The organism is Leucobacter chromiisoli, assembly GCF_016522505.1.
Lineage (GTDB): Bacteria > Actinomycetota > Actinomycetes > Actinomycetales > Microbacteriaceae > Leucobacter > Leucobacter chromiisoli.
The window spans coordinates 1-56,359 of record NZ_JAEHOH010000022.1; the positions used below are offsets into that span (position 1 = coordinate 1).

At 68.2% G+C, this 56,359-nt stretch carries 61 protein-coding genes and 3 tRNA genes (1 of these 64 cut by a window edge); 22 read left to right on the forward strand and 42 right to left on the reverse strand.

Features of this window, described 5'->3' with window-relative positions:
• Positions 1-414: 414 nt before the first annotated feature.
• From JD276_RS13990 to JD276_RS14035, 10 genes are read right to left on the reverse strand one after another with little or no spacing between them, the layout of a single operon-like run.
• Positions 415-762: a putative phage holin gene (locus JD276_RS13990; RefSeq protein WP_200116286.1), complete on the reverse strand. Its 348-nt coding sequence runs from the start codon at positions 760-762 to the stop codon at positions 415-417.
• Positions 762-947 (reverse strand): DUF7620 family protein, encoded by a 186-nt coding sequence (locus JD276_RS13995; protein WP_200116287.1) that lies wholly within the window; start codon positions 945-947, stop codon positions 762-764. The genes JD276_RS13990 and JD276_RS13995 overlap by 1 nt, the downstream gene beginning before the upstream one ends.
• A 10-nt stretch (positions 948-957) precedes the next feature.
• A complete protein-coding gene (locus JD276_RS14000; protein WP_200116288.1) occupies positions 958-1,263 on the reverse strand; it encodes a hypothetical protein in 306 nt (101 codons plus the stop codon).
• Positions 1,264-1,297: 34 nt separating this feature from the next.
• On the reverse strand, positions 1,298-1,549 hold the full coding sequence (locus tag JD276_RS14005) for a hypothetical protein (RefSeq protein WP_200116289.1): 252 nt from the start codon (positions 1,547-1,549) through the stop codon (positions 1,298-1,300).
• Between the two features lie 12 nt (positions 1,550-1,561).
• On the reverse strand, positions 1,562-2,314 hold the full coding sequence (locus JD276_RS14010) for a peptidoglycan recognition protein family protein (protein ID WP_200116290.1): 753 nt from the start codon (positions 2,312-2,314) through the stop codon (positions 1,562-1,564).
• 28 nt (positions 2,315-2,342) lie between these two features.
• Positions 2,343-2,705 carry a hypothetical protein gene (locus JD276_RS14015; RefSeq protein WP_200116291.1) on the reverse strand — a complete coding sequence of 121 codons (363 nt, stop codon included), beginning with the start codon at positions 2,703-2,705 and terminating at the stop codon, positions 2,343-2,345.
• An 8-nt stretch (positions 2,706-2,713) separates the two neighbouring features.
• Positions 2,714-3,247, reverse strand: coding sequence for a hypothetical protein (locus JD276_RS14020; protein WP_200116292.1), 534 nt, complete (start codon positions 3,245-3,247; stop codon positions 2,714-2,716).
• Positions 3,244-4,290, reverse strand: coding sequence for a hypothetical protein (locus JD276_RS14025; RefSeq protein ID WP_200116293.1), 1,047 nt, complete (start codon positions 4,288-4,290; stop codon positions 3,244-3,246). Before JD276_RS14025 ends, JD276_RS14020 begins: the two co-directional genes overlap by 4 nt.
• 15 nt (positions 4,291-4,305) lie before the next feature.
• Positions 4,306-7,515, reverse strand: coding sequence for a fibronectin type III domain-containing protein (locus JD276_RS14030; RefSeq protein WP_200116294.1), 3,210 nt, complete (start codon positions 7,513-7,515; stop codon positions 4,306-4,308).
• A gap of 2 nt (positions 7,516-7,517) precedes the next feature.
• Positions 7,518-10,673, reverse strand: coding sequence for a peptidoglycan DD-metalloendopeptidase family protein (locus JD276_RS14035; RefSeq protein WP_200116295.1), 3,156 nt, complete (start codon positions 10,671-10,673; stop codon positions 7,518-7,520).
• 90 nt (positions 10,674-10,763) lie between these two features.
• On the opposite strand from JD276_RS14035, the gene JD276_RS14040 reads away from it, so the two are divergent.
• Positions 10,764-11,345 carry a hypothetical protein gene (locus JD276_RS14040; protein WP_200116296.1) on the forward strand — a complete coding sequence of 194 codons (582 nt, stop codon included), beginning with the start codon at positions 10,764-10,766 and terminating at the stop codon, positions 11,343-11,345.
• Positions 11,346-11,574: 229 nt separating this feature from the next.
• Here the strand turns inward: JD276_RS14040 and JD276_RS14045 are convergent, their stop codons facing one another.
• The 22 genes from JD276_RS14045 to JD276_RS14150 all read right to left on the reverse strand — a co-directional run bounded on the left by JD276_RS14045 (position 11,575) and on the right by JD276_RS14150 (position 26,051).
• Entirely contained in the window at positions 11,575-11,925 is a 351-nt protein-coding gene (locus JD276_RS14045; protein WP_200116297.1) for a hypothetical protein, read from the reverse strand.
• Positions 11,925-12,278: a hypothetical protein gene (locus JD276_RS14050; RefSeq protein ID WP_200116298.1), complete on the reverse strand. Its 354-nt coding sequence runs from the start codon at positions 12,276-12,278 to the stop codon at positions 11,925-11,927. Before JD276_RS14050 ends, JD276_RS14045 begins: the two co-directional genes overlap by 1 nt.
• 86 nt (positions 12,279-12,364) lie before the next feature.
• Positions 12,365-12,910 (reverse strand): phage tail tube protein, encoded by a 546-nt coding sequence (locus JD276_RS14055; RefSeq protein WP_200116299.1) that lies wholly within the window; start codon positions 12,908-12,910, stop codon positions 12,365-12,367.
• Entirely contained in the window at positions 12,903-13,079 is a 177-nt protein-coding gene (locus JD276_RS14060) for a hypothetical protein (protein WP_200116300.1), read from the reverse strand. Before JD276_RS14060 ends, JD276_RS14055 begins: the two co-directional genes overlap by 8 nt.
• A 30-nt stretch (positions 13,080-13,109) precedes the next feature.
• Positions 13,110-13,493: a hypothetical protein gene (locus JD276_RS14065; RefSeq protein ID WP_200116301.1), complete on the reverse strand. Its 384-nt coding sequence runs from the start codon at positions 13,491-13,493 to the stop codon at positions 13,110-13,112.
• Positions 13,494-13,814: 321 nt separating this feature from the next.
• A complete protein-coding gene (locus JD276_RS14070) occupies positions 13,815-14,195 on the reverse strand; it encodes a hypothetical protein (protein ID WP_200116302.1) in 381 nt (126 codons plus the stop codon).
• Positions 14,196-14,399: 204 nt separating this feature from the next.
• The gene (locus JD276_RS14075) at positions 14,400-15,308 is read right to left on the reverse strand and encodes a phage major capsid protein (RefSeq protein ID WP_200116303.1); all 909 of its coding nucleotides are present in this window, start codon (positions 15,306-15,308) and stop codon (positions 14,400-14,402) included.
• Positions 15,309-15,333: 25 nt separating this feature from the next.
• Positions 15,334-15,795, reverse strand: coding sequence for a capsid assembly scaffolding protein Gp46 family protein (locus tag JD276_RS14080; protein ID WP_200116304.1), 462 nt, complete (start codon positions 15,793-15,795; stop codon positions 15,334-15,336).
• A gap of 99 nt (positions 15,796-15,894) precedes the next feature.
• Complete coding sequence (locus JD276_RS14085; RefSeq protein ID WP_200116305.1) at positions 15,895-16,587, reverse strand: VG15 protein; 693 nt, start codon at positions 16,585-16,587, stop codon at positions 15,895-15,897.
• Entirely contained in the window at positions 16,517-17,965 is a 1,449-nt protein-coding gene (locus JD276_RS14090) for a phage portal protein (RefSeq protein WP_200116306.1), read from the reverse strand. The genes JD276_RS14085 and JD276_RS14090 overlap by 71 nt, the downstream gene beginning before the upstream one ends.
• A complete protein-coding gene (locus tag JD276_RS14095) occupies positions 17,962-19,422 on the reverse strand; it encodes a terminase large subunit domain-containing protein (RefSeq protein WP_200116307.1) in 1,461 nt (486 codons plus the stop codon). Before JD276_RS14095 ends, JD276_RS14090 begins: the two co-directional genes overlap by 4 nt.
• A complete protein-coding gene (locus JD276_RS14100) occupies positions 19,382-19,657 on the reverse strand; it encodes a hypothetical protein (RefSeq protein ID WP_200116308.1) in 276 nt (91 codons plus the stop codon). The genes JD276_RS14095 and JD276_RS14100 overlap by 41 nt, the downstream gene beginning before the upstream one ends.
• A 165-nt stretch (positions 19,658-19,822) precedes the next feature.
• Complete coding sequence (locus JD276_RS16410) at positions 19,823-20,209, reverse strand: HNH endonuclease (protein WP_372432872.1); 387 nt, start codon at positions 20,207-20,209, stop codon at positions 19,823-19,825.
• 369 nt (positions 20,210-20,578) lie between these two features.
• Positions 20,579-20,824, reverse strand: a complete 246-nt coding sequence (locus JD276_RS14110; protein WP_200116310.1) for a hypothetical protein — start codon at positions 20,822-20,824, stop codon at positions 20,579-20,581.
• Positions 20,825-21,055: 231 nt separating this feature from the next.
• Positions 21,056-21,304, reverse strand: a complete 249-nt coding sequence (locus JD276_RS14115) for a hypothetical protein (RefSeq protein WP_200116311.1) — start codon at positions 21,302-21,304, stop codon at positions 21,056-21,058.
• A 325-nt stretch (positions 21,305-21,629) separates the two neighbouring features.
• On the reverse strand, positions 21,630-22,124 hold the full coding sequence (locus JD276_RS14120; protein ID WP_200116312.1) for a hypothetical protein: 495 nt from the start codon (positions 22,122-22,124) through the stop codon (positions 21,630-21,632).
• 560 nt (positions 22,125-22,684) lie between these two features.
• Positions 22,685-22,757 (reverse strand) — tRNA-Thr (locus JD276_RS14125).
• Between the two features lie 233 nt (positions 22,758-22,990).
• On the reverse strand, positions 22,991-23,593 hold the full coding sequence (locus JD276_RS14130) for a DUF7340 domain-containing protein (protein WP_200116313.1): 603 nt from the start codon (positions 23,591-23,593) through the stop codon (positions 22,991-22,993).
• Between the two features lie 17 nt (positions 23,594-23,610).
• Positions 23,611-23,766, reverse strand: a complete 156-nt coding sequence (locus JD276_RS14135) for a hypothetical protein (protein WP_200116314.1) — start codon at positions 23,764-23,766, stop codon at positions 23,611-23,613.
• Positions 23,767-23,927: 161 nt separating this feature from the next.
• Positions 23,928-24,001: transfer RNA gene (locus JD276_RS14140), tRNA-Arg, on the reverse strand.
• A 15-nt stretch (positions 24,002-24,016) separates the two neighbouring features.
• Positions 24,017-24,874: a tyrosine-type recombinase/integrase gene (locus JD276_RS14145; protein ID WP_200116315.1), complete on the reverse strand. Its 858-nt coding sequence runs from the start codon at positions 24,872-24,874 to the stop codon at positions 24,017-24,019.
• A 235-nt stretch (positions 24,875-25,109) separates the two neighbouring features.
• Positions 25,110-26,051: an NAD-dependent epimerase/dehydratase family protein gene (locus tag JD276_RS14150; protein ID WP_200116316.1), complete on the reverse strand. Its 942-nt coding sequence runs from the start codon at positions 26,049-26,051 to the stop codon at positions 25,110-25,112.
• A gap of 116 nt (positions 26,052-26,167) precedes the next feature.
• Here JD276_RS14150 and JD276_RS14155 point away from each other — a divergent pair, with 116 nt between their 5' ends.
• Positions 26,168-26,764: a TetR/AcrR family transcriptional regulator gene (locus JD276_RS14155; protein WP_200116317.1), complete on the forward strand. Its 597-nt coding sequence runs from the start codon at positions 26,168-26,170 to the stop codon at positions 26,762-26,764.
• Between the two features lie 32 nt (positions 26,765-26,796).
• On the opposite strand, the gene JD276_RS14160 is transcribed toward JD276_RS14155, so the two are convergent.
• The 5 genes from JD276_RS14160 to pepN all read right to left on the reverse strand — a co-directional run bounded on the left by JD276_RS14160 (position 26,797) and on the right by pepN (position 32,351).
• The gene (locus JD276_RS14160; protein ID WP_200116318.1) at positions 26,797-27,510 is read right to left on the reverse strand and encodes a DUF1345 domain-containing protein; all 714 of its coding nucleotides are present in this window, start codon (positions 27,508-27,510) and stop codon (positions 26,797-26,799) included.
• A gap of 23 nt (positions 27,511-27,533) precedes the next feature.
• On the reverse strand, positions 27,534-28,271 hold the full coding sequence (locus JD276_RS14165) for a PIG-L deacetylase family protein (RefSeq protein WP_200116319.1): 738 nt from the start codon (positions 28,269-28,271) through the stop codon (positions 27,534-27,536).
• 73 nt (positions 28,272-28,344) lie between these two features.
• On the reverse strand, positions 28,345-28,749 hold the full coding sequence (locus JD276_RS14170; RefSeq protein WP_200116357.1) for a globin: 405 nt from the start codon (positions 28,747-28,749) through the stop codon (positions 28,345-28,347).
• 47 nt (positions 28,750-28,796) lie between these two features.
• On the reverse strand, positions 28,797-29,750 hold the full coding sequence (locus JD276_RS16025; RefSeq protein ID WP_200116320.1) for a mechanosensitive ion channel family protein: 954 nt from the start codon (positions 29,748-29,750) through the stop codon (positions 28,797-28,799).
• 3 nt (positions 29,751-29,753) lie between these two features.
• Entirely contained in the window at positions 29,754-32,351 is a 2,598-nt protein-coding gene (gene pepN, locus JD276_RS14180; RefSeq protein ID WP_200116321.1) for an aminopeptidase N, read from the reverse strand.
• Between the two features lie 137 nt (positions 32,352-32,488).
• Between pepN and JD276_RS14185 the strand changes: the two genes are divergently transcribed.
• The 11 genes from JD276_RS14185 to JD276_RS14235 all read left to right on the forward strand — a co-directional run bounded on the left by JD276_RS14185 (position 32,489) and on the right by JD276_RS14235 (position 43,654).
• Positions 32,489-33,457, forward strand: a complete 969-nt coding sequence (locus tag JD276_RS14185; RefSeq protein WP_200116322.1) for an aldo/keto reductase — start codon at positions 32,489-32,491, stop codon at positions 33,455-33,457.
• Positions 33,458-33,466: 9 nt separating this feature from the next.
• On the forward strand, positions 33,467-34,096 hold the full coding sequence (locus JD276_RS14190) for a mycothiol-dependent nitroreductase Rv2466c family protein (protein ID WP_200116323.1): 630 nt from the start codon (positions 33,467-33,469) through the stop codon (positions 34,094-34,096).
• A 51-nt stretch (positions 34,097-34,147) separates the two neighbouring features.
• Positions 34,148-34,639, forward strand: a complete 492-nt coding sequence (locus JD276_RS14195) for a ribose-5-phosphate isomerase (protein ID WP_200116324.1) — start codon at positions 34,148-34,150, stop codon at positions 34,637-34,639.
• 126 nt (positions 34,640-34,765) lie between these two features.
• Positions 34,766-35,773 carry an Fpg/Nei family DNA glycosylase gene (locus JD276_RS14200; RefSeq protein WP_200116325.1) on the forward strand — a complete coding sequence of 336 codons (1,008 nt, stop codon included), beginning with the start codon at positions 34,766-34,768 and terminating at the stop codon, positions 35,771-35,773.
• 236 nt (positions 35,774-36,009) lie between these two features.
• Positions 36,010-36,357: a 50S ribosomal protein L19 gene (gene rplS, locus JD276_RS14205; RefSeq protein WP_200116326.1), complete on the forward strand. Its 348-nt coding sequence runs from the start codon at positions 36,010-36,012 to the stop codon at positions 36,355-36,357.
• A 214-nt stretch (positions 36,358-36,571) separates the two neighbouring features.
• Positions 36,572-37,291, forward strand: coding sequence for a signal peptidase I (gene lepB / locus JD276_RS14210; protein ID WP_200116327.1), 720 nt, complete (start codon positions 36,572-36,574; stop codon positions 37,289-37,291).
• Complete coding sequence (gene rnhB / locus JD276_RS14215; RefSeq protein WP_200116328.1) at positions 37,288-37,968, forward strand: ribonuclease HII; 681 nt, start codon at positions 37,288-37,290, stop codon at positions 37,966-37,968. Before lepB ends, rnhB begins: the two co-directional genes overlap by 4 nt.
• Positions 37,969-38,133: 165 nt before the next feature.
• The gene (gene murI, locus JD276_RS14220; protein WP_307866588.1) at positions 38,134-39,000 is read left to right on the forward strand and encodes a glutamate racemase; all 867 of its coding nucleotides are present in this window, start codon (positions 38,134-38,136) and stop codon (positions 38,998-39,000) included.
• 74 nt (positions 39,001-39,074) lie between these two features.
• Positions 39,075-39,827 (forward strand): ribonuclease PH, encoded by a 753-nt coding sequence (gene rph, locus JD276_RS14225; protein WP_200116329.1) that lies wholly within the window; start codon positions 39,075-39,077, stop codon positions 39,825-39,827.
• Positions 39,824-40,423 carry an RdgB/HAM1 family non-canonical purine NTP pyrophosphatase gene (rdgB, locus tag JD276_RS14230; RefSeq protein WP_200116330.1) on the forward strand — a complete coding sequence of 200 codons (600 nt, stop codon included), beginning with the start codon at positions 39,824-39,826 and terminating at the stop codon, positions 40,421-40,423. The genes rph and rdgB overlap by 4 nt, the downstream gene beginning before the upstream one ends.
• Positions 40,424-40,522: 99 nt before the next feature.
• Positions 40,523-43,654, forward strand: coding sequence for an aminotransferase (locus JD276_RS14235; protein WP_307866589.1), 3,132 nt, complete (start codon positions 40,523-40,525; stop codon positions 43,652-43,654).
• Between the two features lie 3 nt (positions 43,655-43,657).
• Here JD276_RS14235 and JD276_RS14240 read toward each other — a convergent pair whose 3' ends face one another.
• From JD276_RS14240 to JD276_RS14250, 3 genes are all read right to left on the reverse strand, one after another.
• Positions 43,658-44,311 carry a LysE family translocator gene (locus tag JD276_RS14240; protein ID WP_200116332.1) on the reverse strand — a complete coding sequence of 218 codons (654 nt, stop codon included), beginning with the start codon at positions 44,309-44,311 and terminating at the stop codon, positions 43,658-43,660.
• Positions 44,312-44,501: 190 nt separating this feature from the next.
• Positions 44,502-45,041 (reverse strand): GNAT family N-acetyltransferase, encoded by a 540-nt coding sequence (locus JD276_RS14245; protein WP_200116333.1) that lies wholly within the window; start codon positions 45,039-45,041, stop codon positions 44,502-44,504.
• A gap of 65 nt (positions 45,042-45,106) precedes the next feature.
• Positions 45,107-45,538, reverse strand: a complete 432-nt coding sequence (locus JD276_RS14250; protein WP_200116334.1) for an Hsp20/alpha crystallin family protein — start codon at positions 45,536-45,538, stop codon at positions 45,107-45,109.
• A 174-nt stretch (positions 45,539-45,712) separates the two neighbouring features.
• On the opposite strand from JD276_RS14250, the gene JD276_RS14255 reads away from it, so the two are divergent.
• The 3 genes from JD276_RS14255 (at position 45,713) to JD276_RS14265 (ending at position 46,445) form a co-directional block, all read left to right on the forward strand.
• Complete coding sequence (locus JD276_RS14255; RefSeq protein WP_307866590.1) at positions 45,713-46,057, forward strand: MerR family transcriptional regulator; 345 nt, start codon at positions 45,713-45,715, stop codon at positions 46,055-46,057.
• Positions 46,054-46,287 carry an Rv3202a family protein gene (locus JD276_RS14260; RefSeq protein WP_200116335.1) on the forward strand — a complete coding sequence of 78 codons (234 nt, stop codon included), beginning with the start codon at positions 46,054-46,056 and terminating at the stop codon, positions 46,285-46,287. The genes JD276_RS14255 and JD276_RS14260 overlap by 4 nt, the downstream gene beginning before the upstream one ends.
• A gap of 76 nt (positions 46,288-46,363) precedes the next feature.
• Positions 46,364-46,445: transfer RNA gene (locus tag JD276_RS14265), tRNA-Leu, on the forward strand.
• Positions 46,446-46,502: 57 nt separating this feature from the next.
• On the opposite strand, the gene JD276_RS14270 is transcribed toward JD276_RS14265, so the two are convergent.
• On the reverse strand, positions 46,503-47,822 hold the full coding sequence (locus JD276_RS14270) for an SLC13 family permease (RefSeq protein ID WP_200116336.1): 1,320 nt from the start codon (positions 47,820-47,822) through the stop codon (positions 46,503-46,505).
• Positions 47,823-48,032: 210 nt separating this feature from the next.
• Here JD276_RS14270 and JD276_RS14275 point away from each other — a divergent pair, with 210 nt between their 5' ends.
• From JD276_RS14275 to JD276_RS14295, 5 genes are all read left to right on the forward strand, one after another.
• Positions 48,033-48,947 (forward strand): NADP-dependent oxidoreductase, encoded by a 915-nt coding sequence (locus tag JD276_RS14275; RefSeq protein ID WP_200116337.1) that lies wholly within the window; start codon positions 48,033-48,035, stop codon positions 48,945-48,947.
• Positions 48,948-48,976: 29 nt separating this feature from the next.
• A complete protein-coding gene (locus tag JD276_RS14280; RefSeq protein WP_200116338.1) occupies positions 48,977-50,518 on the forward strand; it encodes a xylulokinase in 1,542 nt (513 codons plus the stop codon).
• Positions 50,519-50,605: 87 nt separating this feature from the next.
• Positions 50,606-51,325, forward strand: a complete 720-nt coding sequence (gene mtnC, locus JD276_RS14285; protein WP_200116339.1) for an acireductone synthase — start codon at positions 50,606-50,608, stop codon at positions 51,323-51,325.
• On the forward strand, positions 51,322-53,082 hold the full coding sequence (locus tag JD276_RS14290) for a glycerol-3-phosphate dehydrogenase/oxidase (protein WP_200116340.1): 1,761 nt from the start codon (positions 51,322-51,324) through the stop codon (positions 53,080-53,082). Before mtnC ends, JD276_RS14290 begins: the two co-directional genes overlap by 4 nt.
• 139 nt (positions 53,083-53,221) lie before the next feature.
• Positions 53,222-53,548, forward strand: coding sequence for a putative quinol monooxygenase (locus JD276_RS14295; protein ID WP_200116341.1), 327 nt, complete (start codon positions 53,222-53,224; stop codon positions 53,546-53,548).
• Between the two features lie 98 nt (positions 53,549-53,646).
• On the opposite strand, the gene JD276_RS14300 is transcribed toward JD276_RS14295, so the two are convergent.
• A complete protein-coding gene (locus tag JD276_RS14300) occupies positions 53,647-54,405 on the reverse strand; it encodes an MBL fold metallo-hydrolase (RefSeq protein WP_200116342.1) in 759 nt (252 codons plus the stop codon).
• A gap of 263 nt (positions 54,406-54,668) precedes the next feature.
• Here JD276_RS14300 and JD276_RS14305 point away from each other — a divergent pair, with 263 nt between their 5' ends.
• Positions 54,669-56,359, forward strand: partial view of an HNH endonuclease signature motif containing protein gene (locus JD276_RS14305; RefSeq protein WP_200116343.1) — the 5' portion only. Its footprint extends 121 nt past the window's final position; 1,691 of the gene's 1,812 nt are visible here — the first part of the coding sequence; its start codon is at positions 54,669-54,671; the stop codon falls past the right edge of the window.

Genomic DNA, 56,359 nt, shown 5'->3' on the forward strand with positions numbered 1-56,359 from the left:
AGGCGGCGCGACGTCAGGCGCTCGTGGAGTACCAGCATTCGAAGGTGCGCGACCGGTACGACGCCGACCTAATGATGGCCGGATTCTCGGACGGCTTCACTGAGTGTGCGTCACGACTCCCCAGCGAGGAAGAACTAGCAGAAGGTTTCGCCGCTCGCCTCTGGGATCGCGACACGAGGGCGATGCCGAGCCGTGGGACAAGCTGCGCCGTCGGCGGATGGTGGGGCTGCGTGTGCGGGATCGCCCTCGTGCCGCGATGGCGGGATCCGGTACGGCCGTAGACACGCAGAAAGCGCCCCCTCACCCGGCCCGAAGGCTGGATGAGGGGGCGCGATGTCATTGAGGTTTACTCTGCGGCATACCGGGGTACGTAGTGAGGGCGGGCGTCAGCGCAGACGGGAATATAGTCGGGAACTACTTCGGCATGCGGGATGCGCTCGGGGGTCGCGGCTTCCGCGGAGTCACTTCGAACGGGCGGCCCCAGGACCGCCACAACGTAGCGACAAGACGCCACACGGTGGCCGCGATGAACACGTACACGACGATGCGCACCCACTCCCGCCCCATGTAGTCGGGGTTGAGGCGTGCGAGGACCGACTGCGACGCCCACGCGATCAGCGCGAGCACGAAGTACAGGAGCGACCTACCGGCGGACGTGGACCGCCAGTTGAAGAACGCCACATAGGAGGCCGCGAACACGGCCGCCCCGGCCAGGGCGGTGAGCATGATGATATCCCCGATGAGGAACAAGGCGTCTGTCATCAGCGTGCTCCTCTCGGCCGGAACGTCACGGACAGATCGCGTCCGAAATGGTTCTGTTCGCGACGGCGCACAAGCTTCCGCATGATGGAGTCCACCTCGCCCGCCTGCAAGTTCAGTTCGTACATCTCGTTCTGAGCTTCCTGCCGGATCACCTGCGCTTCACCCGTGTCGTCCGGCACCTCCACGGGGCGACGCTTACGGCCCCACACGATGATCCTCCGTGTCTTCAATGCTCGGTGCGACGTCCGCGAAGAACTTCGCCCCCGTGCGGCCGGCTTCCAGCAGCATCGTGTTCTGGCGACGAATCTCCGCGTTCACGGTGCGCTGGTCCAGTGCGGTCTCCTTCCACTCGTCCCCACGCTTCACGGCCTGCGCGAGCTCCCGCTCGTGCGAGGACCGTGGGATGAGCCGCCCGGAGCCGAGAAGCCAGTACAAAGTGACGACGGCTCCGAGCAGCGCACCGATCGGGGTGAGAGACCAGATTCCCGGAAGTGCCTCCATTATGACCCCTCTCTCGTGCGGTCAGGGCACGGGGTCACTCGGCGGCGTACCGGCCGCGAGCCGAGGGCACGTTCGGTGCGGTGACCGCGAGTCCGAAGATGCCCGCGAGGAAGCCGTACAGCGCGAACCCGGGGTTAGTCCACGCGGACCAGTCGACCTCGGGAATCGAGCCGTCGAGAACGACCGCGCTCGAGAGGACAACGCCGGCGACGCCGAGAGCGACGTTCGCAACGCGGCGCACGGTGGGGTTCTGGACCACGACATTCGGGGTGAGACTCTCAGTCATCAGGGTGCTCCCTTACTTCTCGAGCTTGTCGAGCCGCGCGAGGATCTCGTCCTGGCGGTCGAGCATGACCTTCATCGAGGGGAGGAGACCGCCCGGTGTGCCGGCGCTGGTCTTGCTGGTCTTGAAGCTGACGTCGTAGAGGATCTTGAGCATCCCGAGGATTCCTCGGATCGTGCCGCGCGACGTCTCGGAGGTGGTGAAGGTGGCGTCGTAGACGGCCTTGAGCTGCTTGGCCTGTTCGGGGGTCATGTCATCCTCCTGGGTGTTGGTAGTTGGGCTTCCGGCGAGGATGTGGTTTCCTCGCTGGACGATGTAGTCGAGACGCGCCCACAGGTAGGGGCCCGGGCATGCGGTCGCGTAGAACTCCCGGTGACCGCGCACGCGGCTGCGATCGAGTGATCCCCATCCGTAGCGGCGGCAGAGGTCCGCAGCGAGCTGCGCGAGCCGCTCGAGCGCGGCGTCAGACACCGGCCAGTCGCCGCCGTTGCCACTGTTCTGCGTCTCGACCGTGACGGCGGGAGCGTCAGCGTCCCACGACCCCGACGTCCACGGCCGGTACTCCTCGGGAACCTGACCGACGAGAGAGCCGTCCGAATAGAGGATGTAGTTCGCGCTGACCGCCTCGGACGGGTTCACGAGGCGAGCGTCTCCGCCGCTCGTGCCAGCCCAGTGGTGCACGATCAGGTATCGGACGGCTGTGCCCTGCCTCGGGCTGTACTTGCCGTGGTTTGCGACAGCGCGAGAGGCGAGTGCTGAGAAGCCCATTGGGTCTCCTTTCATGCGAAAGGCCCCGCTACTCGGCGGGGCTCGGATCGGGTTCGGGATCCGGTAGGGGATCCTCGGGCGGAGTTCCGGAGGGTGGCTCCTCGGGCTCGGAGGCGGGTTCCTCTGGCTCTGGTTCGGGCGTTGGCTCGGGGTTCTCCCGGGCGAGCAGGGTGAGGACCGCGGTGTGGATCATCTCGTCGGTGATCGCCGAGCTCGCGCCGCCCGCGTCGGTGACGGTGCAGCACCAGCCCGGCTGGACCGCGAATTGCCAGACGTGGTCCTGCACCCACTCGGCGGGACGTGCGACGTCTTCGCCGGCGGCGCACGCCGTGATCCGGGCGATGAGCTCGCGGTCCTCCGCAAGCCGCGCCTGCACGATATACGAGGTCATGGTGACTCCTAATCCGTGGTCGGGATGATGCGCCACAACAGGCGAACGCTCTGCGCGCTGTTGCTGCCCGGCTGCGTGAATCGCAACCTCACGGTCGTGCTGGTGAGGCCCGGTGTCGTAGAAGACATCGATATGGCACCGTAGCCGCTTCCCGTTTCGAGGGCGTCGACCATGAGGACATGCCCGGGCGGGGCTACCGCGGGCACGGTGGTCGTGATCGTGCTCGCGTAGACCCCGGTCGTCCCGACCTGCCCGAGCGTCCCGGTCGGGACGGTGAGCGTCCCCGACCGAGGCGGAGGCGCGCCGCGTGCTCTACCCAGGATCGTGACGCGCCGGTTCTGCACCGCGACCCATACCCGATCCCCGGTGCGGAGACCCGCAACAAGCGTTGAAGGGGTGCCGACGATGGGTTCCGTGTCAGCGTCGAGGCGGATCGTGAGGGGATCCGCGGAGAGCACGACCGCCCACCGAAGATCCGGCTTGCCTGCGATCTTCGTCGCGAGCGAGGCGATCATGCCCTTGAGTTCGGTCCAGTCGATCACTGTGCCTCCCTCCACTCCGCCTGGCACAGACTGTCGTAGCTGAGCTGGAAGCTCATGCGCTGCACCGTGGCGCGCGTGGAATGCCCGCGCGGCTGGAACGTCACGACGTCGTTCGGGTCGAGCGGCATGACTGAGTGCGACACGGAGAGCTTCGCGACCGGCGACATGCGATCAAGGAGTCGGCGCTGCGCGAGGAGATCCGCCGCCACCTGGTCGGCGACTTCGGCCCCTTCCTCGGTCTCGGTGATCCACCGTCCCCGAGCCTGAAACGAGTACGGGGAATCCGGGTTCTCGTTCGTCGCGACGCCGACGATCGCGGGTTCTTCGTCGGAGCCTTCACCAATGACGATGAATCGGTTCGGGACGGCGGCGTGGTCCTGTTCTCTGGACCAGTCGGGGGAGTGGATCGACACCGCCCCCGCCTGGAAGGTGTAGGCGGGTTCCCGGTCGGCGGGTGGGACGTAGGGTTCGACGCGGTGCTGGCCGGAGCCGTCGCACCACAGCGACCAGTACCCGGCCGACTCGAGCAGCTCGTTGATGATCGTGAGTTTCGGGGTGCCGGCCTCCCACACCATCGGTGACCGGAGTACCGCCTCTGACTCCGTGGCGGCGATTCGGGTCTCCCCGGTCGACTGGATCAGGGCGACCACGGTCGGAATGATCGGGGTCCCGGCCGGAAGGGAGTATGTAGCTTCGGTGGTGTCCTCATCCACTACCGCGAGCGGAGACAACAGTTTCGCGTCGAAACTCCGAACCCCGGATCGGGTGCGGGTGGTCGGGGAGGTGAAGAGCATCGTCGCCACCGGCCACGCCTCAATCCCTGGGATGCCGGGGTCGTAGGTGAGACGAACCCGGTGACTCATCCAGTCAATGTCCTGCCCTCGGTCGAGGATCGTGAGCGACCCAGAAGCTCCGAGACGGGACAGGGCGACCAGCTCGATACTGCCGCCGGTCACCCCATCAATCTCCCCCAGGGGGGCGTAGTCGCGGTCGAGGAGATCGACCCGCCAGGAGGGGCGGCGCGGTCCTGTGAGATCAGCCATACGCCACCCCCTCTGTTAGTGGTCGGTTTCCTGCAGGGACAGGGACCACGCCCACACCCCATCCGCTTCGCGTGCGATCTGCACCGGCGACAGAGACCCGTAAATGCGGACCCCGGTCGGATCCCGGTACAGGTGCACCGGCCACGGATCCTGATCCACGATGATGAGCTGGTCACGGGTCGCGACCAGTTCGTCATCGTCTAGCAGGGTGCCCGACGCCTGCACGGTGCGGGACAGGTGTTCGCTGGCGTAGGCGACCGGAAGCGGCCTGCCTTCGAACTGATGCGTCGTCCGATCCCTACCGGCCGAGATGGAAACGCCGGGATCGTACGGGAGGCGGGCCACTTCGGAGAATGACCCCCCGCCTGAGATCCAGATCGCCCACGACTCCGCGAGGACCTGCTGCACCACCGATTCCGACGCACCGATGTCGGTGTACGCCGTCACCCGGTACTGCGTGACCCCATGAGACAGGCACTCCCAGTCCTGCACCGCGCTCTCCGGCGCAAGACCCTCAGCGACGAGCTCCCACACCTCACCGTCGACCGATCGCTCGATACTCAGATGATTGGTCGCGGGCACCATGGTCGCCGTCGATGTCGAGGCGTCCGGCTCGCCGTCCCATGCGGTCTGCATGACCGACCCTGCTACGTCGACACGCCCTGAAGACCCCGAAAACGCGGGCCCGTCGTAGACGCCAGCGAACAGGCCGAGATCCGTCCACCAGGTATCGGTGGATCCGAGAATCGCACCGTCTCCGTATATCTGCACGATGTACTCGCTCGAGAGGGCGGAGTAACGAAGACGGCGCTCGGTCGGGACACCCGCCGGCGCATTCTCCGTGATCTGAGCCGGATTGGCTGCCCTCAAGGCGCGACGGATAGGGGCCGTAGACGGCCCCGCTGAATCGGAGACCACAGTTCCTATCCATGTACCACCGCCCCGGACAGACGGCGATACGGTGAACGCTGCATAACACGTCTCGGCCGAGGCGCCGCCCGTCGGGATAAGCCTCACCGCGGGCTTCTCGCCCCGACGGGAAACTCCAGCGACGCACCGGGTGCCCACCAATCCGCGCACGCGCTCGATCTCCAGCACCGCTTCGGATGCATTCACAGGTCCGAGCCATCGAACGCGGTAGTCCTCCGGCTGAACAAGGTCCGCGGGTTTCGCGCTTCCGGTGAACGCAGCCCCACCCACAGGAGACCGCTCCACGATCAGCTCGTCATCCAGCAAGGTAAAGGCGTCCCCGATCACTCCGCTGACGACCATGACCGACACTCGAAGAGATGCCGTGTTCGCGGGCATCGTCACGCCCTGCACCGACAGGGTGCCGGTAGCACCCGGAGCGAGGGTCACAGGGGCCCCCTGAGTCACACCGATACCGGAACCGCCACTGTTCCTGGGGTCCATGTCAGCACGGATCGTGATCGTCCTGCTGGAGTCGTTGCGCACTCCAAGCTGGGCCGACCACACCTGCCCCGTACTAGCTGGCGTTCTCTGGGTGGCGACCGAGTAGTAGGACCCGGCCACGGCGACGCTGAGTCGCCGCCCGTCCGGCAACGGGGTCTGCCCCGGAGCGGGGGAGGACGGGAACTCCCATCCAGCGAAGCTCGCCGAAACGATCGGCGTGGGGATGAAGTTCCGCCGCAACTCGGCCCACGTGCCATCGCCAACAAAACGAGGGTTCGTGAAGTGCTGCGTCACGTCTGCCCGGTCGGGGCCACGACCATCATCGACAGCAATCGAGGCAGCACCCAGCGATTCATCCCAGCCCGCGATCACGGACGGTACCGCGGGCGGGATGAACGCCACCTCGACGGCCTGTTCGGCCCAGTCGGACCAGACGTCGCCAGTCGCTGCGCGAGCCCGCACCGTGTAGACGGCCTCATCGGCGAGGCGGGTGCGCAGCGTCACCGACGTAGCGGCCCCCGATCCGGAGCGGGTTTCGAGGATCGCGCCGGTGTCGTCGAGGAGCTCGACACGCCACGCCGACTGCGGGCGGCCCTGCTCCTGATACCAGGACCACTCCACCGGCAGTTCGGGACGATCCCACGACCCTTCCGGGGAAGTGACCGCGACGCCCGGGCGAGTGATGACCTCGACCGTTGCGACCGCGGACCACGGCGACCAATCCGGGTGCAAGCCCTTCGTGCGGACCCGCCACTCGTATGAGTCGACCGGGAACGGCACGCCGCTGCCGGTCTCATAGACCGTCTCCCAAGACGTGGTACCGACACGGCGACGCTGCAGCTCGTACGCCGTCTGCTGCGCCCCGTCGACAGGGTTGTGCACCCAGGACAGGGCGACCGGCGACGCCGACGCGGCACCGTTCGGGGCCAGCCCAGACGGAGCATTCGGGGGCGCGATGAACTGAACCGTGTTCGACGGCTCCGACCATGCCCCCGTGAGGGAACCGATCTTCGACCTCACCCGGTACGTGTGCGGCACCGTCGTCGAGGGCCCCACATGCGTCCACGGCAACTGCACGCTGGTGGCGACGATCGTGTCGCCGTCCATCACATCGTAGGAACCGAACCCGATATACGGTGCCCCCGCGACGGCGGACACGACAATGTCGGTCCCCTCACGAGACGCGGTCACGTTCGTGGGAGGAGCCGGTGTCGTATAGATCGGGCCGACGAGATTCGAATACCCCGACGTGCCGCCCGCGTTCACACCAGCGACCCGATAGAAGTACCGCGCGTTCGGCTTCGTCGTGGTGTCCGTGAAAGTCCACGCGTTCCCAGTCGGGCGCCCGACAACCGAGAACTTCCCGTCGCCGACGCCCCGGTACACGATGACCGACGTGTACGTCGAGTTACGCGTCCAGTTCAGCGTGTGCGACGTGTCCGAGTTCCGGGTGACCGTGAGACCAGACGGGGCGGACGGCCGCGGCGTTGATCCGGAGGAGATCGTCACCTGCCGGGACACCACTGCCGTGCCACCCCAGAACGGGATCGGCAGCGACGCGGAGAACACGCGGGTGCCGGTGAAGGTGATGTTCGTCGCGTACAGCAGCGTCGTCGTGACCGCGAGCCCCGTGTTGACGCTCACGCCAGACGACCCCGACCAGCCACCACTACGGGAAAGCGTCGAGGACCAGCCATGCGACGTGTTCGGGGCGTTCTGCCCATGCACGGTGACCGTCGCCGTGGTCCCAGAGATCGCGACATCGATCCCGATACGGTAGTTACCCGAGTACGGTCCCCACTGAATCGCCATCTTTACCCTCTCACTCCGAGATCACGACGCAACCCCGTCGCATCCATCGGCTCCAACGCGTCCTCGATACGGCCGTCGATCGTGCCGATCAGCACGTCGTCCTTGTCATAGAGATGAGCGACCAACGGGCCCGAACGGGCACCCTGATCCGCATCGCGGCGAATGTCATCCCACTGCGAGCCAGTTAGGATCGGTTCCGGTCGCCTCGTACGGTTCTCCACGAGGGACAGCCCAGTCGGCAGCCAGCCGCCAGAGTCGTACAGCGTCGCCGTACCAACTCCGTCGTCGAGGCCGACCTTCGACATTGCCCACTGCACCGCTGATTCCACGCCCTGCTTCAGCAGGCCGCCGGCTGCGTCCACCCACATGTCGGATCCTGGGAAGGATTCCTTGAACTTGTTCATCGCCCAGCCGACCAGGCCACCGATTTCGTCGTCCAGAGCGCCCTTCGGGGACGTGTGCCCCGTCATGTACGGGGCAGGGTTGATGTAGTGCGGCCAGCCGCCCGGCATGATCATGTAGTGCAGGTGCGGCCCCGTCGAATTGCCCGTGGAGCCGACCTTGCCGATCTGAGTGCCCTGAGACACCTGCTGACCGACACGAGCGAGCACGCGAGACATGTGCGCGTACCACGTCACGATCCCGCCCGGATGCAGCATGTTCACCTGGTTGCCACCACCACCGGTATGCCACCCAGCATGAGTGACCGTACCGTCCGCGGCAGCCATGATCGGCGTCCCAGTCGGGGCCGCCAGGTCAATACCGTTGTGGCCCGAATGGAACGGCTGCGAAACGCTGTAGCTCCCCTTCGGAAGCGGCGTCACCCAACCGCCCTTCTTATAGCCGGGCACCGTGCCGTACCGGTTCATGTGATCCAACAAGCCCGGATGCCGAGACTCAATCGAGCGACGCGACGCCGCCCGAATCACATGCTCGTCACCATGCACCACACCAGCCACCGCAGTAGCAGGCAGTGCACCGGTGTAGCCGCCGTCAGAGAAGCCCTTCGGAAGGCTCACCTTCGAAAGGTTCACACCAGGGATCTTGTTGATCGTGTCAATCAGACCGTTGATCACGGTGTTCACAACGAACTTCACCGGCTTCTTCGCGAGATCCTGGATACCCTTCCACGCAGTACCGATCGCATCCCGAGCAGCCTCAAACGCCTTCTTCGGATCCGACTTCACAACCCGCACCATCGTGTCGATGACGGACTTCACCTTGTCCCACACAGTGCGAATCACGCCGGCAACGGCATCCCACGCCGGCTTGATGTACTGCTCGTACATCAACCTCGTCGCAAGACCCAGCAGGTTCCACCTCTCCCGGATCCAATCGACCACCGGTGAGATAATCGTCGTCCACACCCACCGCAGAGCATTCCCGATGGCATCGAACGCGGGCTTGATGTACTGCTCCCACATGAGCCTGGTCGCAATGCTCAGCAGCGTCCACTTCTGCCGGATCCAGTCCACGACCGGAGAAATGATCGAGTTCCATACCCAACGCAGGATCACGCCAATCGCATCGAACACCGGCTTCACATACTGCTCGTACATCAAGCGAGTCGCGATCCCGAGGATCTGCCACTTCTCACTGATCCAGTCCACGACGGGGGACACAATCGAGTTCCATACCCACGACACGATCGCGGCGAGGGCTTCGAAGATCGGCTTCAGGATGAAGTCCCAAACACCCTGCAGGATGCCCGCCATGATCGCGAACCCGACCTGCGCGGCCTGGAACATTGGCGTAAGAATATTCTGGAATACCCACGTCACGACGGACACAATATTGTCGAAAATAGGCTTGAGAATTGAGTTCCAAACGAAACTAAATACTTGACCAATCGCCTCGAATACCGGTTTGAGGACGTTCTCCCAGACAGACTGGAAGAAGGCCGAGATGTTCGCCCACGCTTCACCGAGGAATCGGGTGAACTCCGCCCATACCTTCTTGCCAGTCTCGGTCTGCGTGAAGAAGTAGACGAGCCCTGCCACGAGCGCAAGCACGGCTGTCACGATGATGCCAATCGGGTTGGCCCGAAGTGCTGCGTTGAACACCTTGGTGGCAATCGCCCCGGCCTTGCTCGCCCCTTCGTACGTGTACGTCGCGCCAGCCATCCCGTAGGTGTATGCGACGTAGGCGGCTTGGACGGCTTTGAATGCTGCGGTCGTGCCTTTCCAAATTCCGGTGGCAACCTGGGCAGTCTTCACGGCCGCAACGACCGTGCCCACGCCTACTGCTACCGGAACGAGCCAGTCCTTATTCGCGTTCACCCAGGAGAAGAGCCCTGAGAAGAAATCTCGAACCGATTGAATAGCGGCGGGGAGACGGTTGCCAAGCCAGTCGACCAATGGCTCGACGTGCGTTGTCGCCTCATCGAGCCACGACGTCACGTTCTGAAACAACGGGCCGATCAGCGGGAAGATGTCCTCGAGGATCTTCGCGCCGAGACGCCCCAGCGCGGCCATCATGTTGTCGAACGCGCCAGTAGTAGTGCCGCCCATCTCAGCAGCAGCAGTACCAGCGGCGGCCTCAGCAGCAGCAGCGAACGTCTCGAAGTCAACCTTGCCCTCAGACGCAAGCTTGAACACCTCGCCAGCAGTGACACCCATCTGCTCGCCAAGAGCCTTATAGATCGGGATACCCTTGTCGGCCAGCTGACTGATCACGTCATTCTGGACGCCGTTCGCCTGCGTTGCCGCTTTAGCGAAAATGGAACCCATCTCACCAAAACCAGTGCCAGCGAGCGCAGCATTGTTCGCGACAGTCTTGAGTACCTTCTCAAGCTTCTCGCCCGGCGCAATGTTCGCCGCCATCAGTTGCGACGCAGTAGTAGCGGCATCGCCCAGCCCAAACGCGGTGCCCTTCACCGAGGCGAGCGCGTTATCCATCGCGCCCGCAACCTCTTTAGAGGTGAACCCGATGCCGCGCATCTTCGCCTCAGCGGTCTCGATCGCCTTCAGGCGGCCGAAACCCTTGACGAGTGCCGTGCCAAGCACCGACGCAACACCAACCGCGCCAACCTTCAGGGACTTCTTCATCCCGTCCGCAAGCTTCGACCCGAGCCGTGAACCAGTGCCTGACGCATCCACGCCGCCAAGCTGCTTCTGAATGTCCTTCGCGATCCCCGGAGCCTTAACCGTGATTGCCACGTAAGCGTTTGCGATCTCAGCACCAGTAGCAGCCATAACGCCCCCAAAAACACGAAAACGCCCACGCAACGGCGGGCTACAATCACGGGCATGAGCCTGTGGTCAAGAATGAAACGGATAGGAAAGCGCCGGTACGTCACCGTGAACTTCCGCGACCTCAAATGGGTCAAGAAGCCAAATCACGGCGGCTACGGCTACACATACTCGTGGGATCTCCCCGATCAACCAGCTCCGGGAATGTGGGTCGAAGTAGAGGGCAACGACCGCATTGCGACAGCAGTCATCGATGAGGTGGACGTTAAGCCCCAACCAGGCGCGACGATCAAGCCTGTTCTTCGCGTCATCACCCAGCACGAACTAGATGAAGCGCGCGAGGCTGCGACTAATCGCGAAAAGCTGGTAGAAGCAGGGCTTCCCATCTGGCTTGACATGATGCGCGCAAAAGCAGGGCTCCCGGTAGACCGGGAGCTACCGCCCAAACCGCCCACAGGATGGCCTGACATCCCACCCCGAAAAGGTTCCGTGATCGGTCAGCCCGCATATGACCGAGGCAAAGTTTGGATGCGCGCCCATCATCGCGCAGTCGAGTTGAACCGCATGGAAGATGCAGTAATTTTCGAGCAAATCGCGCAGGAATGGTACGCGCGAGGCCGCAAGCGCAAAAAGAGTTAACTAACCACCGAGCGCGCGGAGGAGGGCGAGTCGGTCAGCATCAGACACCCGCTCGCCCTTCTTCGGTTCCACGAATGCTCGCGCAGTCCAGCGGTGCGGGTCGGGATGCACCTGGAACTTAGACCCAGCACGCGCAGACACCCGGCCAGCTTCCTCATTCACCTTCCGCTGCACTTCAGGTGAACGCATCAACTTATTCAAACCGGCAAGCTTCAACTTGACACGCACATCACTTGCCACGATGCCTCCGATACTTTTCCGCCATTCGCTCAGCGTGCTTAGCCTTCGAGACTTGCTCTCGCACGCCCTCGGGCGGCTTCGGCGGTTTCGGCTTCTTCTTCGAGTTCACGGCAATCAGCACGTACTCGATGCGCCTCAACGCCTCATCCTCGGCAGTGACCGCGCCCCAACCACCAAGCCACTCTGAGATCGCCCCGCCGCGCGGCATATGCGTCACCATGTGGGCGACCTCGAGCACATCTTCCACGCCCGCATACATGTCGCTCAGGCGCACCCCGAAGAATCGCCGCAGATCCGCAGCGACCCTATCGGGGCACTCCCGCAGCCACATGGCGAGCATCAGGAGTTTTTTGCGCCAGCCTTCTCCGCGATCAGCTCCAGGAGCTTGCCCGCATCCTCAGCGTCAGCATCCGGCACATCAACGAGGAATCGGTCGAATGACTGATCTCCGACCAGGTAGCGCAGCGCAGTCGTGAACTGGTTGCGCTCCAACGCATCCAGCACGCGAAGCGACGACATGCCGCCCGCCTTCACCTCGAACTCGACGCCCTTGTACTCGACCTTCACCAGGTCGCTCTTGCCAGGCTTGTGGTCCGCCGGCTTCACCGGGGAACGGTCCCGAGTAGACTGCGCACGCAACGCCGCAAGCTCAGCCTCAAGCTCCTCACGCGACGGCTCAACAATTTCAGTCATGGGTGACTCCATTTCTTCAAAGATCAGGTGTGACTCTGGGGAGATAAGGGTGGGGCGCGGAGTCACCACGCGCCCCACCCGGCCAGTTACTCGCCGAGGTACGCCGGCGCGTTGGTGAGAATGTACGAATCGCCCACGATCTCGGCAGTGAACTCGTACATCGTCATGTCGGAGTTGGTGTGCGAGAGAGTGCCACGCTCCGTGATCTGGATGAGCTCGCAGCACAGCAGCTTCGTCACACTCCCATCAACGAACTTGAACACTGCTGCACGCTCGACCGTCCCAATACCTTCAGGAAGGTCGACCTTCGCGACACCAGTCGTCACCGTCGGCGCACCATGATCGAAGTACAGCTCCGTAACGCCCGGAGTCTCCTCAAGCGCCTGGAAGGTGATCGTCTTCTCAGTGGACGTGATCTTCACGCGCAGAGTAGCGCCACCCTGCCACGCCTTGAACTTCTCCGAGTCAGTCGACACCTCGAACGAGATACCGTCCTCCGACAGCCACCCGATCGACTCAAACGGGGACGTAGGATCCACCAGAGTAGTCGGCAGCGTCGACCCCTTCGGTGCCAGGAACACCTCGGACTCGAGATCGCCATATACGCGAACATTGTCCCGATTCTTAGCCATTCTTGGCCTCCTTCACCGGCGCAGCAGAACCCTTCTCAGTGCCCTGCTCGCGCACCTTCCCAAGGCCCAGGAGATCCCGAGCTTCAGCGGGCGACACGTCAACGACATCGCCACCCTTGTACGTCTTTCCGTCCCGTTCGAGACGGTTAGCGACCACAACCTTCGTCACGACCGCACCTCCTTAAAATGAGAAAGCCCCCTAGTCGGGGGCTGTAGAACCTCGTAGTTTGAACTGGACCGTGAACTGATACCGCGGATCACCCGTGTCAGGATCAGGCGCACGCGACGGCCCCCCGATCTCGATGTGGCGGTAGACAGGCAACTCGCCCAGCCGCATGACGGACATCACACGGCGACGAACGAGCTTCACCAGGTCATACGCCGCGACCCAGCCAGGAGCGGACACAATGAACGTCACCATCGGGCTATCCGACACTTCATCGGAGGTGCCGCCGACGCGCGCCACAAGCACATGCTCGGGTGGCTTGTTCTGCGGCACCATCGTGGACGCCGGCACACGAACCACAGACTTGATGTACTGGACTAGGGCCGACTCAACGTCGATGAACTCGTACGCCTCCATCAGCCCTCCCACCGTTGCAGCGAGATCCGATACCCCGGCGTGAACCGGAACGGGCCATGATTGAAGTCCTCCGGGTACCCGACAACCTCAAACCTCGTCCCGTCGACCGTCACCCGGTCCCGCGGCCCCGCAAACCCGGTCCGGCAATACACATCCAGATCCCGGCGCACACCCGACATCTCCGGGCGGATCTCTGCATCAGGGGACGGCGGACCCCAGCCATACACGCGAACCTCAACTGGATCAGCCCAACCCGAAGTCACATTGCCCTGCGAATCCTCTTGGCCATCCATGCGTGCCTCATGGAGCACCGTGAACGGTTCAGGGAACCTCATCACGCCCCCTCAGAAGATCGATCGAGAACGCCCGCTGCCGGCCAATCCCCAACCAGCGGCGGTGCTTCTTCGTCAGAAACAAGTCCGTAGGGTCAGCACGGAACGACGCCTGCTGCGAGAACGGGCCCGCCGACAAGTTCAGGGAGGCAAGCCCGTCACTTTCGGCGGGTGCCCTCATCGCCGTCTTCACCATCTCGCAAGCGATCAGCTTCAACAGCTCCGAATCGACGCCCGCAATGTCACGCGCCTCAGCCCGCATCACCGCCGACGCCGCCGCCAGCAGCACGCCAGCATGCTCATCCGAACCGACCGGCATATCCGGCCACAGCTCACGCAGATCGTCAGCAGTCGCATACACGTCAGCCATAGGCACCCCCTTCGCGGGATGAGAGGCCAGGATCACTCCCAGCCCCTCACAGTCACGACTTCTTCGGACGACCCGGTTTGCGCTTCACCGGATCGGGCTTCGGTCCCGGCTTACCCGGAACGGACCAGCCCTTACCGGTGAGACGGTCGGCGAGATCCTGTTCGACCTCGACGACCGTTCCCGACGGTGAAACGAGGGCCGGCATTACGCGCCTGCGCCCTCGGTGTACTTCACGAACGCTGCCGTGTCGTGTACGAGCCAGCCGTACTCGGCCTCCGCGCGGATCGCGACGAGGTTGTGCTCCCACAGCGACACCAGCTGGCCGTCGAGAGTGACCGACGCCTGCGTCGACACGTCATAGGTGATACCACCGACAACGCCCCAGATCGCCTTCGTCCAGTCGCCACCGAAACCGACTGTGGTGCCCTTCGCGACACCCTCACCGATGAACGACGGACGACCCAGCAGACGGCCGTCACGCACGGTCGCCGTATTGTCGGTCGTGGGGGAGTCGATGAACAGGGGACGGCCGTTCGCGTCCACCGCACCGTTGAACGTCGGCTCGGTGATGCTGTCGAAGGCGGTGCCGGTGAGGCGCTTGCCGTCGTTCACGAGGAGCGCGAGGCCCGCGTTCACGTCAGCGAAGATGCCACCGTTCGCAACGGTCGCGGTGCCGAGCTCGACAGCCTTCGTGGTCGCGTCAATGTAGTTGCCGTTACCGAACGGCGTCGACGTACCATGCAGTGCGGCAGCATCGAACGCGAGCGCGAACGCCTCAGCAATGTCCTCACGGAGATCGTTGATGTAGTTCGCCGGGTTCGCGCGCACAACCTCAGCCGACACGACCGAGATCGCGGCGAGCTTGTGAGGCTTGATCGTCTTCAGCGTCTTCTCGCCCGACGTGGTCGGCTTCTGTCCACCCTCCGAAACCCACCCAGCGGTCGGCTTCGACGTCGTCACGGGGATCTCCTGCCCGTTGATGCCGAGCGGCACCTGACGGACAAGCTGCTGAACGACGGAACGCTTACGCGCCTCATCGAAATACGCCTGCGCCTGATCCGGTCGCAGGAAACCAGCGAACTCGCTGGTGTTAGTAGCAGCGGTCTGAGCCATTGCTATCTCCTTCTGTTAAAAGTGGTTAAGCGCCCAACGCTTTTCGTAGGGCGACCTCGATGCCGTCACCGTTCAAGGGCAGAGCCTCACGCTCCACACCCGCCGGGATGACGGTCCCCTGCTCGGGGATAAGTGACTTGATGCGCTGCGCCGCAGCGAGAACCGATTCGGCGTCGTCTCCGCCAAGGACTTCGATCGCGTCGACCGGCAACCCGGTCTGTTTCGCGGCGTCTCGAATCCACCCGGCGCGCTCCGACTCGCGCTTGAATCTCGCGTTCTCCTGCTCGAGTTCCGCAAGACGCTCGGCGACCTTCTCGGCCTCAGACTTGTCGCGGTCCTCGATCTCCTTCAGCTTCACGCGGTAGCTCGCAGCTTCCTCGCGAAGCTTCTTCACATACGCCTCATCGAACGTCTTGCCCTCCGCAGGCTCGACCTCGACCGGGTCAATGACCGCCGCAGCTTCTTGCTGCACAGCCTCTTCACTCATCGTTCCTCCAGGGAATCTCTCGATGCCGCCAGGGCATGAAAAACGCCCCCACGTTTGTGGAGGCTTGAACCCGCGCCAGGCGGGAAGTCTTGAATCTGATTAGGTGAGCTTGTCTGCGTTGTCAGCGAGCCACTGCTTCACTTGCCGTTTCGCCGCTTCACGCTGCGCCGGCTTCATCCGAGAAGTGCGCTCGGACGTTTTGAAGTCGGGCACTCGGGACCGGCGTGCACTTTGATCCCATGAGGGGGCTACGACGCAGCGGCAGTTATCGTGCGCCGCGAAATACGCTGACTTCTTCGAGTACACCCCGCCGCGATCCGCGAGCATGCGGCAGAACTGGCACGAACCAGCCCGCGTCTCACGCCGCCAGCCCACAGCGGTCGGGTCGCGGTCCACGTTCCAGCGCATCGTGTCGCGGCCCTGCTGCTGAATGAGCCGTGTCGACGCGCCCACAAGCTGCTGTAGCGCCGAATCCCAGTTGTCCTCGAATGCGGGACCGATCGCCCACTTCGCTACGCCAACGGCCTGCTCTTGCGGAACAGGAGGGGCGAGGGAAGCGCGGTACTGGCCGGATGCCAGAGCCGCCGCACGAGCCTCGTCATAGAACTCGGCGGCAAGCTCCGCACCCTGCTCCCCATACACCTGCACGAAATCCGGGTAGAACTCCAACAGCGCGTCCCGCAACTCGATCGGGTCAGCCCCCGCATAAGCTCCGAAGAACTCAGTCAGGTCGCGTTGCGCCCACCGCAGGTTCTCCGCTGTAGCCAGCCTCAGATCCGCTACCGTCGCCATTCGTTACCTCCCGCGCAGCAGCAGCCATCCGCTCAAGTCGCGTCCCAGCCTCCGACCGCTTCTTATCCGACAAAAGCCGGTCGATCTCCTGCGACGAATAGTTCAACTTCTCGAGGAACACCGGCGACTCCGTAATCCACGGCACCACCTGAGCCTGCTTCAGCGCAGCATCAGCAGCCGCAGAATCAGCCATCCGGAACGCCGGAGCGAACCACGCCGAAACACGTTTCAGATCGTCAGGAACATCGCGCAGACCATCGCGCACCATCACCGACGTCGCCGCCATATTGCGGAGTGCCGACTGGAAACCGCCAATCGCTTTCTCAGCGATCAAGCGGAGAGGATCGCGTTGCGACTGAATCGCCGGATCAGACGACGGGTTGTCCGACACAAACCCGAGCTCATTCATCGGGATCGACGACTCACCCGACAACTGCGCCGCCCACATCCGAAGATGATCGACATGCGGCTGCATCGAATGCTGCGAGAACTGACCCAGATGCGGAAGCTCTCCCTCCTCATCACGCGAGACGGCAAGAAAACGGCCCGTGATCGCACTCCACTTGTCCATGTCGAACGACTCTTCGTCCAAGCCGATGCCGTACCGCTGAGGTGCTGCGAAGAACTCAGCGCCGATCTCAGAACGCACCATCGTGCGCACACCACCAGCAATGAAATACTCCACAGCCGGAGTGATTCGAGACCGCCCGAACGGGCGACGCAGATCTGGCTTCACCCGGAACACCTCAACCGGGATACGCCCGGTCAAGTTCGGAACGATATTGGCCTTCATCTGGCCATTCGGGAGGAGTGTGATATCGACCGACTTGTCGCGGAAATACACGAACACGCGCTCAACGATGCCCTTGTTGTCAGCCTCGACCGTCATCGCAGCCTTCAAGCCGCGGCGGCGACGATCCCACAACCCAGTAGCTTGCAACGCCGAGCGAATCTGCCACAAAGTAGCCGGCTCCCCATCAAAGCCCTGCGAGACGGTGCCGAACGAGCACGAGTGCGTCAGCGCCGACGTGACCGCCTGCGAGAACTCCACCCGGAAATCATTCTCCGCAACCAAGTCGTCAAGCCCATACGGGTTCTCCTCAACGCCGGGCGACACGAACCGCTCGAAGGAAATGCGATCCGAAACAACATCAACCGTCTTCGCCCCCCAGCCGAGCACCGCCTCCAAATCTCGGAGCTGCGGTGGCGTCGATATCTTCAGATCCTTGAACAAGTCCTTCTGGTCGTAGGTCAGCTGTCGGCGAGCGTTGCCAGGAACATGCGAAGCCCACTGCTCACGCATCTCCCCAATCATCGCCACCTCATCATCGGACAGCCCCAGAGATCCCGCTGAGGAGATAGGCGTGGAAATCATCATGCGCTCACCCTTACCCCTCGCCCCGGCCGACGCTTCGTCGTACGAGCACCCCAGAAAGCGAGCGTCGCCGCATCCAAAGACACGACCGTCTCACCCTCCGGAGCTTCCCAACCGAAGCCACCGTTGTTCCCGATCTTCCGCTTAGTCGCGGACAAAACCTGTTGGTCAAACTTCTCAATGCCGGGGTGTGACAGCTCTCCCGACAACACCGCCTGCTCAAACATCGAATGCGCCGCGATAACCTGATCGAGCGTCGGCAGCAGAATCAGACGCTTATTCTTCACGCCAGTATCGCGAAGAGCATTCACAAGGTAGCCAACCCCCGACTTGCCATCCACGACGATCTGAGCGGCATCGGCCGCGAGCTCCGCAAGCTGATCCACGAGCCACTGGTATCCCTCACCAAGGTTGCGCTGTTCAAGCGGGCGAACAAACACCGGCCCAATATCCGGGCGCACCGCCTTCGCGAGCGCGACACCAGACCCATCAGCGGTGAACTTCACGCCGTAAACCGCGCGGCCTTCAGGCATGACGTTCGACACCAGAGCATTCCAAGATGAAACGGGTATCGCTTTCGCGAATCCATCCGAGTCCCAGATGCCCATAGCCTCACGACGCCAAGCATCCTCATCGGGCATATTCTCCCGCATTCGTAACATCGACTCGACCGGAGTTCGGTACGGGAACGAAGGGTTCATCTTCGCCCACTGCTTCCGATCGTCCGTCTTCGCATCAGGGTCAGCCGAGAACTCAACGTACGTCATCTGGTTCGACTTGCCGGCCAACGCCTGACGCCTCTTAGCCGCGAAAGAATCACCATCATCGAGCGGCCGCGGAGGAGTGCCAATGAAGAACAAGAGAGCGCCATGAGGATTGCGAGCCTGATTCGTCGTCGGCACCATGTCCTCCAGAGACCGCAACGACAGTCGCTGAGCCTCATCGAACACGACAACATCAATCGCATCCATACCTAGACCGAACCCATGCGACCGAGCGCCGAACATGATGACGGAACCGTTCTTGAAAACGATCCTCTGCTCACCATTCGCAAGACGAATCTCAGCGACATGCTTCGCGATCTTCGGACGCCGAGCAATGCCCTGCATCGTCTGAAACGTATTCCCCGTCGTAGCAAGGTGGTGAGAAGTCCAAATAACTCTCAAGCCAGGAAGCTCGAGACAGAGGCCAACCATGAGATGACCAATGGTGTACGTCTTACCGACCTGCCGCGGGATGGACGCCACCACGCCACCCACCGTGGAGGCGAACTTGCCATTACAGTCCAAGCCAAGACCAACAGTCCCAAACCCCTGCTGCCACGGGTCAAACCCAACACCGCACTCAGCAAGACGAGCCTGCACCCGCGGAAACAAAGACGACTCAATCGTGTCTGGGTAAACCAGATGCCGAGCAACCTCAGATAGCCGAGGCATCGAAGGCCGTGCTGACTTCACCACCAGCCGACACCTCCTCAACCTCCCGACGCACCGCATCGATCTCCTTCGAGATCTCAGTCAGCCGCTTCGTCAACGCCGCAAGATCCCGAGCCGAAGCCGTCGTATCAATCGCACGAGCAACCACCCGGCGCATCTGCAACAGCTCATCCAGCCGAGAACCAAACTCCACCGCATCAAACACCGACTCCACCGGGCGACGATCAGCCTCAGTGACAGCACGCAACTTCGCAGACACGACCACCACCTCCTTGGTGGAAACATTCGGGGAGAGAGATCGCATTGCCGCGGGTGCGCCGGGGACGGCGGCCCGAGGGGGGTACCCCCTGGGGGCAGAGATTGCGTGGCCCCTGTGGATAACTTGATCGGCGCGTGATTGCTTATCGAAGCGGTCGCATATCGATCAGAATGTGATGCTTTGGACGGTTTGTGGTCGTTTGCCTCGCATGATTGCGTTGCCGAGTCGTGCACCGTCGTGGGCGTTGCACCTGTTGCAGATGACTTGGATGTTCTCGATGGTGTCTTGTCCGCCGAGCGCGTGGTGTTTGATGTGGTCTGGGACTGCACTGTTGGGTCGTTGGCCTGTGGTGTAGTCGAGTGGGACGTTGCATGTTCGGCCTCGGTGGCTCTTGCATGTGACATCTCGGCATGGGCAGCGTGTGAGTCCTGCTGCTTGGGCATTGTGGAGGGCGCGTTTGCGGAGGTTCTTCCACTTGGCTGTGCCGGTGCGGGAGGTAACCACTATGTGACCCCCTGCCCTGCTGTTCGCCCCTGCCCTGCTATCGGGCACGCCCGGGGCGTGTTGTTACTCCCCCGCCCTGGCTTCGACCTACCCCCTGGGTCTTTCTACCCGCCCGGGTTACGCGAAGACCAGGCCCCCGTCCTTGGAGGTAGCGGTGCAGGCGATGAGCGAGGCCAGGACGCGCTTCGTTAGTTCGCGTCGCCGGTGACCGTTCGCGTTATGCTTCGGGGTTGCCATCGGGGCGCTCCTCCCGAAGCTGCGGGCTCTAGTTGAAGGTGTAGGCGAGCATGCTTCCGAGGATGAGGCTGGACCCAATCAGTGGTAGCCATGCGTTCCTGAGGAGTTCAATCGCGTTCTTACCCAGATCTGCGAGCGCCGATCGGAACTCATCCGTAAATGTGAAACCCATGCGCCGTATCATAGCTCTTCGGATCCATCCTGATCCGGGGCGTCCTCGATCGGATCCCATGCGGTGAACAGCCACACGTACTCGAATATGAGGCGCTCGTTGCGGACCCGTTGTGTGACGCTCCCGCCAAGGGTGTGGATCTCCCTCTGCTCTGCGTCGAAGCGCACGAACTCGGACACGGACTCGAACGACACAGAGGCGTACCCGTTGTCTAGGGCGTCGGCGAGCGCTCGCTTCGATGCAGTGGCGAACATCTCCTGGTCAGTTTCGGGCTTCAGGATGCGTTCGTCGATCGAGGTGGTCGTAACCCGGATCGTAGGCGGTTCGCCCTTGTGGGCTTCCTGAGCGGTGGGTTGACTCCTAGATGTCGTAGCTTGGGACTGGCTTCGGGTACCCGTTCGTGTCGTACTGGTCGCATTGGCAGAGCATCGCGGCACGGATCGACTGATAGGTGCGGCCACAGCCCTCGGGGCACTCGTGCATGACTACTCCTCGTCGTCGCAGGTCGCTGCGGCATCGAAGCGGAGCGCGAGATACCGGGATAGGCCGAGCGACGTCGTGAAGCCCTGACCCTCGGCCGTGATGCGCTGATAGCCGGTCAGATCCTCGCCCATCATTTCCGCGGTCGCGTACTGCACCATGCCGACGTAGCCGGTGACGATCGCCCCGTCGACCTCGTCAGCGAGGTGCGCAGCGATCGCAGCATCGAGGGCGGCTTTCGTCTCAGCGCTCACGAGGCGCTCCAAGGCAAGGAGGCTCGCAGGACTCACCCTCGCGGCCCGCGTTGTACCCGTATGGCAGGCCCGAGTCCTCGGGGTCGCAACGGCTCTTACCGCGATAGTTCCCCGCCTGGTGCACTGGCCACGGGTCACCGCTGATCGGCCGGTTGCAGTGCTTGCAATCCACGATGACCTCCTGGTGAAGTGTTCCCCGTGCTCGGACGCCCTGGTTATCGACGTTGAGTAAGTGTGGCGCGGCACGGGGGAGTCTAGAAATGACGAAACCCCCAGCCAGTGAGTGGCTGAGGGTTTCTACCTCGTAAGCGGTTGAGGTTGTGGGTTATGCGTTCGCCTTGGCGGGGCGTCCCGGCTTGGTGGTCCGGGTTTCCAGGTAGCGCTCGATAGCGTGCTTCGAGTAGAGCGGTCCCTGCGCGGTCGTGATGACCGCGTGCGGGAACGCGCCGCTCTCGGCGAGCTGCCGCGCGCGCTGGCGCGAGAAACCACCCATGTCCGCAATCTCCGCGAAACTGACGACCTCAGGGTAGGTGGGGTCTGTCACGAGCTCGTTCATTGCGTCTTCGGACAGTATCTCGACTCCTGCGAGGTCAATCGCGCCAATGGTGCCAGATGCACGGTCGACCAAGAGATTAGCTGCAGTATCAACTGCGTCAAGGACAGTGGGGGCTTCCACCGTGAACGTGATGGTTCCGCCCGCATCGTCAGGTGCGATGCTCATCGAAGCTCCGTTGGGTGCGAGTTCTCCAATGAGGTCAAAGGCGGCATCATCACTGAACTTTGCGCTCGTGAATGTCAGTGATGCGTGCCAGGTATGCATGGTCGTGCTTCCTCCGTCGTATCTCTATTCGATTGAATTTCGTGAGGGAGGTTCGGTAGATTGTGGGGAGCTTCTACCACCAAGTTTTAGCTCCCCACAACCTCGTTCGACCGCTTACTGGATGTAGCCGCTCTTTCTGAGTCTTGCTACGCAGTTCTGATACCAGCGCCCGTCGGACGGGGTTTTGTGTATCGCGACTGCGGGCTTGGCCTTGTCGGGCGGGTAGCACATCCATCCTTTCTTGGATGCTTTGATGTGCCAGCCCTGGGCCTCCAGCGATTCGAGAAGCGGTTTGATTCGCCTATCGATCCGGTTTTCACCTCCCTCTATTGAATTGTGGTTTCAGTCTACCACAAAACAGTTGTCACTGGGAAGTGAATATGTGTTCGAAGTTGGGCCAGCAGAGGCGGTACCGGGATAACCGGTGCAGGGCGCATGCTGGCGGTGCGTGATGCGGCCGTGCACAGCCGCTTCGCTCTGAGGTCTTTTCAGTAGCATCCGCCACACGGGCAGGCTCGGCCAATCCGAGCGTCAGAGCTTCCCGTCACGCACGGGATTCGAGCCTTCTGCCCGACTCGAACGGGCCACCCGCGGTTTACAAGACCGCTGCTCTACCAGATGAGCTAAGAAGGCGAGTGGGCGGCGGGCACTCAGCCCGAAGGCGGGTGCCACGTGTTTAGCGCAGCTGACCGCCGCCCCAAAATCCCGCCCAATCCCGGAGGAGGAGCGGGAGCAAAGCCCGCCGTCGCGGGCTATTCAGTTGTGGCCGCATATACGAAGCGACCCCGGGGACCGTTTGGTCTTCCGGGGTCGCTCGTTTCGCGTGTCTTTAGTGTACCACGGATTGTGGCACGAGGGGCGAACTGCTATTCGACGAGGCTGTGGAGGGCGGTGAAATCGACTTCGATGCCCATCTGCTCAGCGAGCCCCACGAGGGCGGTTTCGGTCGCCCACATCGCCCCACAACACCGGCACTCGGCGACGACAGCACGCCCGCGCTTGACGGGGATCACGACAGCGGCGCGCTGCGTGTCACCGTCCACGTGGTAGCGTTCCCCGCACTCCGGGCATGGAGCCGTGAGTTCCTTCTGATGCGGCGGGTCGAACAGGTCCTCGATCTGGGCGACCCACTGCCCGAACATCGCGTCGAGACGTTCCCTCAGGTCGTCGTCGATGGTGCCGTTCGCGTGCTCCGCCTGAATGGTGCGGGGGAGTCGACTGATTACGTCTTCGAGGGTGCCGCGGTGGTCGAGGTTGAAGGAGCGGAGCCAGCCTCTCGCGATGCCGTCGATGTGCTCCCACAGGGTGAACGCGCCGAGGTTCAGGAGGCCACCATCCGATGATCCGCCGCCGCCACTGCCTGCGCCGAGTGAGGACGTGAGAGCCTCCCTGAGCTGATCGATCAGCGGCCCGCACTCGTACTCCGCCCCGTCATAGTGCACCGTGTGCGTCTCCGTCAGCCGTTCCACCGCTCGCGCCGTATCCGTCACTTCTTTCCCCCCGAATAGATCATTGCGAGTACCATCTGCTCGGCAACGGTCTCGTTCCACCCGGCAAGGACGAACGCTTGCTTGAATCCCGTCAGCGCCTCGACCGCCTGCTGGCGGTCCTCGAGCATCTTCTCCATCTCAGCCTGAGTCACTGCACACCCTCCCGTTAACGACGAAAGCGGCCCACCATGGTGAACACCCGAAGTGTTCTGGTTATGGTGGGCCGCTAGGTCCGAGATAACGTTAACACATCCATACCTGCCGGCGGCCGATCGGTAATTGGCATGGCGGCAACGTTGGCAGCGATAGGTAGCGCCCCCGGCACGATTCGAACGCGCGACCGACCGGGTAGAAACCGGTTGCTCTATCCAGCTGAGCTACGGAGGCAACGGATCCACCTTACTATGCAGCAACCTTTCGCGCTGTCCGTTCAGGAATGGTCACCTGCGGGAGTCGCTGCTGCGCTTCGTCTATCTCGCGATGCGGCACTGCGAGGTAGCGGCTTACTGATTGCAGGTCTGAGTGCCTGAGGCCTGCGGCGACCACCGCCGTGGGTGCCCCTGCGATCGAGAGTTCGGTGGCATACCATCCGCGGAGGTGGTGGGGACGGTGGCCCGTAATGCCCGCCCGCTTCATGGCTTTGCCGAGGACATTGGAGACGTTTCGCCCGGTGACGTGGCCGCCGTGGTCGGGGGATCGGAACCACCATCCGGTGCGGGGATACTTTTGAGCTTCTGCCCACACGAGTGGGTGCATGGGTCGCCAAACTTCTTTGCCGCCTTTGCCGTCTACGGAGAGGAGGCGCTTGCGGTCCCAGTCGATGGCTTCACCTGAGACGGCGGCGATTTCTGAGGCGCGGAACCCTTGGTATGCGTAGAGGAGGACGTACATTCGCGTCTTAGCGTAGATGCCGGAGTTGATGAGCAGTTCGAGATCCTCAGTGGTGACCGGGTTCGGTTCCGTCTTGAGCACGCGGACGGTAGGCAGACGCACTGCGGGGCAGTCCAGGCGGAAGCCTTCATCTTGTACCCATGACCAGAAGCCGTGGAACAGGCTCTTATAGCGCTGTTTCGTGGCGGGGGAGATCCCGTCGCGTGCGAGGTCGCCGATCAGGTCATACCGCGTCATCGTGAGGATCGTTTTGCCGGTGCGGCGCAGCGTTGCGCGGATGCTGATGAGGTGTTCGTCAACGGTGCGTTTCCGGTAGCCGGATGCTGAGGCCCAGGCGGCCCATGTGGCGAGAATCGCTTCGTCGTCCATTTGGTCTCCTTTGACTTTCTGGTCCTCGGAGACTAGCGAAAGATGCGATTTCATTTTTCTGTATTCTGGTGGGTTGACCTGGTGTTTCTAAGCGGCGGCGGGGAAGAGAGGGATGAGTTCTCCCATGTGTGAATCTGCTGCCTTGTAATCCGTCGGTCGCAGGTTCGAATCCTGCCGGGGGCACCGTGCACCGGCTCGAGCGCCCGGCGCTCCGCGCCGATGGGGCGGTGGGCGCCTACGCGGCGGCCGCCGAGTCGTGCTCGCGACGGATGGCGTCGAGCCCCTCGACATACGTGGTCACCCGGAAATCGGGGAACCGCTCCTGGAACTTCGTGGAGTCGAAGCGATTGTCGTGGCGATAGCGGGGGAGCAGCTCGCCGATCTCGCGAGCCGCGGGAGAGACGATCCCGGCCGCGCGAAGCGCCCACTCGGGTATCACCCGGTATGCGGGGTCGCGGTCGAACGCGGCGGCGGCGACCTCAACGAACTGGCGGAAGTCGAGCCGGTCGTGGTCGACGGGAAGGTGCCACGTCTGCCCGTAGGCGTCGGTCGTGTTCCCGAGGGCGGCGAGCGCGCGGCTGGCGTCCGGGGTCCATATCAGCGTGCGAAGCCGATCGTCCCGCACCGGGACCCGGGGCTTCCTGCCCGCTCGCAGGGGATCGATGATCAGCGAGTTGGTGAAGCCCTGCGTGCGCCCCGGCCCGTAGAACTCGGGGGCGCGGCCGATGAGGACGGGGATGTCGCCGCGGGCCATCTCGTCGAGCACCATCGTCGCCATCTCCGCGCGGACCCTGCCCTTGCGGCCCGCCGGCGCGAACGGCAGGCCCTCGACCTGGACGCGGTCGTCCTGCGGATACATGTAGGTGTTGTCGAAGTAGACGAACTTCGCGCCGGCCGCCCGGGCTGCATCGAGCGCGTTGCGCAGCATCGTGGGGAACTGCCTCTCCCACAGGGCGGTGTCCGCGGGCAAGCCCGCTGCGAAGTAGACGATGTCGCTGCCGGCGACCGCGGACTCGGTCAGCTCCGCGTCCATGAGATCGGCGGGTCTGAGCTCGTCGGTCTCGCTCACCCTGCGCGGGTTGCGGCTGACCAGGCGAAGCTCGGCGTCGTAGGCGCGGTTCAACTCCCTGGCCAGCTCGACGGCGATCTGCCCACCAGCGCCCAGTACGGTCTGCATCCGCTTCTCCATCTTCAGGTCATCCGCGCTCCGGCGGTGCCGCGGGTCGGCGCCTCGGTCGGAGCCGTGCGGTAATGTTGTCACTGCACACATCATCGTACGAATGGAAGTGTTCGGTGTCAACTTCGGAGAAGAGCTACCACCACGGAGATCTGCGCGCCGCGCTGCTGGCGGCCGCGATCGAGCTGCTGGAATCGGGCGAGCCGTTCTCGATGCGCGCGGTGGCGCGGCGGGCGGGAGTGTCGCAGACCGCTCCCTACCGCCACTTCGCCGACCGCAGCGCGCTCGACGGCGCCGTCGCCGTGGCGGGGTTCCACGACCTCGCGGCCGACCTCTCGGCGGCTCTGGAGGTCGCCTCCGAGGAAGCGGCGCCGGAAGAGGTGCTGGGCGCGCTCGGCGTCGCCTACGTTCTCTTCGCCCTGAGACGGCCGGCCGAGTTCCGGATCATGTTCGGCAACGAGTGCGACGATGCCGACGCGGAGCGGGTGCGCGCCGCTCAGGGGCTGCACGCGCTGCTCGAGGGCGTCCTCGCGGAGATGTTCCCGGAGGCGGACGTGCCGAACCTCTCCACCGCTCTGTGGGGCACGGCTCACGGTCTCGCGTTCCTGCACCTGGACGGCAAGCTCCGCCCCGAGCGCCTGGACGAGGTCGAGGGCCGGGTGCGTGCGGCGGTCGCGGCGGTGCTCGCCGTGAGCGGCGCGCCCGCGCGTTGACGGCGGGCGACGGGGATGACGGCCTCCGGGCCCTATCGCGTCGCGACGAGCCCGCTGACGAGGGAGACCACCATCGCGACGACGAGCGCGTTGAAGGCGAAGCCCAGGTAGGTCTGCGTGCGCACGGTACTGAGGCCCTCGCGGGTGCGGGGCGTTCCGGCGGACATCGCGCCGACCGACGAGATCATGACCGACATCGAGACGAAGTCGATGAACTCCGGAGACTCCTCGATCTCGAAGTCGATCCGCTCGCCGGCGGCGTGGAGCCGGAAGTAGCGGAGCGCGAAGGCGTACACCATGGTGGCCCATGACGCCGCCGCCGTGACGATGACGAGCAGCGGGAACCAGAGCCCGCCGACGTCTCGCCCGAGGACGGTGGCCATGATGGCGGCGAGCAGGGAGACCGTGGCGGCCGACATCGTCCAGCTCGCCGTGTCGCCGAAGCCGAGCGAGCGCGAGAGGCGGCTCGGGCCGCGGCGGTGCTGGACCGCCGCGATGCGCTCGGCCTCCGCGGGCGGCGTGCGTGAGAACAGCCGATGCGTCCAGAGGATGTAGACGAGGGAGAAGACCGTCCACGAGGCGCAGAACAGCGCGACCGCGAAGAACGGGTCGGCTGAAGAGGGATCGCTCCAGAACGTGAACAGCCAGCCGACGATCGCGAACGTCGGCGCGAACGAGGCGATGCCGCCCCGGAAGCCGTCGTCGTAGGGGAGCGGAACCTTCCTGAGCCTGCCGCGCCGTTTCACCCCTCCAGCCTAGTCGCGACGGCTCACTCGCGGAGGCGGTGCACCTCGAATGCGACGGCGTGGGGCACGCCCGCCCGACGCCCGCCCTCGGCGAGCAGCTCGGGGATGAAGTCGGTCGGCGCGGGGTGCCAGGGCAGGTCGGCCAGGTACGCCTCGTGTGCGGCGAGCGAGGCCACGGCGCGCGAGACGCCGGCCTCGGGCACCTCGACGTAGTGCGTCGCGTCGCTGCCCGTGAGCAGCAGCCAGGTGACGCCCCACGGCGCGAGATCCTCCTCGTGCAGCAGGTCGGGGAAGACCCAGCGGTTGTCGGCGTCGCGGGCCGCGTCGATGGCGGCGAGACCGGCGGCGCGGTGGTCCGGGTGATCGAGCCCCCACCCGACGTTCAGCCGTCCGCTGCCGCAGACCACGGCGTCGGGCCGGAACGCCCGGATCTCGCGGGCGATCGCGCGGCGCAGCCCGAGACCGTACTCGAGCGTTCCGTCCGGGAAGTCGAGGATCGTGAGCCGCTCGACCCCCACGGCGGCGCAGGCCCGGCGCTGCTCCTCCGCGCGCAGCGGCCCGGCCTCCTCCGGCGGGCGCTGCATCCCGGCCTCGCCCGCGGTGAGCAGCAGGTAGGCGACCTCGACGCCCCGATCGGTCCACGTCGAGACGGCGGCCGAGGTGCCGTACTCGATGTCGTCCGGGTGCGCCACGACCACGAGGACGCGCTGGATGTCGCCGTCGTCGAGCGGCGCGAGAGCGGGGGAGGAGTGCTCGGTCATGCGGCCAGGCTAGACCCCGCCTCCCCGCTGCGGCAAGGGGCTCGCCCGCCGCTCGCCGCCCCGCTCTCCCCGGCTACTCGAAGCGGTTGACCATGGCGTGCGCGGCCCGCTCCACGTAGTCGCGGAAGGCCGCGTCGTGCAGGGGCGGCAGCTCCGCCTCGTCGAGGGCGGCGTTCATGTGCCGCAGCCAGCGGTCCCGGGCGTCGGGCGTCACCGCGAACGGCCCGTGCCGCATGCGCAGCCTCGGGTGTCCGCGCTGCTCGGAGTAGGTGGCGGGCCCGCCCCAGTACTGCTCGAGGAAGGCGCGCAGCCGCCAGATGGCACCCTCCCAGTCGGCATCCGGGTACATCGGGGCGAGCACCGGATCCTCGCGCACGCCGTCGTAGAAGCGACGGACGATGCGCTCGAAGGTCTCGGTGCCGCCGACCTGCGCCCACACCGTGTCCGTGACCGCGGGTCCGTTCTCGCCGGTGCGCAGCGTGAGCCGCGGCGCGGGCGCTCCCTCGGGCCCCGCGCCTCCCCCGTTCACTGCGCCCCTCCGGGGTACTTCGGCAGCTCCGCGGCGAGGGGGATGTCGAGCTCCCGGTACTTCGCCTGCAGGGCGGCCCGCAGCGCGCGCTGGACCTCCCACTGCGCCTCCGGCCGGGTGCGCATCACCATGCGCAGCGTGGCGCGGTCGCCGTAGACGCTCTCGAGACCCCAGACCTCGGGCTCGCCCGTCACCTTGCGGGCGTACGCGGGCGAGCTCAGCAGCTCCCGAGCCGCGTCGATCGCGGCTCGCTCGGCGAGCTCCAGATCGCTGTTCGCATCGATCGTGATGTCGACGAGCGCGCGGCCCCAGCCCTGCGACGAGTTGCCGAGGGTGAGGATCTCGCCGTTGCGGACGAACCACAGCGTGCCGTCGATGCTGCGCACCTGCGTGATCCGGATCCCGACGTCCTCGACCGTGCCCGAGACCTCGCCGATCGTCACCACGTCGCCGACGCCCAGCTGATCCTCGAAGGCCATGAAGATCCCGTTGAGGATGTCCTTGACGACGTTCTGCGCGCCGAACGCGAGGGCCGCGGCGAGCACGCCTGCGGAGGCGAGCACGGCGGTGAGATCGAAGCCGAGGTTGCCGAGGATCATGGCCAGGGCCACGATGACGATCGCCCAGGTGATGACGCTGCGTCCGATGCCGCCGAGCGCGCGGGCCCGCTGCACGGCCCGCGCGCTCACCTTCGGGGCGACCGAGAGCTCCTGCGTGGAGTCGACGTTCTGAGCCTTCTTCACACCCGTGACGACCCGCTCGATCATGCGCCGCAGCAGCAGACGCAGCACCCAGTGCAGCACGAAGGCCCCCACGATGATGCACAGGATGCGGATGGGCACCTGGTAGGCCACCACGAAGTCGACGAACGCCGAGCCGACCTGCTCGGTCACCTGCTCGACGCCGTCCGAGAGCTGCTCGCCGCCGTCGGGGGTCTCTTCGAGCTTCACCGTCTACTTCTCCCCGTCCACCCGCTGCGCCGCGAGCGCCCGCTCGACGCCGGCGAGGTGCTCGGAGACCATGCGGCGCAGGGCCGCCGGCGCATCGGGGTTGGCGTCGAGCCAGCCGCGCGTCGCCTCCGCCAGCGCATCTCCGCTCGCGGAACCGGCGAGCGGTGCGGGATAGAAGCCCTCGATGAGCTCCTCGGCGATCGCGTAGCTGCGCGACTCCCAGACCCCGGCGATTGCGCCGAAGAAGCGCTCGACGTACGGCTCCAGCAGCGCGAGGTCGTGGGCGCGGGTGAACCCGAGGCCCGTCGCCCGCACGATGGCGTTCGGCTTGTCCGCCGCGTCGAAGACCGACGCCCAGGCCGCGGCCTTGCCCTCCGCGGTCGGCAGAGCGGCGCGCGCGTGGGCGGCCGACTGGTTGCCGCTCGCGGTGCGATCCTCGGCGAGGCGCGCCTCGATCTGCTCCGCGCTCGCGCGGCCGCCGGCGGCGAGCGCGATGAGCAGCTCCCAGCCGAGGTCGGTGTCGATGTCGAGGCCGTCGAGCGGGGCGCGGCCGTCGAAGAGCGTCTGCACCGTATCCAGGTGCGCGTCGGTCGACGCCAGCTGGCCGAATGCCTTCACGAACTGGAACTGGTTGTCGGTGCCGGGCTCGGCGTCGACCGCGAGCCGCCAGAGCGCATCGGCGACCCGTTCGAGGGTGGCCTCCCGGCGCTCCGGGGCGACATAGCTCGACGCGGCGAGCAGCAGCTGGTTCAGCAGTGTGCGGAGCGTGGTCGAGGCGTTCTCGCGGCCCACGTGCGCGAGCACGACGTCGACGAAGCGGGAGGCGGGAAGCTCCGCGTCGCGCGCGGCGTCCCACAGCGTGCCCCAGAGGAGCGCCCGCGCCAGCGAGTCCGGGGTCTCGCCGAGGTGCGCGATCGCCGTCTCGAGCGAGCGCTCGTCGAGGCGGATCTTCGCGTACGTCAGGTCGTCGTCGTTGAGCAGCAGCAGATCGGGCTGCGACTCGCCGACGAGCTCGGCCACCTCGGTGCGCGGGCCGTCGACGTCGAGCTCGATGCGCTTCACGCGGCGCAGCGCGCCGTCGGTCAGCGAGTAGAGCCCCACGGCGATCCGGTGGGGGCGCAGCGTCGGGTGATCGTCGACCGCCGTCTGCTCGATCGCGAAGCTCGCGTACGCGCCCGCCTCGTCGAGCTCGAACACGGGGCGCAGCGTATTGACGCCGGCCGTCTCCAGCCACTTCTCCGACCACTCGCCGAGGTCGCGCCCGCTCCGGGCCTCGAGCTCCGCGAGCAGATCCGGCAGCTCCGTGTTGCCGTGGTGGTGCTTGACGAAGTAGTCGTGCACACCGCGCATGAAGGGTTCGCGGCCGACCCAGGCGACGAGCTGCTTCAGCACCGAGGCGCCCTTCGCGTAGGTGATGCCGTCGAAGTTGACGAGCACGTCCTCGAGATCCCGGATCGGCGCCACGATCGGATGCGTCGACGGCAGCTGATCCTGCCGGTACGCCCACGACTTCTCGGACGCCACGAAGGTGGTCCAGCACTCGGTCCACTCGGTCGCCTCGGCGACGCCGAGCGTCGACATGTACTCGGCGAACGACTCGTTCAGCCACAGGTCGTTCCACCAGCGCATCGTCACGAGGTCGCCGAACCACATGTGGGCGAGCTCGTGCAGGATCGTGACGACGCGCCGCTCGCGCATCGCGTCCGTCACCTGGCTGCGGAAGACGTAGGCCTCGGTGAAGGTGATCGCGCCGACGTTCTCCATCGCGCCCATGTTGTACTCGGGCACGAAGAGCTGGTCGTACTTGTCGAAGGGGTAGGGGTAGTCGAACTGCTCCTCGAAGAACGCGAAGCCCTCGCGGGTCTTGTCGAAGATGTAGTCCGCGTCGAGGTACTGGCCGAGCGACTCGCGGCAGAACACGCCGAGCGGGATCGTGCGGCCGTCGCGGCTCGTGAGCTCGGAGCGCATCACGCGGTACGGGCCCGCGATGAGCGCCGTGATGTAGCTCGACATGACGGGCGTGGGCTCGAACGCCCACGTCGCCACCGGCTCCGGATCGCGGCCCTCGACGAGCTGCACGCTCGCGCCGTCGACGGGCTCGGGGGCGGGCGTCGGCTGGTTGCTGACCACCTGCCAGCGCGCCGGGGCGGTCACGGTGAAGCGGAAGGTCGCCTTGAGGTCGGGCTGCTCGAACACGGGGAACATCCGGCGCGAGTCGGGCACCTCGAACTGGGAGTAGAGGTACACCTCGCCGTCGACGGGGTCCACGAAGCGGTGCAGGCCCTCGCCCGTGTTCGTGTAGAGCTGGTCGGACACGATGCGCAGCGTGTTCTCCGCTGCGAGCGAGGGCAGCTGGATCCGCGAGTCGGCGAACACCTCGGCGGGGTCGAGCGGCGCGCCGTTGAGCTCCACGCTCAGCACCTCGGCCGCGATGAGGTCGATGAAGGTGCCGGCGCCCTCGGCCGCCGAGAAGCGGACGGTGGTGTCGGCGCGGAACCGCTCGGGCCCCCGGGTCAGGTCGAGCGCGACCTCGTAGCTCTCGGTGGTGACGATCGCGGCGCGCTCCTGCGCCTCTGCGCGGGTGAGGTTCTCTCCGGGCACGGTGCTCCTTGTTTCGCGGTGTGGTTCGCGGTGTGCGGCACCGCGCGGCGGCGCGGTGCGGGAATGACGCCGCGGTCGCGGCGAGGACGCCACCAGACTAGACCCGGGGCGCTGGACAAGTGCGTAGAGTTGGCTGCATGACACGCGTACTCGGCACCTCAGGTCTCGTCGTCTCCGAAGTTGGCCTCGGCTGCAACAACTTCGGCCGCCCGGGCAGCGCGACGGAGGATCAGTCGGGCTGCGACGCGGTCATCGGCGCCGCGATCGACGCGGGCGTCACGCTCTTCGACACGGCCGACATGTACGGCTACGCCTTCGGCCGCAGCGAGGAGATGATGGGGCGCGCGCTCGGCGCTCGCCGCAGTGAGATCGTGCTGGCGACGAAGTTCGGCCATCCCGGTGTTGACAGCCCCTACGCGAACGCGGAGGCGCGCGGATCCCGCCGCTACATCCGCCAGGCCGTCGAGGGCTCGCTCGCCCGTCTCCGCACCGACTGGATCGACCTCTACCAGCTCCACATGCCGGATCCGCTGACGCCGATCGCCGAGACCGTCGTCGCGCTCGACGAGCTCGTGCGCGAGGGCAAGGTGCGCTATCTCGGCCACTCGAACCTCTCGGGCTGGCAGATCGCGGAGGCGCACTTCGTCGCGCGGGAGCTCGGCTGCACCGCGTTCATCTCGGCGCAGAACGAGTTCAGCCTCGTGAACCGGGAGAGCGACCGGGAGGTGCTGCCGGCGGCCGCGCACCTCGGCCTCGGCGTGCTGCCCTACTTCCCGCTCGCCAACGGCCTGCTGACGGGCAAGTTCACGCGGGACCACTTCCCCGCGGACTCGCGGATCATGCGCCAGCGCCCGCACGTCGCCCGCGACGCCGACTGGGACGCGCTCGACGCCTACCGCGCGCTCTGCGACGAGTGGGGTGTGACGATGCTGGAGGCGACGTTCGGGTTCCTGCTGACGCACGAGCCGATCGCGAGCGTCATCGCCGGTGCGACGCGGCCGGAGCAGGTGCGGCAGAACGCCGAGGCGGGGGCGCGGTTCCGCCCCGACGCGGACCAGCGCGCCGCCATCGACGCCCTCTTCCCGTCGCCGGGGGCTCGGCGATAGGGTCGAGGCATGAGTGCTACGCCCGAGACGCCGCGATCGACGAACCCGACGTCGGTCGAGTTCTACTTCGACCCGATCTGCCCCTGGTGCTGGATGACGAGCCGCTGGGCGGCCGAGGTCGCCGAGACGCGCGGCTTCGAGATCGCCTGGCACCCGATCAGCCTCGCGATCCTCAACGAGGGCAACCCCGACGAGTCCCACGCAGAGGGCCATCGGCAGGGACTGCGCGCGGGGCGCGTCATCGAGGCGGCCAGGCGCCGGCACGGCGAGGGGGTCGTCGGCGCGCTGTACGCCGAGTTCGGGGCGCGCATCCACCCGGGTGCTCGAGGCGACTTCGACGCGATCATCGTCGAGGGGCTGGCGAGGCTCGAACTGGATCCCGAGCTCGCCGCCGCCGCCGACTCGGAGGAGTACGACGCGCAGCTGCGGGCCAACACCGACCACGCCATCGAGATCGCCGGGCCCGACGTGGGCGTGCCGATCATCTCGATCGACGGCGTCGCGTTCTTCGGGCCCGTCGTGACCCCGGCGCCGACGGGCGAGGCGGCGCTGCAGCTGTGGGACGGGATCTACGCGGCGGCGAGCGTTCCGGGCTTCTACGAGCTCAAGCGCGGCCGCACCGAGGGCCCGCGGTTCTAGCGTCTCGGAGTGCGCTGGGGCCCGAGCCCCGACCCCCGTAGACTGGAGCCCATGCGCATTCACGTCGCCACCGATCACGCCGGCCTCGAGTTCAGCCAGCAGCTGCAGCAGCACCTGCGCGACCGCGGTCTCGAGGTGATCGACCACGGACCCGAGGAGTACGACGCGCTCGACGACTACCCGTCGTTCTGCATCAACGCCGCCGTGGGCGTGGCCCGCGACGAGCGAGACGGCGTCGAGGCGCTCGGCGTGGTGTTCGGGGGCTCGGGCAACGGCGAGCAGATGGCGGCCAACAAGGTCGAGGGGATCCGCGCCGCTCTGGTGTGGAACGAGTCGACGGCGCAGCTCGCCCGCGAGCACAACAACGCCAACGTGATCTCGATCGGGGCCCGCCAGCACGAGGTCGCCGACGCGATCCGCTTCATCGACCTGTTCATCGACACCCCGTTCCCGGGCGACGAGCGCCACGTGCGCCGCATCGGGCAGCTCGGCGAGTACGAGCGCACCGGCACGATCGCCGGCAAGCAGGTCGACCGGCCGTAGACGGCGGTCTCTCCGACCGGCGCCGCATACGTCCGTCGCGGATGTGCGCTCGGGGCCTCCATACTGCACATTCTCGACGGATCACTTCAGCAGATTCAGACCAGGCAAGCCTGAGAGGACGGGTTCATGCCCGAGGGGCACTCCGTACACCGCATCGCGCGCCAGTTCGGCGTGAACTTCGTCGGCACCGCACCGGAGGTGTCGAGCCCCCAGGGTCGCTTCGCGCAGGGCGCCGCGATCCTGAACGGCCGCGAGATGACCGACGCCCGCGCGGTCGGCAAGCAGATGTTCCTCGAGTTCGAGGGCGACCACTGGCTGCGGGTGCACCTGGGCATCTACGGCGCCTGGGATTTCGCCGGCGAGGTCGAGATCGATCCCGCCATCCAGATCCACACGACGAAGTTCGGCCGGGGCCGGCTCGGGCAGACCGGCATGGCGGGAGTGGTCGAGGGGCCCGTGGATCGCGCGGGGGAGGACTCCGTCGCGTCGATCGGCGCGCCCCGTCGCTCGCGCGTCGCCCGCGTGCACATGGCGGAGCGGGATCGCGCTGAGGCGACGAACGGCGCGTTCCCCCCGGATCCCGTCGGGCAGGTGCGCGTGCGGCTGCTCACCGAGACCGTGTGCGCCGACCTGAGGGGCCCGACCGCCTGCGAGGTGCTCACCCCGGCCGAGGTCGACGCCGTGGTGCAGAGGCTGGGGCCGGATCCCGCGAACGCGAACACCCCGGAGGAGCGTCAGCGCTTCGTGGACCGCGCCCGCAGGAAGAGGACGCCCATCGGCCTCGTGCTGATGGATCAGTCGATCATCGCGGGCATCGGCAACGTGTACCGCGCCGAGATGCTCTTCCGCGCGCGCCTCGATCCGCACACCCCCGCGAACTCGCTCGACCCGGCGGTGCTCGAGGATCTCTGGGACGACTGGGCCCACCTGCTCGAGATCGGCATCACGGTCGGGCAGATGATCACCATCGACGGGCTCGAGGGCGAGGCGTACCGGCGGGCGCTCGCCGAGCGCGACGAACGGCACTGGGTCTACAAGCTCGAGGGCACGCCCTGCAAGCGCTGCGGCACGAACATCGTGCTCGAGGAGTTCGGGGCGCGCAAGCTCTACTGGTGCCCCGGCTGCCAGCTCTGAGCGTCGCCATCGGCTTCGCGGTGCGGCGCTCGTGGTGGTGGCGGGCGTGCTGCTGAACCGCTGAGCGCGCGGCGGCTCGCCGGGGTCGCGCACGGTGCCCGAGACTGTGGCATAATTGATCCTTGTGCCACGGCGCGACGCTGCCGCGAGGGTTTCGCACGGTCCGTGAAGCACGCCTACTCTTCGAACACAGGAATCCGCGTTCCGACTTGCGGCGGGCGCAGAGAGAGACGATCATGCAGAAGCTCGACCACGTCGATGCCGCGTCGCTGAAGAGCGACATCCCCGAGTTCCGCGCCGGCGACACCGTGAAGGTGCACGTGAACATCGTCGAGGGCAACCGCTCTCGTGTCCAGGTGTTCCAGGGCGTCGTGCTCGCCCGCCACGGCGACGGCGTCCGCGAGACCTTCACCGTTCGCAAGATCAGCTTCCAGGTGGGCGTGGAGCGCAAGTTCCCCGTGCACTCGCCCGCGATCGACAAGATCGAGGTCGTGACCCGCGGCGATGTCCGCCGCGCGAAGCTGTACTACCTGCGCGGCCTCACCGGCAAGAAGGCGAAGATCAAGGAGAAGCGCGAGGCCTGATCCTCGCGCCGTCGAGAAGCCCCCGCCCGGGTTCGCCCGGGCGGGGGCTTCTCGCGTCCGTGCGCTCCGGCGCTCCGGATAGCGGCCCGGCCGCCGTGCGCTCCGACGCTCCCGGATAGCGGCCCGGCCGCCGTGCCGGGCCGCGTTCCCAGGTGGGCGGTGGCAGGATAGTCGGGTGCCTGCCGAGCCTCTCGGCCGGAAGTGAGGAGCCGAGATGAGTGCAGCAGAGAACCGTCGCAGACGGAGCGGCGTCCTCGGCTTCCTCCGCGACCTCGTCGTCATCCTGGTGATCGCGTTCCTGGTCTCCTTCCTCCTGAAGACGTTCCTGGTGCGCAGCTTCTACATCCCCTCGGGCTCGATGGAGGACACGCTCCAGGTGAACGACCGGATCCTCGTGAACCAGCTGGTGCCCGACGTCATGGACGTGCAGCGTGGCGACATCGTCGTGTTCAAGGATCCGGGGGGCTGGCTCAACGCGCGCGCCGTCGAGCCGCCGAGCGACTTCGAGCGGGTGCTGCAGGTCGTGGGCCTCGCCGCCGACACGAGCCACGAGTACGTCGTGAAGCGCGTGATCGGCGTCGGCGGAGATCGGGTGGCGTGCTGCGACGCGAGCGGGCGCGTCACCGTGAACGGGGTGCCGCTCGACGAGCCCTACATCAAGCTGCCCGAGGGCGAGTCGCGGGTGTCCGACATCGACTTCGACGTGACGGTGCCCGAGGGCTCGGTGTGGGTGATGGGCGACAACCGCTATCAGAGCAAGGATTCCCGGTACAACCAGGATCAACCGGGCAAGGGCTTCGTCTCGGAGGACGAGATCGTCGGCCGGGCCTTCCTGCTCAACTGGCCCTTCAGCCGCTTCGGGTGGCTCGGCAACCCCGAGGAGACCTTCACGGGCGTGGAGGCGGCGAAGTCCGAGGGGGCCGCGGCCGGATGAGCGCGCTCGCGAAGGACCCGACGCTCCACCTCGAAGCGGAGTTCATCTCCGCCGGCGCGCGCCTCGTGATCGGGATCGACGAGGTCGGCCGGGGCGCGGTGGCGGGCCCCGTCGCCGTCGGCGCGCACGCCGTCCTCGCGGGGACGGAGACGTTCCCCGAGGGGCTGCGGGACTCCAAGCTGCTGAGCGAGAAGCGGCGCGAGGCCCTCGCGCCGCTCGTCGCCGAGTGGGGCGCGGGCGCGGTCGGCTACGCCTCGGCCGAGGAGATCGACGCCCGCGGCATCACCGCGATGCTGGGCGAGGCCGCGCGGCGGGCGCTGCTGATCCTGCACGGGGCCGGCGTCGCGGTCGAGCAGGCGGTGGTCCTGCTCGACGGCTCCCACGACTGGCTCTCGCCCGCCCTGCGCTCGCCCCTCGACGTGCGGGTCAAGGTGGGCGCCGACCGCGCCTGCGCGAGCGTCGCCGCGGCCTCGGTCCGGGCGAAGGTCGACCGCGACACGATCATGCGGGAGGCGCATCTCGAGCACCCGTTCTACTGCTGGGAGTCGAACAAGGGATACGGCTCGAAGGCGCACTACGCGGGCATCGCCGAGCACGGGCTCACCGAGCTGCACCGCCACACCTGGATCAAGCGCTCCGTCGGCGGTGCGCGCGTTACTGACGAGGTCACGCGGTAATCGCCCGGATTCGCGTGCATAGCGCGTGACGTCGTGACCGACGCGCGCGGCGGCCCGGGGCGAAGCGCGGTGACCCGGGGCGAAGCGCGGTGACCCGGGGAGAAGTGCGGCGGCCCGGGGCGAAGGCTGACCGGAGCGAAAGGCGAGTGCCGGTAGTCTGGTGCGGTGAGTGCGAATCGCGATGTGTACGCCCCCATCGGCGTCTTCGACTCTGGCGTGGGGGGCCTGACGGTTGCCCGGGCGATCCGGGATCAGCTCCCCGGCGAATCCATGATCTACGTGGGCGACACGGCCCGCACCCCGTACGGCCCCCGCCCCATCGCCGAGGTGCGCCGCTTCGCGCTCGAGATCCTCGACGACCTCGTGGCGCAGGGCGTGAAGATGCTGGTGATCGCGTGCAACACCGCCTCCGCGGCGGTGCTCCGGGACGCCTACGAGCGCTACGACGTGCCCGTGGTCGAGGTGATCGGCCCGACGGTGCGCAGCGCCGTCTCGATCACCCGCAACGGCCGGGTGGGACTCATCGGCACGGCCGGCACCATCCAGTCGCGCGTGTACGACGATCTGTTCCGCGTGCGCCCCGAGATCGAGCTCTCCACGCAGGCGTGCCCGCGCTTCGTGGAGCTCGTGGAGGCGGGGGAGACGAGCGGGCCGGAGGTGCTCGCCGTCGCCGAGGAGTACCTGGCGCCGCTCGTCGCCCGCGACATCGACACGCTGGTGCTGGGCTGCACGCACTACCCGTTCCTGCGCGGCGCGATCCGCCAGGTGGTCGGCCCGGAGGTCGCGCTCGTCTCGAGCGACATCGAGACGGCGAACCAGGTCTACCAGACGCTCACCGACCGCGGGCTGCTGCGACCGGCCGGCGGCCCGGAGCCCGTGCTCCGCTACGAGGCGACGGGCGACGACGCGACCGCGTTCGTCGACCTCGCGCGCCGCATGCTCGGGATCGGGATCGACGCCGTCGACCACGCGCCGACCGGCGCGATCCGGCTGCCGGGCCGGCTCCCGGCATCGAAGACCCCCGCCGAGTGAGCGGTTCCGGCTCCCGTCACCGCGGAGCCGGAACCGCTCATCCGGCCACACCGAACGCCACCCGAGGAGACATCATGAGCGAGACCACCCGAGCCGACGGCCGAGCCCCCGGGCAGCTGCGGCCCGTCACGATCGAACGCGGCTGGAGCGCGCAGGCGGAGGGCAGCGCGCTCATCTCGTTCGGCGGCACGCGCGTCCTGTGCACCGCCTCCTTCACGCCGGGCGTGCCGCGCTGGCTGACCGGCCGGGGCACGGGCTGGGTGACGGCCGAGTACTCGATGCTGCCGCGCTCGACGAACGAGCGGATGCAGCGCGAGTCGGTCAAGGGCCGGATCGGGGGCCGCACGCACGAGATCTCGCGGCTCATCGGCCGCAGCCTCCGGGCCGTCGTCGACACGAAGGCGCTCGGCGAGAACACGCTCGTCATCGACTGCGACGTGCTGCAGGCCGACGGGGGCACCCGCACCGCCTCCATCACGGGCGCCTACGTCGCCCTCGTCGACGCGATCGCGTGGGGCAGGGAGCGGGGCCACATCGCCCGCAAGGCCCAGCCGCTCAAGGACAGCGTCGCGGCGGTCTCCGTCGGCATCGTCGGCGGCGTGCCGATGACCGACCTCGCGTACGTCGAGGACTCGCGCGCCGAGACCGACATGAACGTCGTGGTGACCGGCTCGGGCGACTTCGTCGAGGTGCAGGGCACCGCCGAGGGCGCGCCCTTCCGCCGCGACGAGCTCGACGCGCTGCTCGATCTCGCGCTCGTCTCCGCCGGCGAGCTGCGCGAGATCCAGAGCGCCGCGCTGGGCGTCGACCCGCGGGGGGAGCAGTGACCGCGACCAGGGTCGTCCTCGCCTCCCACAACGCCCACAAGCTCGAGGAGCTGCGCCGCATCATCGGGCCCCTGATCCCGGGCATCGAGCTGATCGGCTACGACGGGCCGGAGCCCGTCGAGAACGGCACGAGCTTCGAGCAGAACGCGCTGCTCAAGGCCCGCGCCGCGGCGGAGCACACGGGTCTTCCCGCGGTCGCGGACGACTCGGGGATCGCCGTCGACGTGCTCGGCGGATGCCCGGGCATCTTTTCGGCCCGCTGGGGAGGGCCCTCGCGCAGCGACGCGGCGAACGTCGAGCTGCTGCTGTGGCAGCTCTCGGATCTCGCCGACGAGCACCGCGCCGCGGCCTTCGTGTGCGCCGCGGCGCTGGCGCTGCCGTCGGGGGAGGAGACCGTGCGGATCGGCACCTGGCCGGGGTCCGTGCTGCGCGAGCCCGCGGGCGCGGGCGGGTTCGGCTACGATCCGATCTTCCGCCCCGACGGCGAGGAGCGATCCGCCGCCGAGCTGAGCCCGTCCGAGAAGGATGCCCTCTCGCACCGCACCCGGGCCTTCGCGGCGCTCGCGCCCGACATCCTCGAGCTGGCGGGCGAGTAGCATCCGAGTGGGCGGAAAAGCACCCGGATCCGGTGCTCGGCGAGCATGTTCTGCCCACCCGGAGTTCTGTAGAGGCACCGAACGGGGATGGAGGGCCCAGTGACCGAATCGCACCAGGGCGGGCTGAGGCGCCCGGAGGTCTCGGAGGCGGACGCCGCGCTGATCGCGCGCGAGTGCTATGGCGTCGAGGCCGTCGCCCGTGAGCTCGGCAGCAACCAGGATCGCAACTTCGTGCTCGCGGAGGCGGACGGCGCCCGCAGCGTGCTGCGCGTCGACAACCCCGTGTTCGGGGACGAGGCGCGGGAGGCCCAGCACGCCGCGCTCGATGCGTATCGCGCCGGCGGCGTCGCGGTCCCCGCGATGCTGCCCGGGGTCGACGGCCGGACCACGCAGCGCTGGCGCGGGCTCGCCGTGCGGCGGAGCGAGTTCGTGGAGGGCGAGGCCCTCGTCGACGCGGGCTATCTCGCCCCCGTCGTGCTGCGGGAGTTCGGCAGCCTCGCCGCCGCCTCCGTGCGCGCCCTCGCCGCGCTGCGGCACCCCGGCCTCGATCGCGCCCACATGTGGGATATGCGCGTCGCCCACGCCGAGACCCTGCGGCTGGCGCCCGCGATCCGGGATCGTGCCCTGCGGAGCCGCGTGCTGGCCGCGGCGAACGCGGCGCGGGCGGCCCTCGCCCCTCTCGTCGCGGAGCTGCCGGTGCAGGCGATCCACGGCGACCTCACCGACGACAACGTGATGGGCCGGATCGGCGACGACGCGAGAGCCCACCCGTTCGCGGTCCTCGACCTCGGGGATCTCTCCTACGGGTGGCGGGTCGCGGAGCTCGCCGTGACCGCCTCCTCGATGCTGCACCACGAACCGGAGCGCCCGCTGCGCGTGCTCGACACCATCGCGGCCTTCCACCGCGGCGCCGCCCTCGGCGCGACGGAGGCCCGGGCGGTGTGGCCGCTGATCGTGCTGCGCGCCTGCCTGCTGGTCGCGAGCGGTCACCGCCAGCTCGAGATCGACGGCGGCAACGACTACGCGCGGGATCGGATCGCGGGCGAGCAGGCGATCTTCGACGCCGCCACGGCGCTGCCCCTCGCCGAGGCGACGGAGCACGTGCTCGCGCGGCTCGGCTTCCACGGCGTCGCGCACGGCGCTGGGCTGCGGCTCGCGGCGGTGCCGCGCACGCCGTCGCCGGAGCCGGGGGAGGGCGCGCCTCCGCTGCGCTCGCTCCTGCCCGGGCTCGAGGGCGGGGTCGCGGTGCTCGATCCGGGGGTGGAGTCCGAGGCGCTCGCGGGCGGCCGGTGGCTCGAAGCCGGCGCCGAGGACCGGCTTGTCGGGGAGGCGCTCGCGGACCCGCGGATCCGGGCCGCGGTCTTCCCGTACGGCGTCTACCGGCTCACTCGGGCGCGCGTCGACGCGGCCGACGCCGCGGAGACGTGGCCCATCGACACCGAGGTGCGGCTCGCGGCCGGCGCGCAGCTGGCGGTGACGAGTCCCGTCGACGCGCGCGTCGTCGTCGCGGTGCCGGGGTCCGGCGCGACGCCGGGCTCGGTCACCCTGCAGCTCGACGAGACGTGGCTGCTGACCGTCGTCGGCGTCGAACCGGCAGGGACCGGACCCGACGGGAACCGAGACGGAGGGGACGCCGGTCCCGCCGAGGGCCGCGGGGCCGAGGTGCGCGCCGGCGACGTCGTGGCGCGGGTGCCCGCATCCGGATCGCCCCGCTCGCTGACCGTCGGCCTCTGCCGCATCGACGCGATGCTCGAGATCCTCGCAGACGGCCCCGTGACGGCGGCCTCCGAGCCCGGCCGCGCCCAGCTCGTCACCCCCGAGCGCGCGACGGCGTGGCGGCGCTTCACGCACGATCCCGCGGCCCTGCTCGGCCTCGAGCCCGCGGCGCAGCGCGACGAGTCCGGCGACGAGCAGGCGCGCCGGGAGCGCATCTTCGCGAGCGCCCAGGAGCGGTACTACGAGCAGCCGATGCAGATCGAGCGCGGCTGGCGGCACCACCTCGTCGACACGACGGCTCGGGCCTATGTCGACATGGTCAACAACGTGACGGGCCTCGGCCACGGCCACCCCGGCGTCGCCGACGCGGCGAACCGGCAGATCCGGATCCTGAACACGAACTCCCGCTTCCTCTACCGCGAGCTCGCCGAGTACAGCGAGCGGCTGCTGGCGACGCTGCCCGACGCGGCGCGCACGCCGAGCCCCGACGGCGGGCGGGAGGCGCTCGACACGGTGCTGCTCGTGAACAGCGGATCCGAGGCCGTGGATCTCGCCCTGCGGCTCGCCCAGGCGGCGACGGCCCGCAGGACGATCGTCGCGCTGCGCGAGGCCTATCACGGCTGGACGATGGCGAGCGACGCGGTGACGACGAGCGCCTACGACAACCCGTGGGCGCTCGAGAACCGGCCCGACTGGGTGCACGTCGCCGATGTGCCGAACCGCTTCCGCGGCACCCACCGGGGCGAGGCCGGCGACCTCTCGGTCGGCCGCCGCTACGCCGCCGACCTCGGGGACGATCTGGACCGGCTGGCGGTGGAGGGCCGCGACGTCGCGGGCTTCATCTGCGAGTCGGTGCTCGGCAACGCTGGCGGGGTGCTGCTCCCCGAGGGATACCTCGCCGACGCCTACGCGCGCGTGCGCGCCGCCGGCGGGCTCTGCATCGCCGACGAGGTGCAGGTGGGCTTCGGCCGCATGGGCGCGAGCTTCTGGGGGTTCGAGCGCTCGGGCGCGATCCCCGATCTCGTGACGATCGCGAAGCCGATGGGCAACGGATTCCCGATGGGCGGCGTGATCACCTCGAAGCGGATCGCCGACGCGCTCGCGACCCAGGGGCAGTTCTTCTCGTCCGCGGGCGGCAATCCGCTGAGCTGCCGGGTCGGGATCGCGGTGCTCGACGCGATGCGCGACGAGGGGCTGCAGGAGAACGCCCGGGTCGTGGGGGAGCGGCTCGCGGAGGGGTTCCGCGCGCTCGCCGAGCGGCACCCGATCGTCGGTCCGGTGCACGGCGAGGGGCTCTACCTCGGCGTCGAGCTGGTGCGGGACCGCGGGACGATGGAGCCCGCCACGGCCGAGGCGGCCGCCGTCTGCGAGCGGCTCCGCGAGCTCGGGGTGATCGTGCTGACGACGTCGGAGCGCTCGAACGTGCTGAAGGTGAAGCCGCCGCTCACCCTCACCGCCGAGAGCGCGGACTTCGTGGTCGACGCGCTCGATCGGGTGCTGTCCGGCGGCTGGTAGGGGTCAGCTCCCCGCGAGCACGGCGAGGACGAGCTCGACGAGCACGACCGCGCTCACGAGGGCGAACACCCCGCCCGCCACGATGTCGAGCCAGGGCGCGGCCCTGCGGAACCAGCGCCGGAAGGCCGCCGCGGAGCAGGCGAGCGCGACCGCGAGGAACCAGGCCAGGCCCGTGAGCGACATGAGCACGATCACGACGACGCGATCCCGCAGCTCGGTGCCCGGCGGCAGGAACTGCGCGAGCAGCGCCGTGAAGAAGACGAGCGCCTTCGGGTTCGACAGGTTCGTGACGAGTCCGAGCAGCCACGGCCGTCTCGGGCCGGTCGCGATCTCTTCGGGGTCGGGGCGGCGCAGCCCGCGGATCCCGGACCGGATGCTCTGCGCGCCGATCCAGCCCAGCACGAGGGCTCCCGCGAGCTGCAGCGCGGGGAGCAGCCACGGCAGCGAGTCGAGCAGCACCGCGAGCCCCAGCACCGAGAACAGGATCCAGAGCAGATTGCCGCTCATGATGCCGAGCGCGGCGAGCACGGCGGCGCGCCGCTCGCGGATCGCGAGGCGCATGAGCAGGAAGACGTCGGGCCCCGGCATCATGACCGCCGCGAGCCAGGCGAGGGTGAGCGCGGTCCACGCCCCCGCCGACAGCCCGCTCACGATCACCCGACCATCCTGGCACGTTCGGAGAACCGGGATCGGTCGCGGCGCGGCGCGGGCCGGCGGCCGACCAGACGTCGATGCGGCTGTATCGGGCCGGCGGAGATGCGCGGTCGGCGGGTCGCGCGGTGGGTCGGTGGAGATGCGCGCTGGGTCGGCGGGGTCGCGCGGCGGGTCGGTGGAGACGCGCGGCGGGTCAGCGCTGGGGAAGCGCCGGCCCCTCGGGGAAGTCGCGGCGCGTGAGGTCGAGGAAGAGCGCATCGTCCAGGGAGCCGTCGGGGCGCACCTGGTAGTCGCGGAGAACGCCGACGCGCCGGAAGCCCATGCGCTCGTAGCTGCGGATGGCGCCCTCGTTCTTGACGTTCGGGTCGAGGGTGACCCGCGTGATCCCGGCGGCGAACTCCTCGCGGATCGCGAGGGCGAGCGCCTCCTCTCCGATGCGGCGGCCGCGGAAGGCGGTGCCGATGAAGATGTGCATCACCGTGGTCGGGTACTCCGGGTCATCGCCGCGCAGCACGACGAGCGCTCCGGCGCAGGATCCGGCGACCTCGATGATGCGCACCGTGTCGGGGTGGTCGAGGAACTCGGCGCGGATCCGCTGCGGGGTGTAGCCGACCCACCACTCGGCGACCTCGGGCTCGGTGAGGATCGCGAGGAGCGGATCCTCGTCGCGCGCCTCGGGTGCGCGCAGCGAGACGAGCGGGCCGACGAGGGGGAGTGCGGGCGGAGTGCTCATGACTGCGAGCGTAGCGGATGGGGCGCCCGCGTGGCCGCGCGCGCCCCATCCATCCGCCGGGCGGTTCAGGCGTCGATCGCCTGCCGCGGCTCGGACGAGGCGGTGACGGAGATCTTGCGCGGCTTCGCCTCCTCCGCCACCGGCACGTCGAGTCGGAGCACTCCCGCCTCGTAGCTGGCCGAGATGCGGGAGGTGTCGAGATTGTCCCCGAGCACCAGCTGCCGGCTGAAGACGCCGCGGGGGCGCTCGGCCGCGAGCTGCTCGATCTCGCCGGTCATCCCCGGGCGCTCGGCCTTGACGGTGATCACGTTGCGCTCCACGTCGAGGTCGATGGCGTCGGGCGCGACGCCGGGCAGGTCGAACTCGATGTGGAAGGTGTCGCCGTCGCGCCAGGCGTCCATCGGCATCGCGGTGGGGCGGGCGAGCGTGCCGTCGGCCCCGAACAGCTGCTGGGTGAGACGGTCGAATTCACGGAACGGGTCGGTGCGCATGAGCATGAGAGTCTCCTTTCCTGTCGCTGATCTGCGTGTCTCTCCCTCTGCGGGCTCGGCCGCCACGGGTCCGCGCATCGCGGCTCATGGCCGGTGCCGCTCCTCCGGCGTCCGTTGACCCGCCGCGTCGGTCGAACCTATAATGAGGGATATAGATTTCATAACACGAAGACGAGCGATGTGCAAGGGGTGGATGCCGTGGGGCGGTCGGGCGACGATGAGGGGGAGGCCCGCTTCGACGAGGATCGCGGGGTCTACGCCATCTCCGTGGCCGCGGAGATGGTGGGGCTGGGGGTGCAGACCCTGCGGGTGTACGAGGCCCGCGGGCTGCTCGCCCCCGAGCGCACACCCGGCGGCACCCGTCGCTACAGCGCCGGCGACGTCGAGCGCCTGCGCCGCATCGCGGCGCTGCTCGATGCGGGCCTCAACCTCGCGGGCATCGGCATGGTGCTCGCCCTGCAGGACGAGAACGCCAGGCTCCGGCGGGAGCGGGCGGACCGAGTGGAAGGACGAGGAGGACGATGACGATGGATCGACGCGATGCGACGCCCGCGACGCCGGGCCCGGATGTCGAGACCCCCGAGGCGGATCTGGCCGAGCAGCGGCTCGTGGCGGACCCGGCGGCCGACGACCGGGGCGGCGATGCGGAGGGAGCTGCAGGCGACCCGCCGGAGCTCGTGAACGAGGCGGATTGGATCGAGCAGCAGATCGATGTGCCCCACGACGACGAGGATCGCGGGGAGGCCGAGGCGTGAGCGGCGCCCGGCGCCGGGGCGCGAAGCCGCCGACCCGATAGTCTTGCGTGGAGGCCGGGCTCCGCTCGGCCTCCACGCGCGAGTGGCGGAATTGGCAGACGCGCTGGATTTAGGTTCCAGTACTTTCGAGTGTGGGGGTTCGAGTCCCCCCTCGCGCACCGTGCCGCGAAACCCGGCGTCGTCGCTGGGGGCTGGCGGCATCATCGACGACGGCGTCAGCTCAGCCAGGTGGGCACGGCCACGACGAGCCAGGCGAGCCCCGGCCCGATGAGGCACATGAGCCCGGCGTAGCCGAGCATCTTGCGGTAGTAGCGGTCGCGGACGCCGGCGTCGACGTTCGCGAGCAGCATGGCGCCGTTCGTGGAGAAGGGGCTGATGTCGACGATGGTCGCGGCGATCGCGAGCGCGGCGACGAACCCGCCGACGTGCACGTCCCCGGAGGCGAGGAAGGGGCCAGCGAGTCCGATGACCACGCCGATGATCCCGAGCGAGGACGCGAGGGCCGAGACCACGCCGGCGAGATAGAACAGCAGCAGCGCGGCGAGCAGCGGCACGCCGAGACCCATGATGCCGTCCGAGACCCACGCGACCGTGCCGGCCTGCTCGAGGACGTAGATGTAGGAGAGCACGCCCGTGATGAGCACCACGATGGGCCAGGAGACCTTCGCCAGCGCCGCCTTCCCGTCGGCCGGCCGCAGGGCGGCGAGCAGCGCGCCGATGGAGATCGAGACGATCCCGATGTCGGCTCCGAACCCGATGACGGAGACGGCCATCGCGGCGAGGCCGATGAGGGTGACCAGCTGGAACGCGGTCAGCTTCGCCACGGGGGCCGCGGCGGTGGCCGTGAGCGTCGCGCCGGATCCTGGTCCTGACCCGACACCTGCGCCGCTCCCAGCGGTCGCGCCGTCCGCACCCGCACCCGCGTCATCGGCGGCGACCGGACCCGGGCGGTGGCGGATCACCAGCCACACGACCGCGGCGAAGAGCAGGTTGAAGCCGAACGGCGCCAGGAACAGGACGAGGGGCGTGGACTCGAAGCCGTTCCTGGTGAGGTAGTCGTTGATGAAGACGCCGTAGACGCTGATGGGCGAGAACGCACCGGCGAGGGCGCCGTGCACCACGAGCAGGCCGGTCATGAACGTGTTGAGCCCGTTCCTGCGGGCGAACCGCAGGGCCAGCGGGGCGATGATGGCGACGGCGAAGAGCGCGCCGAACGCGATGAGGGCGGCGGTGAGGAAGAAGAAGATCCAGGGGGCGGCGGTCACCCGGCCTCGCACCAGCTTCACGCACCAGTGCACCAGCACGTCGATCGCGCCGTTGTTCTGCGCGAAGCCGAACAGGTAGGTCAGGCCGACCAGGGTGACGAAGAGGTCGATCGGGAACCCGGCGAGGGACGCGTCGAGATCGAGCCCGAGGCCGAGGAGGCCGAGCCCCGCCGCCGCGACGAAGCCGAGCAGGCCCATGTTGACCTCCCGCCAGGTGCCGACGACGAACATGGCGGCGAGAACGACGATGCTGATGGCTTCCAGGGTCAACGCGGCTCCATAACCTCTGTGCGGGGGAGTGGGAAGAGAACTGTGAGCAGAACAGAGCGAAGACTAGCAAACTCCGGCGCTGAGACGTCCTCGCCGCCGCGGGGCGGGCGCTCGGTGTTACGCCGCTTTTCGGGTTCCGGGAGCGACGCCTCTACACTGGAGTGGCTGTTCGCGTCTGCCGCGAGCAGCCAGGAGCGACGAGGGGTGGGCATGCGCGCGGTCGTGTATCGGGAGTTCGGCTCTCACGAGGTGCTGGGCCTCGAGGAGGTCGAGCCGCCGCCGCTCGGACGCGACGCCGTGCTCGTGCGCATCCACGCGGCCGCCGTCAATCCGGTCGACTGGAAGATCCGCGCGGGCCGCCTCGCCGGGGTGCTGGAGACCTGGTTCCCGGCGATCCCCGGATGGGACTTCGCGGGCGTGGTCGAGCGCGTCGGCCCCGCGGTCACGGAGCTGGCCGCGGGCGACCGGGTGCTCGGCTACGCGCGCATGGACGTCGTGCGCTGGGGCACGGCGGCGGAGTACATCGCCGCCCCCATCCGCACCGTGGCGAAGGCGCCCGACTCCTGGAGCCTGCAGGAGGCGTCGACGCTCCCGCTCGCCGGCCTCACCGCCTACCAGTCGCTGCACGGCGCGCTCGGGGTCGGCACCGACGACGTGCTCTACGTCAACGCCGCCGCGGGCGGGGTCGGCACCTTCGCGATGCAGATCGCGGCCGCCGCCGGCGCCACGGTGATTGCCTCGACGTCGCCCCGCAACTTCTCCTACGTCGAGGGCTTCGGAGCCCGGCCGGTCGACCGGCACGCTCCGCTCGCCGAGGGCCTCGCGAGGCACGGCCTGCGGATCACCGCCGCGTTCGACGCCGTGGGCGGCGAGGCGCTCGACGAGCTGACGGCGCTCACGCCCCGCGTGTGCTCCATCGCCGACGCCAGGGTCGGCGACGCGGGCGGCGCGTACGTCTTCGCGCGACCGGATCGCGCCGACCTCGGCTCGCTCGTCGCGCTCGCCGACGCGGGGCAGCTGCGCACCGAGCTGTCCGAGGTCTTCCCGCTCGAGGAGACCGCCGCCGCTCACGCGCTCAGCGAGCGGCGGAGCACCAGAGGAAAGATCACCATCGCCGTCGCGTGAACGCGGCGCACGGAGGAGGAAGAGCGCATATGGCCGTCACCGTTGGCGTGGACATCGGCACCCAGGGCAGCAAGGTCGGGATCTACACCCTCGACGGGATCCTCGTGGGGCAGGCGTACGCCGAGCACGAGCTCAGCTACCCGGGCCCCGGGCGGGTCGAGATGGATGCCGAGCAGATCACCGAGGCCGCCGTCCGCGCCGTCGCCTCCGCCGTCGGGCGGGCGCGGGACGCCGGCATCGCCCCCGGCGACATCGAGGGAATCTCGTTCTCGGGGATCCTGTGCGGGCAGGTGTACGTCGACGAGCACCTCGACCCGGTCCGCCCGATCATCCCGTTCCTCGACGTGCGGTCGGCCGACCTCGCCGCTGCGGCGGCCCGCGAGCTCGATCCGATCTGGATCGAGGAGTCAGGCACCTCCACCCTCGACGCCTACGCCGCGCCGTTCCCGCTGCAGTGGGTGCGCGACAACGAGCCCGAAGTCTACCGGCGCATCGCCGCGGTGCTGTCGCTCGGCCCCTTCGTGGCAGCGAGGTTCGCCGGCTTCGGCGCCCGCGACGCCTACGTCGATCCGACCCACCTGTCGGGCTGGGTCGTCGGCTGGGATGCGCGCTCGAAGGGCTTCTCCGAGCGGCAGTTCGAGCTGTTCGGCCTGGATCCCGCGCACGCGACGCGCGTCGTGCCCTCGTCCGAGGTCGTCGGAGAGGTGACCTCCGAGTTCGCCGAGCGCACCGGGATCCCCGCGGGCACGCCCATCGTCGCCGGGGCCGGCGACGTCATGCAGTCGAACCTCTCGAGCGGCCTGCTGCGCGCGGGGCAGGCGGCCGACGTCGCCGGCACCGCCAGCATCCTCACCCTCGGCGTCGACGGGATCGTGCCCTCGGTGAGCCGGATCCCGGGGATGCTCTACTCGCTCGGCACGATCGAGGGCCAGTCGTTCTACTGGGGCTACGTGCGCGCCGGCGGCCTCTCGCTGCGCTGGTTCCGCGACCGGGTCTCCGGATCCGCCCCCGACGACGCCGCGTACGCCGAGCTCGATCGGCGCGCGCAGGGCGTGCCCGCGGGCAGCAACGGAGCGCTCTTCATGCCGTATCTCTCGGGCGGCAACCCCGACAACCCCGACGCGTCGGGCACCTGGCTGGGCCTCGACGCCGGTGCGGATCAGGCGGTGCTGTGGCGCTCCATCCTCGAGTCCATCGCCTACGAGTACTCGGACTTCCTGGGCGAGTTCGCGGCCGCCGGCCTGCCCGTCTCCGAGGTGCTCGTCACCGGGGGCGGGGCCCGCAGCGCGATCTGGAACCAGATCAAGGCCGACGTCATCGGCGTGCCCTGGCGGGTGCCGAGTCGCGGGGACGGGGCCGTCCTCGCCGATGCGGCGCTGGCGAGCGTCGGCATCGGCCGGGCGGCGTCGCTCGAGTCGCAGCTGGGCGAGTGGCTCGCCGGCGGCGCCGGCTTCGCCCCCGATCCCGCCGCCCACGAGCGGTACCGGAGGCTCGGGGCGATCCGCGAGGAGCTGCTCGGCGGAGCGCTGCGCGACGTCTTCGCCGCCGCCAGGCGCCTGCGCGAGAACTGACCCCGAACGGCCCGCGCGCCGTATGAGAACCGCGTCCGTCGGCCCGCCGGCGCGAAGCGCATCCGCACCAGAGAGGAACGAGACCGCATGAGCGACACCGTGAGCATCGAGAAGCCGACCGCCGTCGTCCTGGACATCGAGGGCACGACGTCGTCGACCTGGTTCGTCCACGAGACCCTGTACCCCTACTCCCGCTCCCGCTTCGCGGAGGTGCTCGACGAGCGGGCCGACCACCCCGACGTCGCCCGCGCTCGCGGGCAGATCATCGAGCAGGGCGGTCTCGGAGCCGACGCGACGACGGAGCAGCTCGTCGCGACGCTGAACGGCTGGCTCGACGCCGACGAGAAGCGCACCCCGCTGAAGACGCTGCAGGGCCTGATCTGGGCCGACGGGTTCGCATCGGGCGACCTCACCTCGCACTTCTTCGACGACGCGATCCCCGCGATCCGCCGCTGGCACGACGCCGGCATCGACCTCTACATCTTCTCCTCCGGATCGGTGGCCGCGCAGCGGTCGTGGTTCGGCCACACGCCCGAGGGCGACCTGCTCCCGCTCATCAGCGCCCACTTCGACACCGAGAACGCGGGCCCCAAGCGGGAGGCGCGCTCCTACCGCGCCATCGCCGAGCAGATCGGAGCGGAGCCGGAGCGGATCGTCTTCCTCTCCGACCTCGCCGCCGAGCTCGACGCCGCGCAGGAGGCCGGCTGGCGCACCGTGGGAGTGCGCAGGAAGGGCGACCAGCACTACGACGCCGGGGTGGCCGGCCACCCCGAGATCGCATCCTTCGCGCAGGTGGCCTTCCAGTGACCCCTCCGCCCGCTGCACTCCCGTCGCCGTCGGGCGCGCGCGACTTCGGCGCGCTCGACACCCCGTTCGACGTCATCGTCATCGGCGGAGGCATCTCCGGCGTGCAGATCGCGAGGCACAGCGCGGGGCGGGGCTTGCGCACGCTGCTGCTCGAGCGCGACGACTACGGATCGGGCACCTCCTCCGCGACGACGAAGGCGATCCACGGGGGGCTGCGCTACCTCGAGCAGTACGAGTTCGGCGTCGTGCAGGAGTCGGTCACGGAGCGCCGCAACCTCGGCATCGCCGCACCGCACCTGGTCGCGCCGCAGCGGTTCCTGCTCACCGCATGGGACTGGTCGAAGCCGCCGGCGCCCGTGCTGGGGGCGGGCGTCGCCCTCTACGAGGCGATGGCGTGGCGCCGCAACATGGGCGTGCCGAAGGACGTCCGGGCGCAACGCTTCCGCTGGGTGGGCAAGAACGCGCTCCTGCGTCGAGTGCCCTGGCTCGATCCCGCGGGCCTGCGCGGTGCGTGGGCCCACGACGACTCGCTCTCCGTGCATCCGGAGCGCCTGCTGCTCTCGCTCGTGCGCTCCGCGGCCGATCTGGGCGCCGTCGCCTTCAACCACGCCGAGGTCGTCGGCCTCGTCACCGATCCCGGTCCCGCGGATGCGGCGACGGGCGGCTCAGCGCGCACCGCGGCGACGGCCCGCGTGACGGGCGCGCGGATCCTCGACCGGCTCACGGGCCGCGAGCACGTCGCGCGATCCCGCGTCGTCATCAACGCCGCCGGTCCCTGGGTGGATCGTGCGCTCGGCGATCTCGCCGAGCAGTCGGGCATCCGAGTGCGGCAGGCGAAGGGCGTGCACCTCATCATGGGGAGCCTCGGGCAGACCGACGCGCTCTACGCCCGCGGCAAGAACGGCTCGCACTTCGTCGTCAACCCGTGGCAGGGACGGTCGCTCGTGGGGCCGACCGACACCGCGATGGACGGCGACGCCGACAGCGCCGAGACCACCGCAGACGACATCGAGTACCTGCTCGAGACGATCAACTCCGTCTCCTCGAGGCGGTTCACCGCCGACGACGTCGAGTCGACCCTGGTCGGGGTGCGCCCGCTCGTCGACGACGGCAAGCCGACCTATCGGGCGTCGCGGCGCTTCGACATCCACGACCACTCGGAGCGCGGCCTGCCCGGCGCCTACTCGGTGACCGGCGGCAAGTGGACCACCGGCCGCGCGATGGCCGCCCAGGTCGTCGAGCGCATCGTGAGGTCGGAGCCGTCGCTGCCGCCGACCCGAGATTTCGACTCGCGCACGCTCCCCGTGGCGGGCGCGTTCGGCGACTACGGATCCGTGGAGGCCGCGTTCGAGTCGGCCCTGCTGCGCCGCCCCGACGTGCAGCTGCCGCGGGCGGTGCGCCTGCACCTCGCGCGCATGTACGGCACGGAGCACGAGCGGATCCTCGACCTCGTGGCGGCCGATCCGGCGCTGGGCCGGCGGGTGTCGGATCGGCCGGACCGCCTCGACATCGCCGCTCAGGCCCGGTACGCGGTGGCGGCCGAGGACGCGTGGACGCTGCGCGACGTGGTCGACCGCCGTCTGGCGCTCGGCACGCTGGGCACGGTGACCGAGTCCGAACTGCGGGCGGTGACGGCGGTCATCGCGGAGCCGCTCGGCTGGAGCGACGCCGACGCCGACGCCCAGGTGGGCGAGTATCTCGAAGCGCAGCGGCGGATCCAGGAGGTCATCGCGGCGGTGCGCGCCGCGGGCGGTTGAGCCCGGTCCCGCGGGGCTCCTGGCGGCCGCCGGAGGCTGTCGATCGACGGGCGGTCCCGTGGGGCGGGAGACACACGCATCGAAAGTCGAAGAAGGAGAGCGGGCCCCGGAGGCGGCTCGCGGAAGGAGAGGTGGCGAGATGTACTTCATCGTCGTGAAATACCAGGTCAAGCCGGAGTACGCGGAGACGTTCGTCGAGCGGAACGCGGAGTTCACCGCGGCCACCCGTGCCGAGCCGGGCAACCTCTGGTTCGAGTGGTCGCGCAGCGTCGAGGATCCGAACGAGTTCGTGCTGGTGGAGGCCTTCGCCGACGACGACGCTGCGAGCGCGCACGTGAACTCCGAGCACTTCCCGAAGGGGCTCGAGACGATGCGCCCGATGCTGGTGCGCACCCCGCGCATCGTGTCGCGCAAGGTCGGGGGCAGTGGCTGGGACGAGATGGGCGAGCTCAAGATCGAGGCGTAACGCGCGGCGGGGCGGAGCGCCGCCCACCGTTCCTCCGCCGCCCCGCCGTCATCCGCGGGTCGCGGTCGCGGGGGATCGCCGGCCGTGCTGCGCGCGGATCACCAGCCGCGCGCTCGCCACTCCGGCAGCGCGGGGCGCTCGGCGCCGAGGGTGGTGGCCTCGCCGTGACCAGGATAGACCCGGGCACCGTCCGGGTAGCGGTCGAACAGCTTCTCCGTGACGTCGCGGTACAGCCGGTCGAAGCGCTCGGGGTCGCCCTCGGTGTTGCCGAGACCGCCGGGGAACAGGCTGTCGCCGGTGAAGAGCAGCGCAGGGTCGCCCGCGACCGTGGCGAAGGTCACCGAGCCGGGGGTGTGGCCCTGCAGGGCGATCACGTCGAGCACCAGGCCGTCGACCTCGAGGCGGTCGCCGTCGTCGAGCAGCAGGTCGGCGGAGACCCCGCGCTCCTCGAGCAGTCGGGCGGCATCGGCGCGACCGATGGCCACCTCGGCTCCGGTCGCCGCGGCCAGCTCGGCGACCGCCCGGGTGTGGTCCCAGTGGGCGTGCGTCGTGGCGATGAACCTCAGACGGGCCGGCGTCCTCGCGCTCCCGGCGTCCGCCGTCCCGGTGCTCGCGGTCCCGGCGCCCCTGGACACCGCGCTCGCGGTCCCGGCGTCCGCGGTCGCCGCGTCGGCGCCGACGTCGTGGGCCCCCTCCCGCAGCAGCGCCTCCAGTGCGTCGGCGTCGTCCGCCGCGTCGATGAGGATCTGGTCGCCGGAGCGCTTCGCCGTGATCAGGTAGACCGCGTTGTTCATCTCCGAGACGAAGAGACGGCGCACGGTGCAGTCGGGGCGGTCCTCGATGATCTGCGACGGCATCGCGGTTCTCCTCTGCGTCGGGGTCGGTCCGGATGCCCCCAACGGTACCCGAGCCTCGGCCCGGATGCGTCCGAGCGCGATGCATCGAGCAATCGTGCGCGAGGGGGACGCCGATCTCGGGCGAGATCGAGCCTGCAGCGGTGGGGCCGTAGGAGATCGAATCGCACCCGCCGTCACGACCACGGGTGCGCCTCCGGAACCGGCCTGTAGGCGAGCTGCCGCGTGAATCCGCCGATGTCAGTGGCTCATGGTGTGATACCGGTATGGACCACTCGACCAGCTTCGACCCGGCTGTGACCGAGCGCGTGGCCGAGCCCGAGCTCAAGCCCGTGGCTGAGCCCGAGCCCGAGCGCGTGGCCGAGCCCGAGTTCAAGCCCGAGACCGCGACGCATGATGCGGGCGCGTCGGGGGCGGCGAGCCCGTATGTCGCAGCGCTGTCGTCCGTGGTGTCGCAGTTCGAGGACGCCGAGCGTCGGGTGCGCGAGGCCGAGGCCGAGCGGCTGCGGCTGCTGGCCGCGGCGTTCGACCTTGCGGCGGCCGAGAGCGAACGGACCATCGCCTCCACGCCGATGGGCGAGCACGCGGAACTCGCCTACCGCGCCGTGCGGGCGGAGGTGGCGTGCGCGCTCGGCATGAGCGAACGAACGGTCGAGCGCCAGATGGACCACGCGCAGACGCTGCTGCGCGACTACCCGCGTGTGTTCGAGGCGTTCCGCTCGGGCCGCCTCTCGCACCGTCACGCCGCGGTCGTCGTCGAGGCCGGCGGAGTCATCGGCCCGGGAACGGGAGCCGACGCGACCCTCCGCCGCGGCGCCTACGAACGGGCCGTCCTCGAGGTCGCCGTCCGGGAGACTCCGGCGAGGCTGCGCCCGATCGCCCGACGCCTGGCCGAGCAGCACGCGGAGACATCGATCGAGGAGCGCCACGCCGAGGCCCGCGCGCGTCGCCGCGTGTTCGTCGTCGATCATGAGGACGGCATGTCCGATCTGGTCGCCCACCTTCCGGCGACGGAGGCCCACGGCGTCCTCGACCGCCTCACCCGGATGGCTCGGCAGGTTGCGAGCGGCGACTCGCCGGTGTCCTTCGACGCGGCCGGGGCTCCGTCCGAGGGCGACGGGCGGCAGGGCCGGGGCGCACCGCGGATGCTGAGCCGGCGCACGCGCGAGCAGCTGCGCGCCGACATCCTCGCCGATCTCCTGCTCGCGGGCGTCGCCTCCGGGCCCACGGGATCTGGCTCCTCCGTCGGGTCGGGATCCTCCCGCCAGCCGGAATCCGCAGGGGGCTCGGGCCCGCATGAGCGCGAGCCGGACTCCTCCGGCGGGTCGGGCCCCTCCGGCGGACCGGGCTCGCATGAGCGCGCTCCGGAGCGACCCGCCTCTTCGGATCGTTCTGCCTTTCCGGATGGCCGCGCCCTCTCGGAGTTCTCTGGCGCGGGAATCCGCTCGATTCGCGCGCGAGTGCAAGTGATCGTGCCCGTCGGGGCACTGCTTCCCGATCCCGAGCCGCCACTCGAACCACCCGGTTCCGAGCCGCCACCCGAACCACCGGCGCTCGGAGCGGCCTCGGCGCCGCCGTCCTCCGGGCTGCCGTCCGGGCTGCCGTTCCCCGGCCCGCCGTCCTCCGGGCCGCCGGCGGCATCCCCGCTGTCGGACACACCCGTCCTCGAGGGGTACGGCCCGATCGACATCGCGACGGCGAGGGTGCTCGCGGGGCGGGCGGAGAGTTGGGAGACGGTGCGCGTCGATGCCGCGAGCGGAGCCGTCCTCTCCGTCGAGCGCTACCGGCCCTCGGAGGCGATGCGCCGGTTCCTCGGCGCGAGGGACCGCCACTGCCGGTTCCCCGGATGCCGGGTTCCGCTGCACCGGTGCGATATCGACCACACGGTCGACGCCGCGCTGGGAGGCCCGACGTCCACCGAGAACCTCGCCCACCTCTGCAGAGGCCACCACGTGCT

Coding starts and splice junctions, on each gene's coding strand:
- JD276_RS13990 (WP_200116286.1), bottom strand. CDS start 762: ATGACAGACGCCTTGTTCCTCATCGGGGATATCATCATGCTCACCGCC.
- JD276_RS14000 (WP_200116288.1), bottom strand. CDS start 1,263: ATGGAGGCACTTCCGGGAATCTGGTCTCTCACCCCGATCGGTGCGCTG.
- JD276_RS14005 (WP_200116289.1), bottom strand. CDS start 1,549: ATGACTGAGAGTCTCACCCCGAATGTCGTGGTCCAGAACCCCACCGTG.
- JD276_RS14010 (WP_200116290.1), bottom strand. CDS start 2,314: ATGGGCTTCTCAGCACTCGCCTCTCGCGCTGTCGCAAACCACGGCAAG.
- JD276_RS14015 (WP_200116291.1), bottom strand. CDS start 2,705: ATGACCTCGTATATCGTGCAGGCGCGGCTTGCGGAGGACCGCGAGCTC.
- JD276_RS14025 (WP_200116293.1), bottom strand. CDS start 4,290: ATGGCTGATCTCACAGGACCGCGCCGCCCCTCCTGGCGGGTCGATCTC.
- JD276_RS14030 (WP_200116294.1), bottom strand. CDS start 7,515: ATGGCGATTCAGTGGGGACCGTACTCGGGTAACTACCGTATCGGGATC.
- JD276_RS14040 (WP_200116296.1), top strand. CDS start 10,764: ATGAGCCTGTGGTCAAGAATGAAACGGATAGGAAAGCGCCGGTACGTC.
- JD276_RS14045 (WP_200116297.1), bottom strand. CDS start 11,925: ATGCTCGCCATGTGGCTGCGGGAGTGCCCCGATAGGGTCGCTGCGGAT.
- JD276_RS14050 (WP_200116298.1), bottom strand. CDS start 12,278: ATGACTGAAATTGTTGAGCCGTCGCGTGAGGAGCTTGAGGCTGAGCTT.
- JD276_RS14055 (WP_200116299.1), bottom strand. CDS start 12,910: ATGGCTAAGAATCGGGACAATGTTCGCGTATATGGCGATCTCGAGTCC.
- JD276_RS14065 (WP_200116301.1), bottom strand. CDS start 13,493: ATGGAGGCGTACGAGTTCATCGACGTTGAGTCGGCCCTAGTCCAGTAC.
- JD276_RS14070 (WP_200116302.1), bottom strand. CDS start 14,195: ATGGCTGACGTGTATGCGACTGCTGACGATCTGCGTGAGCTGTGGCCG.
- JD276_RS14075 (WP_200116303.1), bottom strand. CDS start 15,308: ATGGCTCAGACCGCTGCTACTAACACCAGCGAGTTCGCTGGTTTCCTG.
- JD276_RS14080 (WP_200116304.1), bottom strand. CDS start 15,795: ATGAGTGAAGAGGCTGTGCAGCAAGAAGCTGCGGCGGTCATTGACCCG.
- JD276_RS14085 (WP_200116305.1), bottom strand. CDS start 16,587: ATGGCGACGGTAGCGGATCTGAGGCTGGCTACAGCGGAGAACCTGCGG.
- JD276_RS14090 (WP_200116306.1), bottom strand. CDS start 17,965: ATGATGATTTCCACGCCTATCTCCTCAGCGGGATCTCTGGGGCTGTCC.
- JD276_RS14110 (WP_200116310.1), bottom strand. CDS start 20,824: ATGTTCGCCACTGCATCGAAGCGAGCGCTCGCCGACGCCCTAGACAAC.
- JD276_RS14120 (WP_200116312.1), bottom strand. CDS start 22,124: ATGCATACCTGGCACGCATCACTGACATTCACGAGCGCAAAGTTCAGT.
- JD276_RS14145 (WP_200116315.1), bottom strand. CDS start 24,874: ATGGACGACGAAGCGATTCTCGCCACATGGGCCGCCTGGGCCTCAGCA.
- JD276_RS14150 (WP_200116316.1), bottom strand. CDS start 26,051: ATGCAGACCGTACTGGGCGCTGGTGGGCAGATCGCCGTCGAGCTGGCC.
- JD276_RS14165 (WP_200116319.1), bottom strand. CDS start 28,271: ATGACCGAGCACTCCTCCCCCGCTCTCGCGCCGCTCGACGACGGCGAC.
- JD276_RS14185 (WP_200116322.1), top strand. CDS start 32,489: ATGACACGCGTACTCGGCACCTCAGGTCTCGTCGTCTCCGAAGTTGGC.
- JD276_RS14190 (WP_200116323.1), top strand. CDS start 33,467: ATGAGTGCTACGCCCGAGACGCCGCGATCGACGAACCCGACGTCGGTC.
- JD276_RS14195 (WP_200116324.1), top strand. CDS start 34,148: ATGCGCATTCACGTCGCCACCGATCACGCCGGCCTCGAGTTCAGCCAG.
- JD276_RS14200 (WP_200116325.1), top strand. CDS start 34,766: ATGCCCGAGGGGCACTCCGTACACCGCATCGCGCGCCAGTTCGGCGTG.
- rplS (WP_200116326.1), top strand. CDS start 36,010: ATGCAGAAGCTCGACCACGTCGATGCCGCGTCGCTGAAGAGCGACATC.
- lepB (WP_200116327.1), top strand. CDS start 36,572: ATGAGTGCAGCAGAGAACCGTCGCAGACGGAGCGGCGTCCTCGGCTTC.
- rnhB (WP_200116328.1), top strand. CDS start 37,288: ATGAGCGCGCTCGCGAAGGACCCGACGCTCCACCTCGAAGCGGAGTTC.
- rph (WP_200116329.1), top strand. CDS start 39,075: ATGAGCGAGACCACCCGAGCCGACGGCCGAGCCCCCGGGCAGCTGCGG.
- JD276_RS14245 (WP_200116333.1), bottom strand. CDS start 45,041: ATGAGCACTCCGCCCGCACTCCCCCTCGTCGGCCCGCTCGTCTCGCTG.
- JD276_RS14250 (WP_200116334.1), bottom strand. CDS start 45,538: ATGCTCATGCGCACCGACCCGTTCCGTGAATTCGACCGTCTCACCCAG.
- JD276_RS14260 (WP_200116335.1), top strand. CDS start 46,054: ATGACGATGGATCGACGCGATGCGACGCCCGCGACGCCGGGCCCGGAT.
- JD276_RS14275 (WP_200116337.1), top strand. CDS start 48,033: ATGCGCGCGGTCGTGTATCGGGAGTTCGGCTCTCACGAGGTGCTGGGC.
- JD276_RS14280 (WP_200116338.1), top strand. CDS start 48,977: ATGGCCGTCACCGTTGGCGTGGACATCGGCACCCAGGGCAGCAAGGTC.
- mtnC (WP_200116339.1), top strand. CDS start 50,606: ATGAGCGACACCGTGAGCATCGAGAAGCCGACCGCCGTCGTCCTGGAC.
- JD276_RS14295 (WP_200116341.1), top strand. CDS start 53,222: ATGTACTTCATCGTCGTGAAATACCAGGTCAAGCCGGAGTACGCGGAG.
- JD276_RS14300 (WP_200116342.1), bottom strand. CDS start 54,405: ATGCCGTCGCAGATCATCGAGGACCGCCCCGACTGCACCGTGCGCCGT.